Origin of the sequence: Aquipseudomonas alcaligenes, from assembly GCF_003205495.1 — a bacterium.
GTDB classification, from domain to species: Bacteria; Pseudomonadota; Gammaproteobacteria; order Pseudomonadales; family Pseudomonadaceae; genus Aquipseudomonas; species Aquipseudomonas alcaligenes_B.
The window spans coordinates 353843-408574 of sequence record NZ_QJRX01000004.1 but is presented as its reverse complement, the minus strand read 5'-3'; the positions used below and the strand labels follow the sequence as shown (position 1 = coordinate 408574).

59 protein-coding genes (1 of these 59 running past the window's edge) are annotated in these 54732 nt (G+C 66.1%); 39 read left to right on the top strand and 20 right to left on the bottom strand.

Translation table 11 applies throughout. The features are described from left to right. Positions 1-36 precede the first annotated feature (36 nt). From DMO17_RS09905 to minC, 4 genes are all read right to left on the bottom strand, one after another. Complete coding sequence (locus DMO17_RS09905) at positions 37-672, bottom strand: RluA family pseudouridine synthase (RefSeq protein WP_110682318.1); 636 nt, start codon at positions 670-672, stop codon at positions 37-39. 56 nt (positions 673-728) lie between these two features. Continuing rightward, the gene (minE, locus tag DMO17_RS09900; RefSeq protein WP_110682317.1) at positions 729-983 is read right to left on the bottom strand and encodes a cell division topological specificity factor MinE; all 255 of its coding nucleotides are present in this window, start codon (positions 981-983) and stop codon (positions 729-731) included. Next, positions 983-1795 (bottom strand): septum site-determining protein MinD, encoded by an 813-nt coding sequence (gene minD, locus DMO17_RS09895; protein ID WP_110682316.1) that lies wholly within the window; start codon positions 1793-1795, stop codon positions 983-985. The genes minE and minD overlap by 1 nt, the downstream gene beginning before the upstream one ends. A gap of 100 nt (positions 1796-1895) precedes the next feature. Next, positions 1896-2627 (bottom strand): septum site-determining protein MinC, encoded by a 732-nt coding sequence (minC, locus tag DMO17_RS09890; RefSeq protein ID WP_110682315.1) that lies wholly within the window; start codon positions 2625-2627, stop codon positions 1896-1898. Between the two features lie 111 nt (positions 2628-2738). On the opposite strand from minC, the gene DMO17_RS09885 reads away from it, so the two are divergent. Both DMO17_RS09885 and DMO17_RS09880 read left to right on the top strand, forming a co-directional pair. Next, positions 2739-3665: a lipid A biosynthesis lauroyl acyltransferase gene (locus DMO17_RS09885; RefSeq protein WP_110682314.1), complete on the top strand. Its 927-nt coding sequence runs from the start codon at positions 2739-2741 to the stop codon at positions 3663-3665. Between the two features lie 39 nt (positions 3666-3704). Beyond that, positions 3705-4910 (top strand): patatin-like phospholipase family protein, encoded by a 1206-nt coding sequence (locus DMO17_RS09880; RefSeq protein ID WP_110682313.1) that lies wholly within the window; start codon positions 3705-3707, stop codon positions 4908-4910. Between the two features lie 3 nt (positions 4911-4913). Here DMO17_RS09880 and DMO17_RS09875 read toward each other — a convergent pair whose 3' ends face one another. The 3 genes from DMO17_RS09875 to DMO17_RS09865 all read right to left on the bottom strand — a co-directional run bounded on the left by DMO17_RS09875 (position 4914) and on the right by DMO17_RS09865 (position 7910). Next, positions 4914-5762, bottom strand: coding sequence for a pirin family protein (locus DMO17_RS09875; RefSeq protein ID WP_110682312.1), 849 nt, complete (start codon positions 5760-5762; stop codon positions 4914-4916). A gap of 92 nt (positions 5763-5854) precedes the next feature. After that, the gene (locus tag DMO17_RS09870; RefSeq protein WP_110682311.1) at positions 5855-6622 is read right to left on the bottom strand and encodes an MlaA family lipoprotein; all 768 of its coding nucleotides are present in this window, start codon (positions 6620-6622) and stop codon (positions 5855-5857) included. Beyond that, on the bottom strand, positions 6615-7910 hold the full coding sequence (locus tag DMO17_RS09865; RefSeq protein ID WP_110682310.1) for an alpha/beta fold hydrolase: 1296 nt from the start codon (positions 7908-7910) through the stop codon (positions 6615-6617). The genes DMO17_RS09870 and DMO17_RS09865 overlap by 8 nt, the downstream gene beginning before the upstream one ends. Before the next feature lie 236 nt (positions 7911-8146). Here DMO17_RS09865 and DMO17_RS09860 point away from each other — a divergent pair, with 236 nt between their 5' ends. Further along, entirely contained in the window at positions 8147-8515 is a 369-nt protein-coding gene (locus tag DMO17_RS09860) for a hypothetical protein (RefSeq protein ID WP_110682309.1), read from the top strand. Here DMO17_RS09860 and DMO17_RS09855 read toward each other — a convergent pair. Both DMO17_RS09855 and DMO17_RS09850 read right to left on the bottom strand, forming a co-directional pair. Beyond that, on the bottom strand, positions 8506-10065 hold the full coding sequence (locus DMO17_RS09855) for a glycoside hydrolase family 17 protein (protein ID WP_110682308.1): 1560 nt from the start codon (positions 10063-10065) through the stop codon (positions 8506-8508). The genes DMO17_RS09860 and DMO17_RS09855 overlap by 10 nt on opposite strands. A gap of 68 nt (positions 10066-10133) precedes the next feature. Then, the gene (locus DMO17_RS09850) at positions 10134-10355 is read right to left on the bottom strand and encodes a DUF2061 domain-containing protein (RefSeq protein WP_110682307.1); all 222 of its coding nucleotides are present in this window, start codon (positions 10353-10355) and stop codon (positions 10134-10136) included. A gap of 233 nt (positions 10356-10588) precedes the next feature. Here DMO17_RS09850 and DMO17_RS09845 point away from each other — a divergent pair, with 233 nt between their 5' ends. The 17 genes from DMO17_RS09845 (at position 10589) to DMO17_RS09765 (ending at position 27510) form a co-directional block, all read left to right on the top strand. Beyond that, positions 10589-10900, top strand: coding sequence for a DUF485 domain-containing protein (locus DMO17_RS09845; RefSeq protein WP_110682306.1), 312 nt, complete (start codon positions 10589-10591; stop codon positions 10898-10900). Beyond that, positions 10897-12555: a cation acetate symporter gene (locus tag DMO17_RS09840; protein ID WP_110682305.1), complete on the top strand. Its 1659-nt coding sequence runs from the start codon at positions 10897-10899 to the stop codon at positions 12553-12555. The genes DMO17_RS09845 and DMO17_RS09840 overlap by 4 nt, the downstream gene beginning before the upstream one ends. A gap of 97 nt (positions 12556-12652) precedes the next feature. Next, on the top strand, positions 12653-13255 hold the full coding sequence (locus tag DMO17_RS09835; RefSeq protein WP_375538014.1) for an RBBP9/YdeN family alpha/beta hydrolase: 603 nt from the start codon (positions 12653-12655) through the stop codon (positions 13253-13255). Positions 13256-13374: 119 nt separating this feature from the next. Next, a complete protein-coding gene (locus DMO17_RS09830; protein WP_220034072.1) occupies positions 13375-13638 on the top strand; it encodes a hypothetical protein in 264 nt (87 codons plus the stop codon). Positions 13639-13662: 24 nt separating this feature from the next. After that, entirely contained in the window at positions 13663-15753 is a 2091-nt protein-coding gene (locus DMO17_RS09825) for a Tad domain-containing protein (RefSeq protein ID WP_110682303.1), read from the top strand. 22 nt (positions 15754-15775) lie between these two features. Next, a complete protein-coding gene (locus tag DMO17_RS09820) occupies positions 15776-16627 on the top strand; it encodes a hypothetical protein (RefSeq protein WP_110682302.1) in 852 nt (283 codons plus the stop codon). Then, the gene (locus DMO17_RS09815) at positions 16611-17285 is read left to right on the top strand and encodes a hypothetical protein (protein ID WP_146224908.1); all 675 of its coding nucleotides are present in this window, start codon (positions 16611-16613) and stop codon (positions 17283-17285) included. Before DMO17_RS09820 ends, DMO17_RS09815 begins: the two co-directional genes overlap by 17 nt. Next, positions 17285-18358, top strand: a complete 1074-nt coding sequence (locus DMO17_RS09810) for a hypothetical protein (protein ID WP_110682300.1) — start codon at positions 17285-17287, stop codon at positions 18356-18358. The genes DMO17_RS09815 and DMO17_RS09810 overlap by 1 nt, the downstream gene beginning before the upstream one ends. Positions 18359-18462: 104 nt before the next feature. After that, positions 18463-20496, top strand: coding sequence for a Flp pilus assembly protein CpaB (gene cpaB / locus DMO17_RS09805; RefSeq protein WP_181418763.1), 2034 nt, complete (start codon positions 18463-18465; stop codon positions 20494-20496). 73 nt (positions 20497-20569) lie between these two features. Further along, positions 20570-22057 (top strand): type II and III secretion system protein family protein, encoded by a 1488-nt coding sequence (locus DMO17_RS09800; RefSeq protein WP_110682298.1) that lies wholly within the window; start codon positions 20570-20572, stop codon positions 22055-22057. A gap of 10 nt (positions 22058-22067) precedes the next feature. Continuing rightward, the gene (locus DMO17_RS09795) at positions 22068-23723 is read left to right on the top strand and encodes an ATPase, T2SS/T4P/T4SS family (RefSeq protein WP_110682297.1); all 1656 of its coding nucleotides are present in this window, start codon (positions 22068-22070) and stop codon (positions 23721-23723) included. A gap of 1 nt (position 23724) precedes the next feature. Further along, positions 23725-24582 (top strand): type II secretion system F family protein, encoded by an 858-nt coding sequence (locus tag DMO17_RS09790; protein WP_181418762.1) that lies wholly within the window; start codon positions 23725-23727, stop codon positions 24580-24582. Next, the gene (locus tag DMO17_RS09785) at positions 24582-25460 is read left to right on the top strand and encodes a type II secretion system F family protein (RefSeq protein ID WP_110682295.1); all 879 of its coding nucleotides are present in this window, start codon (positions 24582-24584) and stop codon (positions 25458-25460) included. Before DMO17_RS09790 ends, DMO17_RS09785 begins: the two co-directional genes overlap by 1 nt. Then, positions 25460-25816 (top strand): DUF192 domain-containing protein, encoded by a 357-nt coding sequence (locus DMO17_RS09780; RefSeq protein ID WP_110682294.1) that lies wholly within the window; start codon positions 25460-25462, stop codon positions 25814-25816. Before DMO17_RS09785 ends, DMO17_RS09780 begins: the two co-directional genes overlap by 1 nt. Next, on the top strand, positions 25804-26247 hold the full coding sequence (locus DMO17_RS09775) for a tetratricopeptide repeat protein (protein WP_110682293.1): 444 nt from the start codon (positions 25804-25806) through the stop codon (positions 26245-26247). Before DMO17_RS09780 ends, DMO17_RS09775 begins: the two co-directional genes overlap by 13 nt. 1 nt (position 26248) lies before the next feature. Next, positions 26249-26932 carry a TadE family protein gene (locus DMO17_RS09770; protein WP_181418761.1) on the top strand — a complete coding sequence of 228 codons (684 nt, stop codon included), beginning with the start codon at positions 26249-26251 and terminating at the stop codon, positions 26930-26932. A gap of 26 nt (positions 26933-26958) precedes the next feature. Next, the gene (locus DMO17_RS09765) at positions 26959-27510 is read left to right on the top strand and encodes a hypothetical protein (protein WP_110682291.1); all 552 of its coding nucleotides are present in this window, start codon (positions 26959-26961) and stop codon (positions 27508-27510) included. Between the two features lie 45 nt (positions 27511-27555). On the opposite strand, the gene bfr is transcribed toward DMO17_RS09765, so the two are convergent. Then, entirely contained in the window at positions 27556-28026 is a 471-nt protein-coding gene (gene bfr / locus DMO17_RS09760; RefSeq protein ID WP_110682290.1) for a bacterioferritin, read from the bottom strand. Between the two features lie 282 nt (positions 28027-28308). On the opposite strand from bfr, the gene DMO17_RS09755 reads away from it, so the two are divergent. Next, positions 28309-28671 carry a DUF2784 domain-containing protein gene (locus DMO17_RS09755; protein WP_110682289.1) on the top strand — a complete coding sequence of 121 codons (363 nt, stop codon included), beginning with the start codon at positions 28309-28311 and terminating at the stop codon, positions 28669-28671. Positions 28672-28773: 102 nt separating this feature from the next. Continuing rightward, entirely contained in the window at positions 28774-29583 is an 810-nt protein-coding gene (locus DMO17_RS09750) for an SDR family oxidoreductase (RefSeq protein ID WP_110682288.1), read from the top strand. Between the two features lie 61 nt (positions 29584-29644). Here DMO17_RS09750 and rapA read toward each other — a convergent pair whose 3' ends face one another. After that, on the bottom strand, positions 29645-32494 hold the full coding sequence (gene rapA / locus DMO17_RS09745) for an RNA polymerase-associated protein RapA (protein WP_110682287.1): 2850 nt from the start codon (positions 32492-32494) through the stop codon (positions 29645-29647). A 164-nt stretch (positions 32495-32658) separates the two neighbouring features. Between rapA and DMO17_RS09740 the strand changes: the two genes are divergently transcribed. The 4 genes from DMO17_RS09740 to ccoM all read left to right on the top strand — a co-directional run bounded on the left by DMO17_RS09740 (position 32659) and on the right by ccoM (position 34024). Next, complete coding sequence (locus tag DMO17_RS09740) at positions 32659-32958, top strand: aspartate-semialdehyde dehydrogenase (protein WP_110682286.1); 300 nt, start codon at positions 32659-32661, stop codon at positions 32956-32958. A gap of 40 nt (positions 32959-32998) precedes the next feature. Further along, positions 32999-33601, top strand: a complete 603-nt coding sequence (locus tag DMO17_RS09735; protein WP_110682285.1) for an alpha-ketoglutarate-dependent dioxygenase AlkB family protein — start codon at positions 32999-33001, stop codon at positions 33599-33601. Further along, a complete protein-coding gene (locus DMO17_RS19715; RefSeq protein ID WP_181418760.1) occupies positions 33598-33756 on the top strand; it encodes a hypothetical protein in 159 nt (52 codons plus the stop codon). The genes DMO17_RS09735 and DMO17_RS19715 overlap by 4 nt, the downstream gene beginning before the upstream one ends. A gap of 142 nt (positions 33757-33898) precedes the next feature. After that, a complete protein-coding gene (gene ccoM / locus DMO17_RS19845; protein WP_258371511.1) occupies positions 33899-34024 on the top strand; it encodes a cytochrome c oxidase subunit CcoM in 126 nt (41 codons plus the stop codon). A 102-nt stretch (positions 34025-34126) separates the two neighbouring features. Here the strand turns inward: ccoM and DMO17_RS09730 are convergent, their stop codons facing one another. From DMO17_RS09730 to DMO17_RS09710, 5 genes are all read right to left on the bottom strand, one after another. Next, a complete protein-coding gene (locus tag DMO17_RS09730; protein WP_375538013.1) occupies positions 34127-35152 on the bottom strand; it encodes an AbrB family transcriptional regulator in 1026 nt (341 codons plus the stop codon). Further along, complete coding sequence (locus DMO17_RS09725; RefSeq protein ID WP_110682284.1) at positions 35136-36644, bottom strand: tripartite tricarboxylate transporter permease; 1509 nt, start codon at positions 36642-36644, stop codon at positions 35136-35138. Before DMO17_RS09725 ends, DMO17_RS09730 begins: the two co-directional genes overlap by 17 nt. A gap of 1 nt (position 36645) precedes the next feature. Further along, a complete protein-coding gene (locus DMO17_RS09720; protein ID WP_110682283.1) occupies positions 36646-37092 on the bottom strand; it encodes a tripartite tricarboxylate transporter TctB family protein in 447 nt (148 codons plus the stop codon). A 147-nt stretch (positions 37093-37239) separates the two neighbouring features. Then, positions 37240-38214, bottom strand: coding sequence for a Bug family tripartite tricarboxylate transporter substrate binding protein (locus DMO17_RS09715; RefSeq protein ID WP_110682282.1), 975 nt, complete (start codon positions 38212-38214; stop codon positions 37240-37242). Between the two features lie 30 nt (positions 38215-38244). Continuing rightward, positions 38245-39495: an OprD family porin gene (locus DMO17_RS09710; RefSeq protein ID WP_110682281.1), complete on the bottom strand. Its 1251-nt coding sequence runs from the start codon at positions 39493-39495 to the stop codon at positions 38245-38247. Between the two features lie 209 nt (positions 39496-39704). Between DMO17_RS09710 and DMO17_RS09705 the strand changes: the two genes are divergently transcribed. Both DMO17_RS09705 and DMO17_RS09700 read left to right on the top strand, forming a co-directional pair. Continuing rightward, positions 39705-40376, top strand: coding sequence for a response regulator (locus DMO17_RS09705; protein ID WP_110682280.1), 672 nt, complete (start codon positions 39705-39707; stop codon positions 40374-40376). Between the two features lies 1 nt (position 40377). Then, complete coding sequence (locus DMO17_RS09700) at positions 40378-41760, top strand: sensor histidine kinase (RefSeq protein WP_110682367.1); 1383 nt, start codon at positions 40378-40380, stop codon at positions 41758-41760. Between the two features lie 23 nt (positions 41761-41783). Here DMO17_RS09700 and DMO17_RS09695 read toward each other — a convergent pair whose 3' ends face one another. From DMO17_RS09695 to ygfZ, 3 genes are all read right to left on the bottom strand, one after another. Continuing rightward, entirely contained in the window at positions 41784-42539 is a 756-nt protein-coding gene (locus DMO17_RS09695) for a substrate-binding periplasmic protein (RefSeq protein WP_110682279.1), read from the bottom strand. 122 nt (positions 42540-42661) lie between these two features. Next, the gene (locus DMO17_RS09690) at positions 42662-43498 is read right to left on the bottom strand and encodes an HDOD domain-containing protein (protein WP_110682278.1); all 837 of its coding nucleotides are present in this window, start codon (positions 43496-43498) and stop codon (positions 42662-42664) included. Between the two features lie 110 nt (positions 43499-43608). Beyond that, positions 43609-44550: a CAF17-like 4Fe-4S cluster assembly/insertion protein YgfZ gene (gene ygfZ, locus DMO17_RS09685; protein ID WP_110682277.1), complete on the bottom strand. Its 942-nt coding sequence runs from the start codon at positions 44548-44550 to the stop codon at positions 43609-43611. Positions 44551-44669: 119 nt separating this feature from the next. Between ygfZ and DMO17_RS09680 the strand changes: the two genes are divergently transcribed. Continuing rightward, a complete protein-coding gene (locus DMO17_RS09680) occupies positions 44670-44924 on the top strand; it encodes an FAD assembly factor SdhE (protein WP_110682276.1) in 255 nt (84 codons plus the stop codon). Beyond that, positions 44908-45360, top strand: coding sequence for a protein YgfX (locus DMO17_RS09675; protein ID WP_110682275.1), 453 nt, complete (start codon positions 44908-44910; stop codon positions 45358-45360). Before DMO17_RS09680 ends, DMO17_RS09675 begins: the two co-directional genes overlap by 17 nt. Here DMO17_RS09675 and nadB read toward each other — a convergent pair. Then, positions 45329-46945, bottom strand: a complete 1617-nt coding sequence (gene nadB, locus DMO17_RS09670) for an L-aspartate oxidase (RefSeq protein ID WP_110682274.1) — start codon at positions 46943-46945, stop codon at positions 45329-45331. The genes DMO17_RS09675 and nadB overlap by 32 nt on opposite strands. A 355-nt stretch (positions 46946-47300) precedes the next feature. Between nadB and rpoE the strand changes: the two genes are divergently transcribed. From rpoE to rnc, 9 genes are all read left to right on the top strand, one after another. Next, positions 47301-47882, top strand: coding sequence for an RNA polymerase sigma factor RpoE (rpoE, locus tag DMO17_RS09665; protein WP_110682273.1), 582 nt, complete (start codon positions 47301-47303; stop codon positions 47880-47882). A gap of 31 nt (positions 47883-47913) precedes the next feature. Continuing rightward, entirely contained in the window at positions 47914-48489 is a 576-nt protein-coding gene (locus tag DMO17_RS09660) for a sigma-E factor negative regulatory protein (protein WP_110682272.1), read from the top strand. Positions 48490-48497: 8 nt separating this feature from the next. Further along, positions 48498-49442, top strand: coding sequence for a MucB/RseB C-terminal domain-containing protein (locus tag DMO17_RS09655; RefSeq protein WP_110682271.1), 945 nt, complete (start codon positions 48498-48500; stop codon positions 49440-49442). After that, complete coding sequence (locus DMO17_RS09650; RefSeq protein WP_110682270.1) at positions 49439-49882, top strand: SoxR reducing system RseC family protein; 444 nt, start codon at positions 49439-49441, stop codon at positions 49880-49882. The genes DMO17_RS09655 and DMO17_RS09650 overlap by 4 nt, the downstream gene beginning before the upstream one ends. Positions 49883-49920: 38 nt before the next feature. After that, a complete protein-coding gene (locus DMO17_RS09645; RefSeq protein ID WP_110682269.1) occupies positions 49921-51342 on the top strand; it encodes a DegQ family serine endoprotease in 1422 nt (473 codons plus the stop codon). Between the two features lie 150 nt (positions 51343-51492). Beyond that, a complete protein-coding gene (gene lepA, locus DMO17_RS09640; protein WP_110682268.1) occupies positions 51493-53292 on the top strand; it encodes a translation elongation factor 4 in 1800 nt (599 codons plus the stop codon). A gap of 5 nt (positions 53293-53297) precedes the next feature. Then, complete coding sequence (gene lepB / locus DMO17_RS09635) at positions 53298-54149, top strand: signal peptidase I (RefSeq protein ID WP_110682267.1); 852 nt, start codon at positions 53298-53300, stop codon at positions 54147-54149. An 89-nt stretch (positions 54150-54238) separates the two neighbouring features. Beyond that, entirely contained in the window at positions 54239-54616 is a 378-nt protein-coding gene (locus tag DMO17_RS09630; RefSeq protein ID WP_110682266.1) for a DUF4845 domain-containing protein, read from the top strand. Next, positions 54613-54732 carry the 5' portion of a ribonuclease III gene (gene rnc, locus DMO17_RS09625; RefSeq protein ID WP_110682265.1) on the top strand. Its footprint extends 570 nt past the window's final position, so the window shows 120 of its 690 coding nt (coding positions 1-120); it begins with the start codon at positions 54613-54615; the stop codon falls past the right edge of the window. The genes DMO17_RS09630 and rnc overlap by 4 nt, the downstream gene beginning before the upstream one ends.

Sequence of the window (54732 nt, the reverse complement as noted above, 5' to 3'; positions counted from 1 at the left end):
CTGTTTCCCGGATTGCATCCGGGCTACGGAAAAGGCTCAGAACGGCGCCGGGCACTCGAAGCGCAGGCGCTGGCCGGTGGTCGGGTGGGTCAGGCTGAGCATGCTGGCGTGCAGGCACAGGCGCTCATGGGCGGCCAGGGCCTCGGCGTGGGCGTAGAGGCGGTCGCCGAGCAGCGGGTGGCCGATGGACAGCATGTGCACGCGCAGTTGGTGCGAGCGTCCGGTGATGGGGGTCAGCTCGACCCGGCAGTAGTCGCCGCAGCGCTCGACCACGCGCCAGAAGGTCAGGGCGTGCTTGCCCAGCTCATGGTCGACCACGTGGCGCGGCTTGGTCGGCGGATCGTAGCGCAGCGGCAGGTCGATGCTGCCGCTGTCCAGCTCGGGCTGGCCCCAGCACAGGGCGGTGTAGGCCTTCTCGGTCTCGCGGTCGTGGAACTGGCGGGACAGCTCGCGGTGGCTGTCGGCGTCGCGGGCCAGGACGATGATGCCGGAGGTTTCCCAGTCCAGGCGGTGGACGATGCGCGCTTCCGGGTAGCCGTTGTCCTGCAGGCGGGTCACCAGGCAGTCGCGGTTGTCCTCGGCGCGGCCGGGTACCGAGAGCAGCAGGGTGGGCTTGTTGATCACCAGCAGGGCGTCATCCTGGTGGAGTATCTCGATGTTCGACAGCGGCATGGGCTTTCCACAAATGACGACGGCGGCCGTGGCCGCCGTCGCTTACCCCGGTTGGATCAACGATCCGGCAGGGTGATGTTGAGTTCCAGGATGGAGCAGCTGCCCTGGTTTTCCAGTGCCACGTGCACCTGGTCCTGGTCGATCTTGACGTACTTGCGGATCACCTCGACCAGCTCCTTCTGCAGCGCCGGCAGGTAGTCCGGCTGGCTGCGCTGGCCGCGCTCGTGGGCGACGATGATCGACAGACGCTCTTTCGCGATCGACGCAGGGGTTTCCTTCTTGCGTTCACGAAAGAAGTCGAAAATGTTCATTAGCGCGCTCCAAACAGGCGTTGCATGAGTCCTTTCTTCTGCACATCGAGGAAGCGATGGGGCACTTCCTTGCCCAGCAGACGGTCGACGGCATCGCTGTAGGCCTGGCCGGCGTCGCTCTGGTCATCGAGGATGACCGGTACGCCCTGGTTGGAGGCTTTCAGCACGGCCTGGGACTCGGGGATCACGCCCAGCAGGTTGATGGCGAGGATTTCCTCGACGTCTTCCACGCCGAGCATCTCGCCCTTGGTGACGCGCTCGGGGTTATAGCGGGTCAGCAGCAGGCGCTCCTTGATCGGCTCCAGGCCCTGTTCGGCGCGGCGCGACTTGCTGGCCAGCAGGCCGAGCATGCGGTCGGAGTCGCGTACCGAGGAGACTTCCGGGTTGGTCACCACGATGGCCTCGTCGGCGAAGTACATGGCCATGTGCGCGCCGGTCTCGATGCCGGCCGGCGAGTCGCAGATCACGAATTCGAAGTTCTGCGACAGCTCATCGATGACCTTGCCCACGCCTTCCTTGGTCAGCGCGTCCTTGTCGCGGGTCTGGCTGGCGGCCAGCACGTAGAGGTTTTCCAGGCGCTTGTCCTTGATCAGGGCCTGGGTCAGGCTGGCTTCGCCGTTGATCACGTTGACGAAGTCGTACACCACGCGGCGTTCGCAGCCCATGATCAGGTCGAGGTTACGCAGGCCCACGTCGAAGTCGACGATGACGGTCTTGTGGCCGCGCAGGGCGAGGCCGGTGCCGATGGCGGCGCTGGTGGTGGTTTTACCCACGCCGCCCTTGCCGGAAGTGACTACGAGGATCTTGGCCAAGGTGATTCACCCCAAATATATGAAAAATCGGGAAATCCGGCGCCGGTAAACTGGCTTCCGAATGCCCCTTTTGGTCCCTGAAATTGGGCCGCAGTATCCGTTAAAGGCGGGTGATGTTCAACACGTCACCCGACAGGCTGACTTGCACCGATTGGCCCCACAGGGGATCGCGGCGCAGCTCCTCGGCGGTCTTGTACTGGCCGGCCACCGAGAGCATCTCGGCGCCCATCTGCTGGCAGAAAATGCGCGCTCGGGAATCGCCCTTGACCCCGGCCAGGGCGCGGCCGCGCAGCGGGCCGTACACATGGATGTTGCCGTCGGCGAGAAGTTCCGCGCCGGCGCTGACCGGCGCCATCACCACCAGGTCGCCGCCCTGGGCGTAGATCTGCTGGCCGCCGCGCACCGGGCTGGTGATGATCTTGGTCGGCTTGTACTGGGGTTCGGCCGGCTTCTCTTCCTTTTTACGCGCTTCCACCGGCTCGACCAGCTTCTCGCGGGCGCCGGAGGGCGGCAGTACCGGGATGTCCAGGGCCTCGGCGGCGGCGATATCGTCCGCGCGGTTGGCGCGGATGGCCAGGGTACGCAGGCCGTGGCTGCGACAGACTTCCATCAGCCTGGCCAGGTCGAGCTCGCCTTCGCCTTCCGGCAGCTTGTCCAGGGCCAGCACCAGGGGGATGTTCTGGAAGAAGTTGGGGGCCTGGGCGACTTTGTCGGCCAGTTGCCGGTCCAGGCGCTCCAGGTCGTTGTGCGCCAACTCCAGCACGGTGATGGCGAGCATGCTGCCCTTGAGCTGGAACACGGGGTCTTGGTCGAGGAGATCGGCTTGGCTCATGGTCTGTTCATGCGGTTGGATGGCGAGGACTTATAACGAGAAGCCTGGTCGGCCGCAAGCCAAGGGGACTTCTGTAGAATGGCCGCCCCGAGTCTTTGTCCGGAATAATTCATGGATCGCCCGCAATTTCGAGCCAGCCTGCTGCATCCCCGTTTCTGGCTGCTATGGCTGGGGTTGGGCCTGCTCTGGCTGGTTTCGCAACTGCCGTACCGGCTGTTGATGGTGCTGGGGCGTGTGCTTGGCTGGCTGATGTACCACCTGGCCGGTTCGCGCCGGCGCATCGCCGCACGCAACCTCGAGCTGTGCTTCCCCGAACTGTCGGAGGCCGAGCGCCAGCGCATGCTGCGGGAGAACTTCGCCTCGATCGGCATGAGCTTCTTCGAGATCGCCATCAGCTGGTGGTGGCCGGTGGCACGTCTGCGCAGGCTGGGGCGGGTGGAGGGCCTCGAACACCTGCAGCAGGCCCAGGCCGATGGCCAGGGCGTGATCCTCATGGCGCTGCACTTCACCACCCTGGAACTGGGTGGCGCCCTGCTCGCCGTGCGCCATGAAATGTATGGCATGTACCGGGCGCACAAGAATCCGCTGTTCGACTTCATCCAGCGCGAGGGGCGGGAACATCGTCTGCTGGGCGCCATGGAGCGCGACGACGTGCGCGGCATGCTCAAGCAGCTGCGCGCCGGCGGTGTGGTCTGGTACGCCCCCGACCAGGACTATGGTGCGCAGCACAGCATCTTCGTGCCGCTGTTCGGCATTGCGGCGGCCACCGTCACCGCCACCAGCAAGTTTGCCCGCCTGGGCAAGGCGCGGGTCATCCCCTTTACCCAGGAGCGCCTGGCCGATGGCTCCGGCTACAGGGTGGTGGTGCACCCGCCCCTGGCCGATTTCCCCGGAGCAAGCGAGGAGGCGGACTGCCTGCGCCTGAACCAGTGGATCGAGGCGGCCATTCGCCGCCACCCGGAGCAGTACCTGTGGGCGCACCGGCGCTTCAAGACCCGTCCCGAGGGCGAGCCCAAGCTCTATAAGCGCGGCAAGTAGCCGGCCCCTATACTCGCTAGAAAAAGCGGAAAGCGCCCCATGAGTGAAGCAGTAGAAGCCAGCAGGCCCGTCACCGGGCTGATTCTCTCCGGCGGCGGCGCGCGGGCGGCCTACCAGGTGGGGGTGCTGGGGGCGATCGCCGACTTGCTCGGCGAATCCTGCCGTAACCCGTTTCCGGTCATAGTCGGCACCTCGGCCGGCGCCATCAACGCCGTCGGCCTGGCCTGCGGCGCCCTGCATTTCGCCAGCGCGGTGCGCCGCCTGACCGAGGTCTGGCAGGCCTTCCACTGCGGCGATGTGTATCGCAGCGACTGGCCCGGCGTGCTGCGCCAGGCCAGTCGCTTTCTCGGCCACAGCCTGCTGGGCATGGGCAAGGACCTGCCGGTGGCGCTGCTCGACAGCGCGCCGCTGGGCGACCTGCTGGCCCGCGAGCTGGATTTCTCCGGCATCGCCGCGGCGGTGCGCATGCGCCAGCTGCGTGCGGTGGCGGTGACCGCCTTCGGCTACGAGAGCGGCCAGGCGGTGACCTTCTACCAGGGTCGCGCGACCATCGACCCCTGGTTCCGCCATCGCCGCGTCGGCGTGCCGACCCGCCTGGGCCTGGAGCACCTGCTGGCCAGTGCGGCGATCCCGCTGATCTTTCCGCCGGTCAAGGTCAACCGCGAGTACTTCGGCGATGGTGCGGTGCGCCAGCAGGCGCCGATCAGCCCGGCGCTGCACCTGGGCGCCAGCCGCGTGCTGGTGGTGGGGGTGAGCGGCAATCCGCTGGGCAAGGCCGCCAACCAGCAGGTGGCACGTCCGCGCAGCGGCCTGCCACCGACCCTGGCACAGATCAGCGGGCATATGCTCAACAGCACCTTCATCGACAGCCTGGAGGGCGACATCGAGCTGCTCGAACGGCTCAACCACATGAGCCGTCTGGTGCCCTCGGGCCTGCATCCGCGCGGCCTGGGCCTGAAGCCGGTGGACGTGCTGGTGATCTCGCCGAGCCAGCCGCTGGACCAGATCGCCGCACGCCATCGCCACGAACTGCCCAAGTCCATGCGCTTCTTCCTGCGCGGGCCGGGCGCCACCCGCGCCAGCGGTGCCGGTGTGCTCAGCTACCTGCTGTTCGAGCCTGGCTACTGCAACGAGCTGATCGAGCTGGGCTACCAGGACGCCATGGCGCAGAAGGGCGCGCTGTGCCGCTTCCTCGGCCATGCCGAAGAGGCGAGCGAGGAGGCGCCGGTGCTCTCGGCGCGCTGAGCCTCAGGCGGTCAGGCGGTCGTCGCGAAAATCGCGCAGCGCCTGCTCGATCTCTTCCCGACTGTTCATCACGAAGGGGCCGTACTGCACGATCGGCTCGTTGAGCGGCGTGCCGGCGATCAGCAGCACCCGTGCACCGCTGCTGCTGTCCATCTCGATGGCGCCCGCCTCCGACAGCCGCGCCAGGCGGCCCTTGCCGATGCTGTGGCCATTGACCGCCAGCTCGCCCTCGTAGACGTAGAGCAGCACCCGCTGGCCATCGGCCAGGCGCGGCGCCAGGCGGCTGCCGGCCGGCAGGTGCAGGTCGAACAGCTGCGGCTCGGTGTGCGGGCGCTGCACGGCGCCATCCTGCTGCTGCTGGCCGTCGTCGAAGCGCCCGGCGATCACGCTGACGGCCACGCCATCGGCGGTGGTCAGGCGCGGGATCTCCTGCGGGGCATAGTCGCGGTAGCCGGCAGCGCCCAGCTTGTCCTTGGCCGGCAGGTTGAGCCACAGCTGGAAGCCACGCATCACGCCTTCCTGCTGCTCCGGCATCTCGCTGTGGATGATGCCGCGGGCGGCCGTCATCCACTGCACGCCGCCGCTTTCCAGCAGGCCGACGTTGCCCAGGTGGTCCTCGTGGCGCATGCGCCCCTCGAGCATGTAGGTGATGGTCTCGAAGCCGCGGTGCGGGTGCGGCGGGAAGCCGGCGATATAGTCGTCCGGGTTGTCCGAGCCGAATTCGTCGAGCATCAGGAAGGGATCGAAGCGTTCGATGCCGGCACCGCCGATCACGCGGGTCAGGCGCACGCCGGCGCCGTCCGAGGCGCTCTGGCCGATGTGCTGGGTGAGGACTTGGCGGAACTGGGTCATGGGGCACCTCCGTAGCGGGAATGTGCCCATGCTAGTCCAGTCGATTGGATCTATGGTTGCGAGTTTTGCGGCTTAACCATCGATATGCTCGATCATTCAGCGATCTGCAGCTTGCGCGCCTCGCGGTACACGTAGCGCAGCTTCTCGTACTCGAACGGGCTGTTCAGCTGGCCATAGCGGAAGCCGGTGGTGTGGCGCAGGTCCACCACGCGCAGGGCGGTGATTTCCGGGTGATCGCTGCTGACTTCGGCGACGTTGAGGTAGTTGATCTGGCTCTCCGCAGCGAAGTCGAACACCTTGCCGCCGGTGTCGCGCAGGTTGGACGGGCCGAGGATCGGCAGCACCAGGTAGGGGCCATCGGGGACGCCGTAGAAGCCCAGGGTCTGGCCGAAGTCCTCGCTCTGCTTGGGCAGGCCGATGCGCGTGGCCGGGTCCCACAGGCCGGCCACGCCGATGGTGGTGTTGAGCAGCAGGCGTCCAGTGGTCTGCAGCGAGCGCTTACCCTTGAGCTGCAGCAGGCTGTTGAGCAGGTTGGGCACGTCACCCAGGTTGGCGAAGAAGTTGCTCACCCCGCTGCGCACGAAGCCCGGGGTGACGTAGCGGTAGCCTTCGACCACCGGCAGGAACACCCACTCGTCGAAGCGGTAGTTGAAGTGGTAGACGCGGCGGTTCCACGACTCCCAGGGGTCGTAGACCTGCAGTGCGTTCAGGGTCGAACGCTCGAACTCGCGCTGGTCCAGATAGGGGTTGAACTGCAGGCGCTGCATGGGGTTGGTGAAGCCGTCCGGATCGGTGGCGGGTTCGCCGTGGGCCAGGCCGGCGGCGAGCAGCAGGGCGAGCGGGAACAGGTACTTAGCCACGGAAGAACTCCAGCATGGCGTCGCTGTTGACGCGGTAGTTGAGGTTGCCGCAGTGCCCGCCGCGCGGGTACAGGGTCAGGCGCTCGCCGAAGGTGCGGCGCAGGAAGCCGAGGTCGCCGGGGCCGAGGATCAGGTCGTCGGCGTTGTGCATCACGGCGACCTTGGTGCTGGCCCTGAGGTACTCCTGCAGGGCGTACAGGCTGATCTGGTCGTTCAGCTGCAACAGGCTGCCGCCGTCGTACCTGGCGCGCCAGTAGGGCAGCAGCTGCTCGACTATGTAGCAGTCGAAGTCGCACTGCAGGGCGCGCTTGAAGAAGGGTGTGAGGCTGGTGCCCTCGCGGATCGGGTAGTGCGGCGGGGTGATCAGGCCGCGACGGTTGATCAGGTCGGCGGTGAAGGCCATGTCGGAGACGGAAAAGCGGAACGAGCTGCCGATCAGCATGGCCAGTTGCTCGTTGCTGAGCTTCTGCCCGGACTGCTGGAAGTCGTAGAGCAGGGCCTCGTTCAGGTCGATATGGCCCTTCTCCTCGAAGTAGCGCGTGAGCTTGCCGAGGACCAGCTCGAAGTAGGTGGTCTGGTCGTCGACGCCCCTGACCCGGGTCTGCACCAGGCGATCCAGGTTGGTCACCGAGGTGTACAGGTTGACCGGCGGGTTGAGCAGCAGCACGCGCTTGAAGTTGAAGCTGCGCAGGCGCTCGTCCAGCGCGCTGACGAAGGCGGCGTTGAGTGCGCCGAGGCTGTAGCCGGTGAGGTGGTAGTCGCTCACCGCGAGCCTGGGATGCTGGGCGCGCACGGCCATCATCACCCGGTACAGGTCCTCGGCGTCGGCTTGCGAGATGCCGGGGGTGGCGCTGCGCGAGGCGGCGCTCATGAAGTCGTAGCTGGTCGGTGAGGACAGCTGCACCACGTGGTAGCCGGCGCCGTAGAACAGGCGCTTGAGCTCCTCGCTCTTGCCGCTGGCGTAGTGGGCGCCGGTGCCGGCGATGATGAAGATCAATGGCGCGCGGCCTTTCTGCTGGGCCAGGCGGTAGCGCAGCTGGGTCACCGGCCAGAAGTTTTCCGGCAGTTCGAACTCGCGCTCCGGGCGCAGCTTGAGGCTGTAGTCGGCCTGGTCGATGTCGTCATCGCCAGGCACCTGCGGGCGCAGTTCCGGCGGTGTGCCGGCGATGGTCGCCTCGAACGGGTTGGCCAGCGGGAAGCCGTAGCTGGCGACGTCGAGATCGGCGGCCGTGGCCGGTAGGGCCAGCAGCTGGCCGAGCAGGGCGACGCGGGTGAGGAGACGGAGCATGGTCGGATCCCTTTGACGGACTGCAGGGAGTGAATAACGGCGCTATGACAAGTGCAAGCGCCAAGAGTGCCGTGACGCGGCCGTAAGAGTCGCGCCATGCGCCCCGGGCAGGCCCGGCGCTGGCCTGGGCCGGCGGCAGATCACGGGTCTTCCGGATGGATTCTGGCGATCCGTCTTGCACTCGGGCGTGGGCGGATTAAGCTGGGCGCCTTTTTCGGACCATCGGAGTGCCCAGAATGTCCCGCCATCTTCCCTTCCTGCTGTTGCTGCTGGTGCTGCCCCTGTGGCTGGCGGCCAGCTATGGCGTGCGTTTCGCGCTGATGGAGGATGGGCAGTGGGTGAGCCTCTGCGTGGAGCAGGCGACGCGCTGGGAATGCCAGGCGCGTGCCGGCCTGGGCTACCTGATCCACTTCCGGGTGATCGCCTGGGGCGCGCTGGGCCTGGCGCTGCTGGCCTTCGTCGCGCCCGGCCGGATCGGCCGCCTGCTGGCCGGCCTGGCGCTGTTCGTGGGCATTCCGGCCCTGGTGCTGTACAGCGCCAGTCTGGCGGTGTTCGCCCTGGTGCTGGCCGGGCTGCGCCTGGTGCGGCGCGCGCCTCAGGCCTGACGGCGCGAGTGGCGCAGGCTGCGCCACAGGGCGGCGAGCAGCAGCGCGCTGGTCAGCGCCCAGCCGATGGCCTGCAGGTTGTGCGGGCCTTCCTGGTACAGCTGCGGGGCGATGCCGGCGCCGATGATGGCCGCCAGCAGGGCGATCTCGCGGCGCGGGCCCTGCACCGGGCGGCACAGGTAGACCAGCGCCGGCAGCAGCAGGGCGAGGCTGGGGAAGCTGCGATAGCGGGCGTCGAACACCAGGGCCAGCATCAGCACCGCGCCGGCGAAGCCGGCCGCCGCCAGCCACCAGCCGCCACGGGCTTCCAGCCAGGCGAAGGCGCGCTGGCGCCAGCCATCGCGGGCCGACAGGGCCAGCACGGCATGCGCCAGGACGATCAGGTTCAGCCCCAGCAGGGCGGCGGCCCACAGCCATTCACCCCAGTAGCGGCTGGTGACCAGCGCCAGCTCGGTCCAGCCGAGGCTGCAGGCGGCGCCGAGGGCGGCCGCGAATGGCAGCAGCAGGGCGGCGCAGGGGCTGGCCGGGCGCCCGGCCAGGCACAGCGCGGCGAGCAGCAGCAGGCCGCTGGCGCCCAGCCATAGCGGCCAGTGCGGCAGGTTGGACACCGGGCCGGCGAGGATGCCCTTGTCCTGCCGGTCGGCATCGTACAGGCCCCAGAAGCCGCCGACGGCACCCTCGCTGTCGCGCTTCCAGGGCTGGTCGAAGGCCTCGATCAGGTTGTAGCGCCAGCCGTTGTCCTCGGCCAGCTTGACGAAGCCGCGAATGAACAGCGCCTCGTTGACCCGGCTCGGCAGGGCGGTCTCGCGCTGGCGACCCTCGCTGGGCCAGCCGGTTTCACCGATCAGGATGTCCTTGGGGGCGTAGGCGCTGCCGAAGGCGCGGCGCACGTTGGCGACCTGGGCCAGGGCGGCGTCGATGCCGGTGGGTTCGTCTTCCCAGTAGGGCAGCAGGTGGATGGTGAGGAAGTCCACCGCCGGCGCCATCTGCGGGTGCTTGATCCAGAACTCCCAGACATCGGCGTAGGTCACCGGCTGCGCCACGGCGGCCCTGACCCGTTCGATCAGCGCCACCAGTTGCGCCTCGGTGGCCTCCTTGCGCAGCAGCACCTCGTTGCCGACGATGACCGCCTCGATCACGTCCGGGTAGGCGTTGGCGGCGCTGATCAGCGCGGCGACTTCCTTCTCGCTGTCCACCGGGTTGGCGCTGATCCAGGCCCCGGCCAGCATCTTCAGGCCGTGCTTGCGCGCGAGCTCCGGCAGCGCCTCCAGGCCGATCTGCGAGTAGGTGCGGATGCAGGTGAAGCGCTGGGCGAGCAGTGCCAGGTCGGTGTCGACCCGCTCGGGACGCAGCACGAAGGGTTGCTGGAAGGGCGACTGGTCCTTGGCGAACGGCGTGTAGGAGGCGCACTGCAGCTTGTGCGTGGGCGTCGCCGCGTCGGCCAGCGGCAGCGGCCGGCCGATCCAGTACCAGCCGGCGGCCAGGGCGCCGACGGCGAGGAGCAGGGCGATGAGGTAGGTAACGAGGAGCAGGCGCGAGTCGGACTTCATGTCGGCTGGGGATGCGTGGCGGCAAAGCCGCGCATCTTAGCGGAGCCGGCGGGCCGCGCACAGCCGCCTCAGACGTGGTGATGCAGCCAGGCGTGTCTGGGGATGGCGCTGCTCTGGCCCTTCTTCTCGAAGCGCCGCCAGATTTTCTCGTGGAAATAGAAGCCCACCGAGTTGCACAGCGGCTCCACCGCCGCCACCAGGCCACCCACGGCCACGCTGCCGGTCAGCGCATAGGCGACGGCGAAGGCGATGCAGAAGTGCATGAGGGTGAAGGTTACGGTCTTGAGCATGGCGCACCTCGCTGAACGAGAATTGTTCTTTCTTGCTGTGCAAGGTAGCCGCGCTGGTAGGAAGCGGGAAATCGCTCTTGTGCATGGTGCCGATAGCGGCGCTGTATGCCGCTGCCGGGCGCCTAAGACTTTGGTCGAGAGGCCCTGGTCGCTACGACTAAGGTCGTCTGTCTTGTGCGGGCCAGAGTTCTACAGTGACCTCACCAGCAACCCAGCTGTGGAGGACAAAAACAATGAACGACAGCGTCTACAAGCGGATCGAGCAGAATCCGCGCTTCCAGGAGCTGGTCGCCAAGCGCGACAAGTTCGCCTGGACCCTCTCTGCCATCATGCTCGGCCTCTACGTGGCCTTCATCCTGCTGATCGCCTTCGAGCCGCAGCTGCTCGGCACGCGCATCAGCCCGGAAGGCACCACGACCTGGGGTATCCCCCTGGGCATCGGCCTGATCCTGTCGGCCTTCGTGCTGACCGGCATCTACGTCAAGCGCGCCAACGGCGAGTTCGACCGCCTGAACCAGGAAATCCTCGACGAGGTGCAGAAATGATCGCTCGCATCCTAACCTCCCTGGGCCTGCTGTCCGCCTCGCCGGCCCTGTGGGCCGCCGGCGCGCTGGAAGGCGAAGTGCAGCGCCAGCCGCTGAACGTCTCGGCCATCGTGATGTTCGTCGCCTTCGTTGCCTTCACCATGTTCATCACCTACTGGGCCTCCAAGCGCAGCAAGTCGGCCTCCGACTTCTACACCGCCGGTGGCAGCATCACCGGCTTCCAGAACGGCCTGGCGATCGCCGGTGACTACATGTCGGCGGCCTCCTTCCTGGGTATCTCCGCCCTGGTGTTCGCTTCCGGCTACGACGGCCTGATCTATTCCATCGGCTTCCTGGTCGGCTGGCCGGTGATCCTGTTCCTGATCGCCGAACGCCTGCGCAACCTCGGCAAGTACACCTTCGCCGACGTGGCCTCCTACCGCCTCAAGCAGACGGAAATCCGCACCCTGTCGGCCAGCGGCTCGCTGGTGGTGGTGGCCTTCTACCTGATCGCGCAGATGGTCGGTGCCGGCAAGCTGATCGAGCTGCTGTTCGGCCTGGACTACCATGTCGCGGTGATCCTGGTCGGCATCCTGATGGTCTGCTACGTGCTGTTCGGCGGCATGCTGGCCACCACCTGGGTACAGATCATCAAGGCCGTGCTGCTGCTGTCCGGCGCCTCCTTCATGGCGCTGATGGTGATGAAGCACGTGGGCTTCGACTTCGGCACCCTGTTCAGCGAAGCGGTCAAGGCCCACCCGAAAGGCGAGGCGATCATGAGCCCCGGCGGCCTGGTCAAGGACCCGATTTCGGCCATCTCCCTGGGCCTGGCGCTGATGTTCGGCACCGCCGGCCTGCCGCACATCCTGATGCGCTTCTTCACCGTGTCCGATGCCAAGGAAGCCCGCAAGTCGGTGTTCTACGCCACCGGTTTCATCGGCTACTTCTACATCCTGACCTTCATCATCGGTTTCGGCGCCATCCTGCTGGTCGGCACCAATCCGCAGTTCAAGGACGCCACCGGCGCCCTGCTGGGCGGCAACAACATGGCTGCGGTGCACCTGGCCGATGCCGTCGGCGGCAGCCTGTTCCTCGGCTTCATCTCGGCCGTGGCCTTCGCCACCATCCTCGCGGTGGTCGCCGGCCTGACCCTGGCCGGTGCCTCGGCGGTGTCCCACGACCTGTACGCCAGCGTGATCAAGAAGGGCAAGGCCAACGAGAGGGATGAGCTGCGCGTGTCGAAGATCACCACCGTGGCCCTGGGTGTGCTGGCCATCGGCCTGGGCATTCTGTTCGAGAAGCAGAACATCGCCTTCATGGTCGGCCTGGCTTTCTCCATCGCCGCCAGCTGCAACTTCCCGGTACTGATCCTCTCCATGTACTGGAAGAAGCTGACCACCCGCGGCGCCATGATCGGCGGCTGGCTGGGCCTGGTGACCGCCGTCACCCTGACCGTGCTCGGCCCGACCGTGTGGGTGCAGATCCTCGGCAACGCCACCCCGGTCTACCCCTACGAGTACCCGGCGCTGTTCTCCATCCTGGTGGCCTTCATCGGTATCTGGTTCTTCTCGATCACCGACAAGTCCGCCGCGGCCGACGAGGAGCGTGCACGCTTCTACCCGCAGTTCGTCCGCTCGCAGACCGGCCTCGGCGCCAGTGGCGCGGTCGCCCACTGATCGCCAGACGCTCCGTGTGACTCGGGCAGCCCGCGGGCTGCCCTTTTTTATGGGCGCTTGAGCCGTCCGGCCGCTTGCGGCATGTTGGGGGCCGGTTATCGACGCGGCAGACAAGGCAATGGATACGACCTTTCTGATCATCCCCGGCTACGGCGACTCCGGGCCCGAGCACTGGCAGAGCCACTGGCAGCGGCAGGATCCGCGCTTTCGCCGGGTCGAGCAACGCGACTGGTGGAACCCATTGTGCGAGGACTGGGTGGCGACCCTGGAGGCGGCAGTGGCGGCCAGTGGGCCGAACACCGTGCTGGTCGCCCATAGCCTGGGCTGCGGGCTGGTGGCGCACTGGGCGGCGCAGACCCGCCAGCTCATCCGCGCCGCCATGCTGGTGGCCCCGCCCGATCCGGAAGGGCCGGCGGCCGAGCTGAATATCCGTGGCTTCGTGCCGGTGCCCGACCTGCCGCTGGCCTTCCCCAGCCTGGTGGTGGCCAGCAGCGACGATCCCTACGGCAGCCTGGAGCATGCCCATGGCGCTGCCCTGCGCTGGGGCAGTCGCTGGCACAACCTCGGCGCGTGCGGCCATATCAACGGCGACAGCGGCCTGGGCGACTGGCCCGAGGGCCGGGCGCTGCTGCGCTCTCTGCTGGAGGGAGTCGCCCCAGGGATGCATCGTACTAAGGGTTTTGTTCTAGATCCTGATTGATCGGTCAAAGTCAAGCGTTTTTCCGAACTTTTCGAGACGATTTCCTACACCTTTGGTAGTGTATTGGCTATCCGCCATGGATTTGCCATCACAACCAATAACAAGCAGGAGAGACTCTTATGAACATCAAGGCGCGTGCTCGTCAGCTGGGGCAGGGCATGACCGAGTACATCATCATCGTGGCGCTGATCGCCATCGCCGCCATCGTCGTCTACAACCTGTTCGGCGATACCGTGCGCGGTCAGGTCGGCGATATGGCCGCGGAGCTGGGCGGCGGTGCCGCCACGGGTGAAGGTGCGACCGCCGGTGGTGAGGCTGGTACCGAGGCAGGCCAGGATTACGACCTGGGCAACTTCAATCAGGAAGAGGGCGGCGGCAACTAATCCAGCACTGCTAACAGTGCTGTCGTGAAAACCTCCTCCCAGAGAGGGCAGGCCATCGTCTTTGGCCTGCTCTTCCTAGGCGTGGCCGTGGTGGCGATGCTGCTGGTGTACAACCACGGCATTCTCACCCGTGATCGCGTGCAGCTGGAAAATGCCGCCGACGCGGCGGTCTATACCCAGGCCAAGCTGTTCGCGCGCAACCAGAACTTCATCGCCTATACCAACCGCGCGATGATCGCCAACGAGCTGTCGATCGGCCAGATGGTGGCGATGCGCTCCTGGGCCAAGCGCTACAAGACCATTCCGAGCTGGGTCGATTCCTTCCCGGCCTACCAGATTCCCATCGTGCCGCCCGCACCCAGGCCAACCCTGGCCGATGCACTCAAGGCCGTCTACATCCCCTACATCGCCATCGGTTACGGCATCGACGCGGTGACCAACCCGATGATCGGCTTCTACCCGACCACCGTGTCCTACTTCAACATGGCGATGTCCATGTTCCAGAAGGCCTTTGCCATGGCCACGGTCGAGTCGCAGATCGAGGGCATGATCGATGTGGTGGAGGCGCACCAGAACCAGAGCGGCTCCGACCCCGAGGACGATCTCTATATTCCCCTGCTGGGTTACTACTTCCTGACTCAGAATGCCGCGCTGACCTACTTCGGCGACAGTTTCAGCTACGAGAACCTCTACAGTCAGGCCAGCAGCGCGATGAGCGGCGGCGGTGCCTCAGGCGGAGGGGCGGGTGGTGCCGGCGAGTCTCCGCCCTCGACGACCGACGAGGTGGTCGGCTCCTTTCTCGGAGGGCTCAACGGCCCCGAGACCATGCTGGTGGACACCAATCCGGAGCGCTACAAGAAGAAGGCCGGCTCCACCCAGGACCCGCCGGCCAATGACGATGCCAAGGAAGCCTATCGGCAGTTCGCCGCGATCATCAACGACAATCGCAACGACTGGCTGGATCAGCGCCACTTCAACCTGGGCCCCCCCGCCCTGGCCACGCCTGAGATCACCCTGCCGCTGGGGCCACTGCGTATCAGCTTCAGCCTGACCCTGGAGATGGGCTCCTTCAACGACGGTGGCACCGCCTATCGCTACAACCCTCTGCGTACCAGCTCTACCGGCGATGGCATCGAGCGTTACGGCTGGACTTCCATCGACTACACCTCGCTGGGCTTCAAGCTCGACGTGGATATCTTCATCGAGCTATGCCTGTGGTTCCCGGTGGTAGGTACCGAGTGCTTCACCATCATCGACGGCAATATCCCATTGGGTTTCGGCATGCCCATCAGCGGAGCCACCGAGCAGTTGGTGGCGGAGGATGCCGATGCGATGCGCTCGGCGCCGCAGTGGGGTTTTCCCGGCATGGACATGACGGGTATGGCGCCGGGTATGTACGCCGACACCTTCCATATGGTGCACGCGGTGACCTGGTTCTGGGGACAGGTGCGCAACATCTACGGCACCATCCCGGCGGACGTGAAGACCAACTACGCCGGCCCGCCGTCCTTCTTTGCCCTGAATGACTCCTTCGCCGAGTCCGGCACCAGCCACGAGTTCAGCATCGCGGTAGCCAAGAAGCTCAGCGACGTGCCCACCACCGACAGCCCGGACGGCCTCAACCTCAACGGTTCGTCCGGTAACCAGTTGTACCGCTTCCAGCTGGATACCCAGGGGCCGGTGGATGGCACCCTGAGCACCGCCTATGCCACGGCCCTATGGCATGAGCCCGATGCGTTGATGACGGTGTCCTCGGCAGAAACCTACTTCGCCAGCCCACGTGACGAAGACGAGGTGGCCAGCCAGTTCAGCCCCTTCTGGGATGCACGCCTGCGCGAGCCGAGCGCCATCACCATGATGATCGCCACCGGCGAGATTGACCCCTTCCAGTTGATGGAGGAGCTCAACCTCTCCGGCGGCATCATGGGTGTGGCCGAGTGGGTGATCGATACCGCCATCGAGAGCATTACCGATCCTGCCAAGGAGCAGTTGCTGAAGAACGTCCAGCCGCCGGTCAAGCAGTACGCCGAAGAGGTGGTGGACGAAGTGTTCGATCAGGTCACCGGCACCGCCAAGGATGCGCTGATGGGGGAACTGGAAAACTATGTGCCCTAGTCGCCGTTGTTCCGGCCAGGCCATGACCGAGTTCGTGGTCATGACCAGTGGCGTGCTGCTGATCCTGTTCCTGGTGGTGCCGACCCTGGCCAAGCTGCTCGACATGAGCTTCCAGACTCAGCAGATGGCGCGTTACGCCGCCTGGGAGCGCACTGTCTGGTATGACAATGGTGACCAGCCGGGTGAAACCACCGAGCCGGGCTACGATGTCGCGGTGCGCAGCGACGCGGCCATCGACGGCAGCGCGCAGCGGCGCCTGTTGAGCTTCTCTGCCAGTCCCGAGGAACTCGCTGCCAGTGATGTGAGCGGCCTGCCGGTCGGAACCCGGCATGCCCTGTGGCGCTGGAGCAATGGCGAGCAGATGCTGGGCGCAGGCGGGCTGGCGGGGGGCAGCCTGAACCCCGAGGAAACGCCTTCTTTCGCCTATGACGTGCTGGAGGTCTACAACGACGGCATGTCGCTGCTGATGACGCCTCTGACCATGCTGCGTATCCAGGACGATGCGGATTTCCTGCAGGTGGCGCATCCCCAGGACAACTATTTCACCCCTAGTGTCAGCACTCGCGTAGACCTCAGCAAGGTCGGCCTGGAGTCCAGCGCCTTGCCGGCCAACCTGACCATCACCGCCAACAGCGCCATTCTCGCCGATGGCTGGAATGCCCAGGGCGAGCATCATTTCCAGGAGCGGGTGGACGACTTCGCCATCGGCACCATGATGGACAACGCGGTGATCAATGCGGTGATCGACTTCATCGGCATCTTCGAGCCCAGCTTCGCCGATGTCGACTTCGGCTATGTCGGCACCGATCCCATCCCCGATGCCGAGACCAAGTGCGATTTCGGTTTCTGCTACTTCGATGAAGACGATGATTGAGCGCCTGCCCGCCATCCTGCTGCTCGCTTTACTGTCCCAGGTGGCGCAGGCCGACTGTGATTTCGACGATTTTCCGACCCAGGACGGCATGCAACTGGCCACGGTGGCAGAGGCCATGCAATGGAACAACCTGCCGATGAGCGTCAAGGGCTTCCGCACCGAGGCGCCCGTGGAAGTGCTGCGCGGCTTCTATGCCGAGCGCTGGGAGGGCGCGGTGGACTTCACCGAGTTCGGCGCCTGGCAGCAGATCCTGCACATCAATGACGACTGCATGATGATGGTTCAACTGCGCAGCGCCGAAGGGCAGACCCAGGGCCGCCTGATGCTGGTCAATCCGCCGGATGAGGAGGGCAGCTCACGCCCTCTGGGGGGAGGCGTGCCGATGCCCCCCGATGCGGTGGTGGTGACCGACATGCAGAACCAGGACAGCTACCGTGACGGCCAGCTGGTGATGCTGCTCTACCCGGATGTGCTCGATGCCGCCACCCGCTGGTACGAGACGGAGATGGTGCGCAGCGGCTGGCAACTCAACCGCCGTCAGTACAGCCAGAACAACGCCACGCTGATCTACGGCAAAGGTCGCGAGCAGCTGTCAGTGGTGTTCCTGCGCACCGCCGGCGAGCAGACGCAGATCCTGCTCAATCGGGTGGATCGCTGATGCGCGCGCAGGCTGGCCAGTCGATGGCCGAATACCTGGTGGCGCTGGGCATCGGCGGCAGCATCATCGCGGCCCTGACCCTGACACCCTGTACCGTGGCCGGCAGCGCCAAGGGCTGCGTACCGACCCTGATCGATGCTCTGCACAACAACTATGAGGGCTATTCGGCGGCCATCGGCGATGTGCAGGACTATGGCGAGGTGGACGTAGCCGCACCACCGGAAGATGAGGGCGAGGTCGAGGATGACGACAGCATTCCCGGTGACGGTGGCAACGATGATCCCACTGAGACGCCGGCCGAGTCGCTGAACAAGGTCAACTACGTCTACGACGACCAGGGCAACGTCATCGGCACCGTATCTGGCAGCACCATCTATGACCTCGATGGCAACGTGATCGGTGAGTACACCTACAACGAGGAAACCGGCGAGCAGGTGGCCGTAGTCGATGGCGAGGAGATCACTGGCGTCAGTGTCGGCAGCATCTTCGTCGACGAGGATGGCAACGAGGTACCGCTGGTGGCCATCGTGGTCAACAACCAGGTGGTCGGCTTCGCCTACGAGAACGATGGCAAGTATTTCGACCCGCTCAAGGGTGAGCTGACCGATGACGTGCCGGATGGCGCGCAGGCGGCGACGACTCGCCCGGTGATGGTGCGCGACGGCAGCGGCCAGGCCAGCCTGTTCGGCTACGAAGTCGATGGCTACATCTACTCGCTGAGCAAGGTGCAGGTCTCCGGCGAGACCTATGCCGCGGCCAAGGTTCCGGATGGCGAGCTGGTGCAGATGGTGCTGACCCAGGCGAGTACGCTGATCAGCTGGAGCGGCTACTCGCGTTGCATCGTGCGTGCCGTGAACTGGGTCGACAACGAACTCAACGGCGCATACAGCTTCGACAAGACCGAGGACGACGGCTCCGGCAACCAGGTGACCACCACGCAGAACGCCGTGGTCGAGTCGCCCACCAACAACCTTGGCTATATCGACAATGCGGACCAGGGCAGTGGCGGCTGCCAGGGGCGCTGGGTGCTGACCGAGGGTGCGACGAGCTGGAGCCTGAGTGGCCCGTTCTAAGGGTGCGTGACGAGAACAATAGCGCTGCCGCACTGCGCGAGCCGCGTAGAACAAGTATTCGATTCACTGGGGGAGAGGGCATGCAGCCTGTTTCGGGGAGCAAGTTGTTGATTATTGCGGTGGTCTGCGGGGTGCTCGCAGGTGGCGCGGCCTGGCTCTATCTGAAGAGCAAGGAAGCGCAGTACCGCGAGGCCTACAAGCCGCCGGTCGAGCGCAAGGTGGCGCTGGTGGTGCCGCGTCGGGACATCGGCAAGGCCGAGGTGGTCAACAAGGAAAAGGTCGCGGTGCTGGAAGTGCCGGCGCAGTTCGTCCCATCCGGGGCTGTCCTCGCGCAGGACTGGAAGAAGCTCGACGGCCGCATGGTCGAGATGCCCCTGCAGAAGGGCAAGCCGATCACCTGGAGCGCCGTCGAGGGCAGCTCGGTCAGTCGCTTCTCCGAGAACGTCGAGCTGGGCAAGCGGGCCAAGACGGTGAAGATCAGCAAGATCAATTCCTTCGACGGCCTGCTGCGCCCCGGTGACCATATCGACCTGCTCGGCAGTTTCGCCGCCAGCGATATCGGCCTGCAGGAGCAGCCCAACATGGCCGATGCCGTGGTCATGACCATCCTCGAGGACCTGGTGGTGGTCGCCGCCGGCCGTGAGGATGCCAGCGGGCGCAAGTACGAAACCTTCTACGACCAGAACTCGGCCGACGGTTTCAACATGAACTTCTCCACCATCAGCCTGATGCTGACCCCGCAGCAGGTGGCGCGGGTGGAGCTGGCCGAGCGCAGTGGCGACCTGGTCGCAGTGCTGCGCCATCCCAAGGACACCAGCTTCGCCCGGCTGGGGCAGATCACCGTGGCCAACCTGCTGGAGCCACCACCTGCCGAGAAGGCCGATGTGGTGCTGGATGCCGATGGCAAGCTGGTCGGACGCATCGTGGGCGACAACGTGGTGGATGCCCAGGGCCGCATCGTCGGCAAGATGGTCGATGGCAAGGCGGTGAGTTTCGATGGCAAGGCGCTGGGGCGGGTGGTCAAGGATGTGGCGGCCAATGACCCGCTGCTGCGCATGCGCGAGCGCGCCGACGTGGTGCGTGGCGCCGACGGCAAGGTGATCGGTCGCATCGTCGACGGCAAGGTCGTGGACGCCGATGGCAAGGTCATCGGCGTGGTCAAGAACGGCCAGGCGGTCGGCCTCAAGGGCGAGAGCCTGGGCAGCGTCGAGCGCAACGCGGCATTGGATGCCCAGGGGCGGGTGATCGACATGGGCAAATCCGTCGCCCAGGCCGCGCCGCAGAAGCAGGGTAGCGAACAGCAGGTGGTGCGCGACGCCAGCGGCAAGGTGATAGGTCGGGTGGTTGGCAGCCAGGTGGTGGATACCGATGGCAAGGTCATCGGCCAGTACCGCGATGGCAAGGCGGTCGGCCTGGACGGCAAGGCGCTGGGCAAGGTGGAGACGGCCCTGGTCGATGGCAATGGCAAGGTGGTCGGGCGCATGGGTGAGGTGGTGCGCGATGCCAACGGCAAGATCATCGGCCGGGTGGTCGACGGTCAGGTGGTGGATGCCAATGGCAAGGTGCTCGGTGTGGTACGCGATGGCAAGGCCGTGGGTGTGGATGGCAAGAGCATCGGCCAGCTGGACAAGGTGCAGCTCGATGAACAGGGCAAGCCCAAGGACGATGGTGTGCGGGTGGTGCGCGATGCCAGCGGCAACGTGATCGGCACCGTGGTCGGTGACCGTGTGCTGGATGCCCAGGGGCGCGAAGTCGGCAAGGTGGTGGATGGCCAGGTGGTCGACAAGAGCGGCCGCGCCCTGGCCGGTGCCCAGGTCGAGGTGCAGCAGGATGCGGTGCGCGTGGCCCGTGATGCTTCCGGCAAAGCCATCGGCACGGTCAAGGGCGACACCGTTTACGACGCCGAGGGCAAGGTGGTCGGCAAGCTGGTGGACGGCAAGGTGGTGGATGGCAACGGCAATGTCGTGGCCTCCGGCATCAGCGCCGAGGTCGAGGGGCAGGCGCAGGCCGATACCGCGCTGGCACTGGCGGGTGAGGAAGAGGGCGGCGCGCCGCAGACCAGCCGCATGGTGCAGTTCATTCCCGGCGGCACCGGCAAGAACGGGGTGATCCCGGTGCAGAGCCTGCGCCTGGAATAGATCGCAAGGCCGTAGCGGCGCCTCGCAGTGCCGCACGGGATAAGAAGGACGCTAGGGCTTCGAGACCATAAAGATGAAAGTACGATTTCTTTTGCTTTGCGTGGGGATGCTGGCGGCGCCGCTGGCCATGGCCGAGAGCCTGCCGGCGCAGCTGACGCTGTACAAGGGTGATGTGCGGGTGATCGAGGCGCCGGGGATCGAGCGTCTGGCGGTGGGCAACGTGGAATTGCTCGGCGCCACTCTGCTGAAGAACCAGGAGATGGTACTGACCGCCGAGGCCGAAGGCGAAACCACGGTGCAGGCCTGGTTCGCCGATGGCTCGCGGGAGCAGATGGGGGTGGTGGTGGTCAAGGCCAACGGCTATCGGCAGATCGGCGAGTTGCGCGCGCTGCTCGGCGATATCCCCGGGCTGAAGATCCGTACGGTCGGCCGCCAGGTGGTGATGGAGGGGCGTCTGCACAGCCAGGATCTGCAGCGGGTCAAGGATGCGGTGAAGTTCTACGACAACGTGCTGGTGCTGGCCGAGGAGCAGAACGGTGCGGCGACCAAGTCCGACTCCGGGCTGATGCTGGAGGAAGTGCGGGCCATGCTCGGGCAGATTCCGGGCATCTCGATCAAGACCGTGGGGCGGCAGATCGTGGTCGATGGCGACCTCAACGAGATCGACATGGAACGCATCAAGCTGCTGCAGGAGCGCTATCCGGACATGCTGGTACTGGCTCAGCCGATGTCGCAGTTCGTCGCACCGATGATCTATTTCGATGTGCGCATCACCGAATTCGCCAAGGACGACGTAGAGGAGCTGGGCATCAACTGGAGCACCAGCATCAACGGGCCGAGCTTCGTGTTTTCCTCGGACCAGCGTACCAACCCCTATTTCCGCGGCCAGTTCCCCAGCGACAGCGGTACTTTCGACGACCTCAACGAGGCAGTCGGCAATACCGGCACCAATGGCTACTGGGGTATCGCCACCGAGATCACTTCGCGCATCAACATGCTGGAGAAGAACGGCTCGGCCCTGACCCTGGCCTCGCCACGGCTGTCCGCACGCAGTGGCGGCCAGGCTGAGCTGACGGTCGGCGGCGAGGTGCCGGTGGTGACCAGCAGCATCAACGGCCCCTCGGTGGAGTACAAGGAGTTCGGCATCATCCTCAACATCGCGCCGCAGATCTACGGCAACGACCGCGTCGCGGCCAAGGTGATGGCCGAGATCAGCCAGCTGGACAAGGCCAACCAGGTGGGCGACTACCCGGCGTTCAAGACGCGCCGCACCGACAACGAGGTGCAGCTGCGAGTCGGCGAGACCCTGGTGCTGTCCGGCCTGGTCAACAAGGACAGCCAGCAGACCTATGAGGGTATCAAGTGGCTGCAGGACATCCCGGTGCTGGGCCCGTTCTTCCGTAACAAGAGCTTCAAGGGTACCCAGACCGAGCTGGTGATCTTCATCACGCCCGAGCTGATGACCGGCCCGACGGCCACCGTCAACCAGCGTGAGCTGGATCGTGCCGAGCGCATGCTCGGCGACTTCGAGAAGTCGGTGAAGAAAGGTCTGCTCGACTGAGGATGCGCTGATGTTCGAGTTAGAAGTCACTTACCGCAACGGTCAGCCCGTCGACAAGCTCACCTGCACTGCCGCCCAGTGCGAGCTGGGTAAGGCGCGCACCTGCATCTTGCGTCTGCGAGGCTGGCGCGTGGCGCCGGTGCATGCCCGCATCGAGCGCTCGCTGGCCGGGCTGTTCGTCGAGGACCTCAGCCGTGGCTACGAGCTGGAGGTCAACGGCAAGCTGGTGGGGCGCTATGGCCCGCTGAGCGAAAGCGATGTGATCGGCATCGGCGGCTACCTGGTGCGGGTTCGCCCGCTGGTGGTCGAGACCGAGGACATGCCGCCCACCGACAGCGACCTGCCGTTCAACGAGGAAGAGGCTGCCGGTGTGGTCACCCACGACCAGGCCGCCTACATGGAGTGGTCCAAGTACATCCATGGCGAGCTGTTCCGCGCCATGGACCTGCGCCGCATGGATCTGGAAACCATGGCCGCCGACGAGGTGCGTGCGCGCCTGTCCGAGCTGGTCGACGAGATCATGGAGCAGATTCGCGGGCGCCTGCCCAAGTGCATCGATTGCGATGTGCTGCGCAAGATCGTGCTGGACGAGGCGGTCGGGCTGGGGCCGTTGGAGGACCTGCTGGCCGATGAGAGCGTCACCGAGATCATGGTCAACCGCCACGACGACATCTACGTCGAGCGCTCCGGCCGCCTGGAGCGGACGACGATCAACTTCAGCTCCGATGCCACGGTGATGGCCACCATCGAGCGGATCATCTCGCCGCTCGGCCGGCGCATCGACGAGAGTTCGCCGATGGTCGATGCGCGCCTCAAGGACGGTTCGCGGGTCAACGCCATCATCCCGCCGCTGGCGCTCAAGGGCCCATGCCTGACCATCCGCAAGTTCTCCCAGCACAAGCTGACCACCGATGACCTGATCCGCTACGGCTCGATCAACGAGCCCATGGTGACCTTTCTGCGCACGGCGGTGGAGCAGCGTCTCAACATAGTGGTGTCGGGAGGCACGGGTTCGGGCAAGACCACCCTGCTGAACATCCTGTCCAACTTCATTCCGGTGGAGGAGCGGGTGGTGACCGTGGAGGACGCCGCCGAACTGAAGCTGGTACAGCCACATGTGGTGTCCCTGGAGGCGCGCCCGGCCAACATGGAGGGCAAGGGCCAGGTGACCATCCGCGATCTGGTGCGCAACTGCCTGCGCATGCGCCCCGACCGCATCGTGGTCGGCGAGTGTCGCGGCGGCGAGGCGCTGGACATGCTGCAGGCGATGAATACCGGTCACGATGGTTCGCTGACCACCGGCCACGCCAACTCACCGCGCGACATGCTGCGCCGTCTGGAGGTGATGGTGCTGATGGCCGGCATGGACCTGCCGGTGCAGGCCATCCGCGAGCAGATCGCCTCGGCGGTCAACATCATCGTGCAGCAGACCCGCTTCGGCGACGGCTCGCGGCGCATCACCAGCATCACCGAGGTCACCGGCATGGAGCAGGGCACCATACTGCTCAACGAGATCTTCTGCTTCCGCCAGCAGGGCTTCGACCAGAATGGCCGGGTCAGGGGGCGCTACCTGGCGACAGGCCAGGTGCCGGAGTTCTACGAGGAGCTGCGTAGTCGGGGTATTCCGGTGGATATGGGCATCTTCAAGACCAGCCAGGAGGTCTGACATGAGCGGATTGATGCTGATCCTCTGCGTGGCCGCCGTGGCCCTGTGCGCCTTCTGCCTGGCGCTGATCTTCGGCCGGGTGATCCTGGCCAACCTGAGCTTCTACCGGCGCCAGTTCAGTGCCAGCGCCGAAGTGGAACTGGCCGACATGTTCATCTTCGCCAGCGGCCAGCAGCTGTTCGTGTTCAACCTGATGCTGCTGGTGTTCGTGCCGCTGTTCCTGCATGTGCTGTTCGACATCCTGGTGATCACCGCCACCGGCGCGCTACTGGCCCTGTTCGTGCCGCGCGTCGTGTTCAAGACGCTCAAGCGCAAGCGCCTGATGAAGTTCGAGGAGCAGCTGCCGGATGCCTTCATGCTGCTGTCCAGCAGCCTGCAGTCCGGCGCCAGTCTGAACATGGCGCTGGAGAACGTGGTGCAGCAATCACCGGCACCCCTGAGCCAGGAATTCGGCCTGCTGGTGAAGAAACTGCGCCTGGGCGTGACCCTGGAGGACGCCCTGGTGAAGATGGAGGAGCGCATTCCGCTGCCCAGCTTCATCATGGCCAGCTCGGCGGTGCGTATCAGTCGCGAGGTGGGTGGCAACCTGGTCGAGACCATCAACGGCATGGCCACCACCCTGCGGCGCAAGAAGGTGATGGAAGGCAAGATCGATAGCCTCACATCCCAGGGCCGCGCCCAGGGCATCTTCATGGCCATGCTGCCGATCTTTCTCGCCGGCATCCTCAGCGCCATCGAACCCGAGGCCATGAGCCAGCTGTACACCACCCGCATGGGCTTGGCCGTGCTGGCGGTGATGGTGGTGATGGAGATCCTCGGCTTCACCTTCATCAAGAAAATCACCCGGATCGACGCCTGATGAGTGAATTGCTTGCCCTGCTCAGCGGCGCCGGCACCGGCGTCGCGGTGACCTGCTTCATCCTGGTGTTCATGGCGCTGTTCCGCTTTCTGCCGGAAGAGAACCGCGCCTACATGGACCCGGTGCCACCGCTGATGAAGCCGGTATGGCCGCTGGTGCGACTGGTTTCCTACTTTGTCGGCTCGATGCTGCCACCCAAGTTCCTCGACTGGCTGGACAAACGCCTGCAGCGCACGGGGGCGCTCTATGTGTTGACCCCGGAGGACTACTTCGGCCTGAGCCTGAGTCTGGCCATCCTTCTGCCGGTGATCGCCCTGCTGCCCATGGTCAGCGGCAAGAGCGGCATCATGTGGCCGGTCCTGCTGCTGATGATGGTGCTCGGTGCGGTGCTGCCGGAGCTGTGGATCAACGACACGCGCAATCGTCGTGACCGCGACATCGTGCGCAACCTGCCGGTATTCCTCGAATACCTGACCATGTGCGTGGACGCCGGTCTGAATTTTCTCGGTGCCCTGCAGCAGGCGGTGGAGAAGGGGCCCAACGGCGCGATGAAGAACGAGTTCCGCATCGTCCTGCGCGATATCCGTTCCGGCCTGCCGCGTGCCGAGGCGCTGACCCGGATGGAGCAGCGGGTCAACCTGAAGGACATCAGCACCTTCGTGCGTGCGGTGATCCAGGCCGAGAAGATGGGGTCGAGTCTCAAGACGACGTTGCAGATCCAGGCCCAACAGCGTCTGGAGGAGCGCTTCCAGCGTGCCGAGAAAACCGCCATGCAGGCCCCCGTGAAGCTGATCATCCCGCTGATCCTGTTCATCTTCCCGCTGACTTTCGTGATCCTGCTGTTCCCCATCGTGGTGAAGTTCATGGGGCAGGGCTGATGGCGCGTCACCTGCAAGTGCGCGTGTTGCGTGCTGGCGAGCCGCTGACGGAGTTGCGCCTGCTGGCAGCCTTCGATCTGTTGCGGCGTGCCCGTGGCCTGCTCGGCCGGGCCCAGCCACTGCCCGGGCATGGCCTCTGGCTCAAGCCCTGCAGCGCCGTACACTGCTGGTTCATGCGTTACCGCATCGATGTGCTGTTTCTCGATGGCGATGGGCGGGTACTCAAGTCTGTGGCGAGCCTGCGACCCTGGCGCATGGCGGCTTGTCGGGGCGCGCGCAGCGTGGTCGAGATGGCCAGCGGTGAGGTGCAAAGATTGAACATACGTGAAGGGGATGTGATCTCATGCGTGGCCTGATTTTCTGTGGCCTGGTGCTGGCCCTGTGCGGTTGTGCCGGCCTGCCGAGTGGCGATTTGCTGCAGGTGCAACGGGAGGCCGCCGAAGCCTATAACCGTGGCGATTTCGCTCGCTCAACCCGTGGCTACCGGGCCCTGGCCGAGGAACTGCCGCAGGATGCCGAGATGCGCTATCGCCTGGGCAACAGCCTGGCCAAGCAGGGCGATGTCGAGGGTGCCATCCAGGCCTATCGCGAGGCCGTGGTACGTGACTCCAAGCACGCCAAGGCCTGGCACAACCTGGTCTATCTGCAGCTGCAGGGCGTTGGCCACACGGTGGCGGAAATGTACCTGCACATCAGTCGAGACGATCCGCGTGTCGCTCCCGTGGCGCAGAAGGCCGAGGCGGTGCTGCAGGCGTTCGATGTGCCGCTGGATCGCCAGGAGCCCTGAGATGCGCGGGCGCAGCGAGCACGGCCAGGCTCTGGTGGAATACGTGATCATTCTGCCGGTGCTGGTCATGCTGATCTTCGGCACTATCCAGGCCGCGTTCATCTATTCGGCCAAGAGCAGCCTGAATTACGCCACCTTCCAGGCTGCGCGTTTGGGCGCGGTCAACAACGCCAGCTACGACGGCCTGCGACGCGGGCTGATCCGTGGCCTGACTCCGATGTTCGTGCATCGCAATACCGATGCGGACAAGGAGCGTGCCTTCGAGGAAGCGGGGGCGGAAGTGGACAACTTTGCGCTGATCACCCTGATCAGCCCCACGCAGAACAATTTCGATGCCTATGGCGAGTGGGATGGCGAAGCCAACGCCGATGCCATTCCCAACGACAACCTGATGTATCGCCCGGGCACCGGCATCCAGGATGCCAACCTGCTGAAGATTCGCGTGCAGTACTGCCTGAAGCTGGTCGTGCCGATAGTCGATCGCCTGCTCAGCGCGGCCTCGAGCTTCAACAGCGCAGGCGTGGAGGGCAGCTTCAGCCGCGCTTCCGCCGATGCGGTGGATAACTACGACGACATCTGCCAGGCCGGCCGGCGCGGCATCGTCATCACTTCCGAGGCCGTGGTGCGGATGCAGTCACCCGCTCTGCGCGATGCGGCCTGTGGTTCGGACATGCAATGCCTGTGAAGGCGATCATCTAAAGGGGAGTCCTTATGCGCACCTTGATCATGCTGCTTGCTGCCACCCTGCTCACGGGCTGTGCGGCGCAGGTGGATACCCTGTCCAGTTCGGGGGAGCTGGAGGTCGGCAAGCTGGAGCGGCGCAATATAGTGCTCAACCTGAGCGGCAGTACACCCGCCGAGAGCGAGCCGCGCTGGCAGGACCTGCGGCAGAGCCTGCAGGCCCAGCTCGATCACAAGAGCTTCGATGCCCTGTACCGCATGACACCGGTCTCGGGACGGCCGACCCTGACACTGCCTGGCGTTCTGGTGACTGCCGAGGTCACCAGCTTCCGTTACCTGAGCCAGATGAGCCGACGCTTCCTGGGGCCGACCACCGGCGATGCCTGGGTCGACCTGCGGGTGGCCTACTACGATCTGCAGTCGGGACGCCAGCTGGGGGCACGCAGTTACAGGACGGGCTCCTCCGGCTGGGGAACCTTCTTCTCGAACATGACCGAGCGGCAGGTCGAGGCACTGGCTACGCGCATCATCGATGATCTGCGCCTGGCCAAGGCGCCACCCCTGGCGACTGCTGCGCGCTGAAAATACAAAAGCCCCGCAGTGCGGGGCTTTTTGTTGGGTGCTGGCTTATTCGTCCATCTGCGACTGCAGGTAGTTCTCCAGGCCGACCTTCTCGATCAGGCCGAGCTGGGTTTCCAGCCAGTCGATGTGCTCTTCCTCGGATTCGAGGATGTCCTCCAGCAGTTCGCGGCTGCCGTAGTCGCCGACGGTCTCGCAGTAGGCGATGGCGGCCTTGAGGTCGGGGAGGGCAGCCTGCTCCAGCTTGAGGTCGCAGGTCAGCATTTCCTTGGTGTTCTCGCCGATGTGCAGCTTGCCCAGGTCCTGCAGGTTGGGCAGGCCCTCGAGGAACAGGATGCGCTTGATCAGCTTGTCGGCATGCTTCATCTCGTCGATGGACTCATGGTACTCATGCTCGCCGAGCTTCTTCAGGCCCCAGTCCTCGTACATGCGGGCGTGCAGGAAGTACTGGTTGATCGCCACCAGCTCGTTGCCGAGGATCTTGTTCAGGTGCTGGATGACTTTCTTGTCGCCTTTCATGATGCGCCTCGAATAGGGGTGGTCGTTAAACCCGAAGTCTGCGCCAGGCATTGGTTTGCGTCAAATGTAAGTAATTGAATTGTATATGAAATTAAATATAAATAAGAACGTTTAACTTCTGCATCGAGTGTCTAAGCTATTGAATGTTCGGAATAAATTCCGGGGCCTGGGAGATATTTCCCAGATATTTCCGCTGCATGGCGCTAGGGATGGAAGTTCCAAAATGGAATTGTTTGAGAATGCACCGCAACTGTCTGGAATATATATCGGAGTAACGCGGCAATGATTCTGCGGCTGGCGGCCGATGCCGTGGTGTTATTGCATCTGGCCTTCATTCTCTTCGTGCTGTTCGGAGCCCTGGCGGTGCTGCGCTGGCCGCGCCTGGCACTGCTGCACGTGCCGGCGGCGGCCTGGGGGGCGGCAGTGGAACTGTTGCACCTGTATTGCCCGCTGACGCCGCTGGAGAACGATCTGCGTCGCGCCGCCGGCGAGGCCGGCTACGCCGGCGGTTTCGTCGAGCACTACCTGATTCCGCTGATCTACCCCGCCGGGCTGACGCCGCAGATCCAGCTATGGCTGGGCGCCCTGGTGCTGCTGATCAATCTGCCGGCCTATGCCTGGCTGCTCTGGCGCCTGCGGCGCTAGGGTGCTTGTGGGTCGTCATTCAGCGTCCTGATGCTGGAGGGCGTCCGGGATGGCCTTGGCTACACTCGCCCCAACCTCACCACAGAACAAGGCAATACGAGTATGCAGAATCGCATGATGATCACTGGCGCCGGCTCGGGTCTCGGTCGCGAGATCGCCCTGCGCTGGGCCCGCGAGGGCTGGCGCCTGGCGCTGTGCGACGTCAACGAGCAGGGCCTGGCGGAGACCCTGAAGCTGGTCCGCGAGGCCGGCGGAGACGGCTTCACCCTGCGCTGCGACGTGCGCGACTACAGCCAGCTGACCGCCGTGGCGCAGGCCTGCGAGGAGCGCTTCGGCGGCCTCGACGTGCTGGTCAACAACGCCGGGGTGGCCGCCGGGGGCATGTTCGCCGACCTCAGCCTGGAGGACTGGGACTGGCAGCTGTCGATCAACCTGATGGGCGTGATCAAGGGCTGCAAGGCCTTCCTGCCGCTGCTGCGTGCCAGCAAGGGCAAGATCATCAACATCGCCTCCATGGCGGCGCTGATGCAGGGCCCGGCGATGAGCAACTACAACGTGGCCAAGGCCGGCGTGGTGGCACTCTCCGAGAGCCTGCTGGTGGAGCTCAAGCCTGAGGGCCTGGGCGTGCACGTGGTCTGTCCGTCGTTCTTCCAGACCAACCTGCTGGACTCCTTCCGCGGGCCGACCCCGGAGATGAAGCAGCAGGTCGGCAAGCTGCTCGAAGGCAGCCCGATCAGCGCCACCGACATCGCCCACTACATCTACGACGAGGTGGCCAAGGGCGAGTTCATGATCCTGCCCCACGAGCAGGGCCGCATGGCCTGGGCCATCAAGCGGCAGAACCCGCAGCTGATCTACGACGAGATGACTAAGATGTGCGAGAAGATGCGCGCCAAGATGGGCGCCGCCTGACTCGTGCGGGCATGAAAAAGGGGCAGCCGAGGCTGCCCCTTTTTCGTTTTGGGCGCGGGCGTCAGCCGGCCACCAGCACGCGGATTGCCTCCAGGCGCAGCGCCGCCTTGTCGAGGAAGGCCAGGCCGCTCTCGCGCTGCTTGCGCAGGGCTTCGATCTCGGCCGGGCGCACCGTCGGGTTGACCGCCTGCAGCGCGGTCATGCGCGCGATTTCCTCGTCCAGGGTGGCGGTGAAGCGCTGGCGCGCCTCGTTGACCCGCTCGTTGTGGCGCGGCGCGATCTTCGCCTCGGCGGCGTTGATCTGCCTGGCCAGCACGTCGCGCTGGGCCTGCACGAACTTGTTGGCGCTGGCCCGCGGCACCGCTTCCAGCTGGTCATTGAGGGTATCGAAGGCGACCTTCGATGCCAGGTCGTTGCCGTTGGGGTCGAGCAGGCTGCGCAGCGCCACCGGCGGCAGGAATCGGCCAAGCTGCAGCGCCTTGGGCGCCACCACTTCGCTGACATACAGCAGTTCGAGCAGCACGGTGCCGGGCTTGAGCGCCTTGTTCTTGATCAGCGCCACCGCGGTGTTGCCCATCGAGCCGGACAGCACCAGGTCCATGCCGCCCTGCACCATGGGGTGTTCCCAGGTGAGGAACTGCATGTCCTCGCGGGCCAGTGCCTGGTTGCGGTCGTAGGTGACGGTGACCGCCTCGTCGTCGCCGAGCGGGAAGCTGGCGTCCAGCATCTTCTCGCTGGGACGCAGCACCAGGGCGTTCTCGGAGTGGTCCTCGCTGTCGATGCCGAATGCGTCGAACAGTTCTTCCATGTAGATCGGCAGGGCGAACTGGTCGTCCTGTTCGAGGATTTCCTCGACCAGCCGCTCGCCCTCGCCGGCGCCGCCGGAGTTGAGCTCCAGCAGGCGGTCGCGGCCGCTGTGCAGCTCGCCTTCGAGGCGTTCGCGTTCGGCGGTGGCCTCGCTCAGCAGGGCGTTCCAGGCGCCCTCGGCGTGGTCTTCCAGCAGCGGCAGCAGGCGCGGGCCGAACTGGTGCTGCAGGGCGTTGCCGGTCGGGCAGGTGTTGAGGAAGGCGTTCAGCGCCTGGTGGTACCACTGGAACAGGCGTTCCTGCGGGCTGTCCTCGAGGTAGGGCACGTGCAGCTGGATGGTGTGCTTCTGGCCGATGCGGTCGAGACGGCCGATGCGCTGCTCCAGCAGGTCCGGGTGGGCCGGCAGGTCGAACAGCACCAGGTGGTGGCTGAACTGGAAGTTGCGGCCTTCGGAGCCGATCTCGGAGCAGATCAGCACCTGGGCGCCGAACTCCTCGTCGGCGAAGTAGGCGGCGGCGCGGTCGCGCTCGAGGATGCTCATGCCCTCGTGGAACACCGTGGCCGGGATGCCGGAGCGCACGCGCAGGGCGTCTTCCAGGTCCAGCGCGGTCTCGGCGTGGGCGCAGATCACCAGCACCTTGAACTTCTTGAGCATCTTCAGGGTGTCGATCAGCCAGTCGACGCGCGGGTCGAAGCGCCACCAGGCTTCGTCATCACCCTGCGCCTGGTAGCTGACTTCCGGGTACAGCTCGGCGTGCTCGCCCGGCTGCAGGTTGGCGTACTGCTCGGGGTTGGGCAGCGGGTAGGGGTGCAGCTGGCGCTCGGGGAAGCCCTGCACGGCGGCGCGGGTGTTGCGCAGCAGCACGCGGCCGGTGCCGTGGCGATCCAGCAGCTCGCGGATCAGCCGCGCGGCGGCCTCGCTGTCGCCATCGGTGACGGCGGCCAGCAGGGCCTCGCCCTCGGCGCCGAGGAAGCGGCCGATGGTGGCGTGGGCCTGTGCGGACAGGCGGCCCTCGTCGAGCAGTTCCTGCACCGCCTCGGCCACCGGGCGGTAGTTGGCACTCTCGGCGCGGAAGGCGTCGAGGTCGTGGAAACGGTCCGGGTCGAGCAGGCGCAGGCGCGCGAAGTGGCTTTCCAGGCCCAGCTGTTCCGGGGTGGCGGTGAGCAGCAGCACGCCGGGGATGGTCGCGGCCAGCTGCTCGACCAGGCGGTATTCGTCGCTGGCCTTCTCCGGGTGCCAGACCAGGTGGTGCGCCTCGTCGACCACCAGCAGGTCCCAGCCGGCGGCGAACGCGGCGTCCTGGGCCTTGTCGCTGTCCTTCAGCCATTCCAGGGCGACCAGCGCCAGCTGGGTGTCCTCGAAGGGGTTGCTGGCATCGCTCTCGGCGAAGCGCTCGGCGTCGTACAGGGCGACCTGCAGGTTGAAGCGCCGGCGCATCTCCACCAGCCACTGGTGCTGCAGGTTCTCCGGAACCAGGATCAGCACGCGGCTGGCACGGCCGGAGAGCAGCTGGCGGTGGATCACCAGGCCTGCCTCGATGGTCTTGCCCAGGCCCACCTCGTCGGCCAGCAGCACGCGCGGGGCGATGCGGTCGGCTACTTCGCGGGCGATGTGCAGCTGGTGGGCGATCGGCTGGGCGCGGGCGCCGCCCAGGCCCCACAGGCTGGACTGCAGCAGGCGGCTCTGGTGCTCCAGGGTGTGGTAGCGCAGGGCGAACCAGTTCAGCGGGTCGATCTGCCCGGCGAACAGGCGGTCGCTGGCCAGGCGGAACTGGATGAAGTTGGACAGCTGGGTTTCCGGCAGGCTGATCGCTTCGTGCTGGGCATTGAAGCCGTGGTAGACCAGCAGGCCGTCGATGTCCTCGACTTCCTGCACGGTCAGCTTCCAGCCCTCGAAGTGGGTGATCTCGTCGCCCGGGGCGAAGCGCACGCGGGTCAGCGGGGCGTTGCGCAGGGAATACTGGCGGGTCTCGCCGGTGGCCGGGTAGAGCACGGTGAGCAGGCGGCCGTCGGAAGTGAGGATGGTGCCGAGCCCGAGTTCCGCCTCGCTGTCGCTGATCCAGCGTTGCCCCGGTTGATACTGCACGATGCCACTACTTGCCATGAAAAGCCCCAGCTGCGAAAAAAGCCGCGTATGTTAGCGGAACGCCGCGTCGAGGGCGACGTCCGTACTGAATCAATGCGTGCGTCCCGAGTCGAAAGTGTAGCGAGCGGGCGTTCAAGTTGGAGACCGTCCGGCCGACAGCAGGGTTAACCAGGGAGACCCCGATGCTACCGCCCATTCCGCACAGTCTGCTCCCCGTCACCGCCCAGCAGGACGTGGTCAAGCCGCGCCCGGACATCCCGCCGGTGACCCCGGCCAACGAAAGCTCCAACGAGAGCCAGGTGGAGCTGGACAAGCGCCACCCGCAGGAGGCCGAGGAACTGCTGCGCGAGGAGCAACGGCGGCGCCAGCGCCGTGGCTACACCCCGGAGGAACTGGCCGAACTGGATGCCGCCAGCCCCGAGCAGGAGAAGCTGCTGGAAGAGCTGCCGCGCCAGGGTCTGTGGGTGGATGTGGAAGTCTGATCGGCAGACAATGCAAGCCCACTCTCCTATTGCGACCGCCTTGGACCTGTTCTCCGATCCCCTCATCGAGCTGCCCGGTGCCGAGCTGGACTTGCGGCCACACTGGCTCGACAGCGCCACGGCCACCGCCTGGTTCCGCCAGCTGGCTACGGAAACCCCCTGGGAGCAGCCGCAGCTGTTCATCCACGGGCGACCTGTCGCCGTGCCGCGCCTGGTCGCCTGGTACGGCGATGCCGAGGCCAGCTACCGCTATTCCGGCCTGGAACATCGACCGCTGCCCTGGACGCCGCTGCTGGCCGAGATCCGCGCGCGGGTGCAGGAGGCGGCCGGCCAGCCGCTCAACGGCGTGCTGCTCAACTATTACCGCGACGGCAACGATTCCATGGGCTGGCACAGCGACGACGAGCCCGAATTGGGCCGCGACCCGCTGATCGCCTCGCTCAACCTCGGCGGTACCCGCCGTTTCGACCTGCGGCGCAAGGGCGCCAGCCGCATCGAGCACTCCCTGGAACTGGCCGACGGTTCGCTGCTGGTCATGCGCGGCGCGACGCAGCATCATTGGCAGCATCAGGTGGCCAAGACCCGCAAGCCGGTGGCGCCACGCATCAACCTGACCTTTCGCCTGATCCGGGGCCGAGCATGAGCGACGACAAGCTGATCGACTTCTCCGCCGAGCGCGGCAAGCGCATCCATGACCTGCACGACAAGAAGCTGGACGAGATGCGTCAGGCCTTCGAACAGGCCCTGCCGCTGGCCAAGGCCAAGAAGAAGTCCAAGGGCAAACCGAAGAAGCGCTGAGCCCCCTGCGCGCCGGTTCCTGCCGACCTGCGGCGCCCTGTCGCGGCGCCCATCCTCCGGGTTATTGACCCGGATCAATTCCCGCCCGCCAGCCTCCTCTACTCTGAAGCCATGCAAGACAAGGCTCAGACAGGAGGCCGCCATGTTCCTCGATACAGTGGTTCTCGCCGGGATCGGCACAGTTGCCCTGATGGTCGCCTTCTTCGGCGGCGTCGGTTACTTCATCTGGAAGGATGCTCACAGGAAGGCCAAAGCCAAGGCCGAGTGATCCTTCTGAAATAGTGCACGCAAGGCATTTGGGGCGACTTCGGTCGCCCATTTTTTTGCCCGCAGAAAAAGAGGCCCGCGCGCGGCGGGCCTAAACGTGGGTTCAGGGGTGGCGTTGCCAGAGGCGGAACGCCGGTTCGGCGAGGAACAGCACGCACATCAGGCGCAGCACCTGCAGCCCGGTGATCAGCGGCACCGACAGGGCCAGGGCCTCGGCGGTCAGGCTCAGCTCGGCGATGCCGCCGGGCATCATGCCCAGCATCAGCGAGCGCTGATCCAGCGCGCCCAGCCAGCCGAGGGCCTCGGCGGCCAGGGCGGCGGCGCACATGGCCAGCAGCGTGGCGCCCAGCACCAGGGCGAGGAAGCGCGGCGCACGGCGGAAGAACTCGCGGCTGAAGTGACAGCCCAGAGCGCTGCCGATCAGCCACTGGCCCAGTTCGCTGGTGCCGGACGGCAGGCTCAGCGGCTGGTCCAGCCAGATCGCGCCGGCGGCGGCGAACAGGATCGGCCCGAGCAGCCAGGGGTTGGGCTGGCGCAAACGCTGGCCAAGCAGGGCCAGCAGCGCGCCGCCGGCCAGCAGCGCAGCCAGCGCCAGGGGCTGGCTGTGGCTGTGCGTGTGCGCCAGGGCCGGCGCGGCGCCCAGCCACCACTGGAACAGTGCCGGCACCAGCAGCACCACCAGCAGCAGGCGCAGGCTCTGCCCGGCCGCCACCTCGCCGGCCTGGGCACCGTTGCGCTGGCCGAGGTTGACCATCTCGCTGGCGCCGCCGGGCATGCTGGCGAAGAAGGCGGTGGCGCGGTCGTGGCCGGCGGCGCGTAGCAGGGCGATGCCGATCAGGCTGGTGAGGCTGGTGAGCAGGGCGCCGGCCAGCAGCAGGCCGCCGTGGGCCAGCACCTGCTCCAGCACCGCCGGGTTGAAGTGCAGGCCGATGCCGGTGCCGACCAGCCACTGCCCGGCCTTGCGCGCGCCGGGCACTTCGCGCAGGTCCAGGCCGCCCAGGCAGCGCAGCAGGATCACCGCGAGCAGGGAACCGACCATCCACGGCAAAGGCCAGCCGATCAGGCTGGCCAGGGCGCCGCCGGCCGCACCGGCCAGCGGCGTGAGCCACCACTTAGGCATGCGCGGCACGCAGCGCGCGGCGCTTGCGCAGCCAGCGCAGGCCGGGCAGGGCCAGCATCAGCAGGGCCAGGCCCCAGAGCGCCACTGTGATCGGGCTGGACCAGAGGATCGCCAGGTCGCCGTTGCTGATCGACAGGGCGCGGCGCAGGTTGGACTCCATCAGCTCGCCGAGGACGAAGCCGAGGATCAGCGCCGACAGCGGGAAGTCCATCTTGCGCAGCAGGTAGCCGAACACGCCGAGGCCGATCATCAACACCAGGTCGAAGGTGGTGCTGTGCACCGCGTACACGCCGACCAGGCTGACGATGGTGATGGCCGGCACCAGGATCCAGCTCGGCACGCTGAGCATGCGGGCGAACAGGCCGACCAGCGGGATGTTCATCGCCAGCAGGATGACGTTGCCGATGAACAGCGAGGCGATCAGACCCCAGACCACGTCCGGCTGCTGCTCGAACAGCAGCGGGCCGGGGGTGATGTTGTAAAGGGTCAGGGCGCCGATCATCACCGCTGTGGTGCCCGAGCCCGGTACGCCGAGGGTCAGCATGGGAATCAGCGAGCCGCAGGCCGAGGCGTTGTTGGCCGCCTCCGGTGCCGCCACGCCGCGCAGGTCGCCGTCGCCGAAGCGGCCGTTGGCGCCGGCCATGCGCTTCTCGCTCATGTAGGTGATGGCGCTGGCGATGGTCGCGCCGGCGCCCGGCAGCACACCGATGACGAAGCCGGCCAGCGAGCTGCGCAGGGTAGTCCACCAGACCGAGGCGAACTCCCTGAAGTTGAACAGCATGCGCCCGCTGGCTTTGACCGCCTTCTGCCCGCTGGTGGTGTGTTCGAGCATCAGCAGCACTTCGCTGACGCTGAACAGGCCGATCACCACGATGACGAACTGGATGCCGTCGGACAGGCCGATGCTGTCGAAGGTGAAGCGGTACACCCCGGTGGTGGCGTCCACCCCGACCGTGGCCAGGCCCAGGCCGATCAGCGCGGCGAGCAGGGTCTTGACCGGCTTGTCGCCGACCATGCCGCCCAGGCAGGCGATGGCGAACACCATCAGCACGAAGTACTCGGCCGGGCCGAAGGCCACCGCCCAGTTGGCCAGGATCGGCGCGAACAGGACCACGCCTATGGTGGCGATGGTGCTGCCGATGAACGAACTCATGGCCGACAGCGACAGGGCGATGCCGCCCTTGCCCTGGCGCGCCAGCGGGTAGCCGTCGAGGGTGGTCATGATGGCCGCGGCGTCGCCCGGCACATTGAGCAGGATGGCCGAGATGCGCCCGCCGTACTCGCAGCCCAGGTACACGGCAGCCAGCAGGATCAGCGCGGTTTCCGGCGGCAGGCCGAGGGCGAAGGCCAGCGGCAGCAGGATGGCCACGCCGTTGATCGGGCCCAGGCCCGGCAGCAGGCCGACCACGGTGCCGACGAAGGCGCCGAACAGCGCCACCAGCAGGTTGACCGGGCGGGTGGCCACGTCGAAGCCCTGCATCAAGAAATTCAGCGTTTCCATTTCAGCTCTCCACGAAAGCGGCGAACAGGCCGAGCGGCAGCGGCACGTCCAGCAGGTAGTCGAACAGGCCAAACAGCAGGGTGCCCATCAGCAGGCCGCTGAGGGCGCTGGGCAGCAGGCGGCCGCCGAACAGCAGGCCGAGGCCGAAGCCGGCCAGGGCGGTACTGAGCACGAAGCCCAGCGGCTCGAACAGCAGGGCGTAGGCCAGCAGGGCGCCGACGCACAGGCCGACCTTGCGCGCCAGCGCCCAGGAGATCGGCGGGGTCGGCTCGCCGCTCGGCTTGCACAGCAGCCACAGGGCGGCGACGGCCATCAGGCTCAGCAGCAGCAGGGGGTAGGCGCGCGGGCCGACCGGGTCGTAGGAAAAGGGCGCCTGGAAGCCCCAGGCGACCACGGCGAGAAAGGCGCAGACGAGCAGCCACACCGCGGCGAACAGGCGGACGTACATGAGGAGTTCCTCGTGATAGGGGGAGGCGGGAAGCGTCGCGAGCGACGGAAAGGCAAGGCGGAAGGCGGCGAGGGGAGGGAGTTGGGTCAACCCAATGACCGAGCCGAGCCGCCTTCCAACACAGCCTTTCCTAGCGCAGCAGCTTCCCTACTGGACCAGGCCGAACTCGCCGGCCAGGGCCTTGTAGTCCTGCACCTGCTTGAACACGTAGGCCTTCAGCTCGTCGCCGGTCATGCTCAGGGGGAACAGGTCGCGCTGTTCGCGCAGCTTGGCGAACTCGGGGCTGGCCAGCAGGGTGTCGAACTGGCCTTTCCACCAGGCGTAGTCGGCATCGCTGACCTCCGGCCCCATGTAGAAGCCACGGATCACCGGCCAGGTGATGTCGTAGCCCTGCTCCTTGGCGGTCGGCAGGTTGGCCAGCTTGCCCGGCAGGCGCTGGTCGGACAGCACGGCGATGACGCGGATCTTGTTCGCCGCCAGTTGCGGGGTGACTTCGCCGAGGCCGCTGGAGGTGACCTGCACATGGCCGCCGAGCATGGCGGTGAGGGTTTCGCCACCGCCCTCGAAGGCCACGTAGCGCAGCTTCTGCGGGTCGATGCCGGCGGCGCGGGCGATCAGTGCGGTCTGCATCCAGTCCTGGCCGCCGATGGTGGCGCCGGCACCGAAGACGATGCTGCTCGGGTCCTTCTTCAGCGCCTGCACCAGGTCGTCGAGGGTCTGGTAGGGCGAGTCGGCGCGCACGCTGATGGCGCCGTAGTCGGTGCCGATGCCGGCCAGCCAGCGCACGGCGTTCTCGTCGTAGCGGCCGAACTTGCCCTGGGCCAGGTTGAGCAGGGAGCCGGAGGAGAACGCGGTGATGGTCCCGGCGTCCTTCGGCCGCTGGGCGACCACGGCGTTGTAGGCCACCGCACCGACACCGCCGGGCATGTAGGTGACGCGCATCGGCGCCTTCAGCAGGCCGTTGTCCTTCAGGCCGCTCTGGGCCAGCTTGCAGGTCAGATCGAAACCGCCGCCGGGCTTGGCCGGGGCGATGCACTCGGGGCGCTTGGGCTCGGCCAGCAGCTGGCTGCTCAGGGCGAGGGTGCCGAAGGCGAGGGCGATGCGGGACAGGGCAGTTTTCATCAGCATTCTCCTGTGGAGTTTTATTGTGGCTTACCAGATCGGCAGGCTGTAGCCGACGATCAGGCGGTTCTCGTCCGCATCGCGGGCGAAACTGGAACGGAAGCTGGCGTTGCGCAGGCGCACGTAGAGGTCCTTGAGCGGGCCGCTCTGCACCACGTACTTGAACTCGATGTCGCGTTCCCACTCGCGGCCTTCTTCATCGCTGCCGCTGACCTGGGCGTTGTCGCCGTGGATGTAGCGGGTCATGAAGCTCAGGCCGGGGATGCCGAGGCCGGCGAAGTCGAAGTCGTAGCGGGCCTGCCAGGAACGCTCGTCGGCGTTGGCGAAGTCGTTGATCTGCACGAAGTTGACCAGGAAGGGGTCGCTGCCATCGAGGTAGGCGAAGCCGGTGTCGCCGCTCATGTGCTGGTAGCCGAGGCCGACCTTGTGCCCGCTGTGGGCATAGGAGACCAGGCCGTTCCAGGCGTTGTTATCGATCTCACCGGCCTGGGCGGAGCCGCTGTCGTCGCTGATCGAGACGCGCAGGTCGGCGCTCAGGGTCCCGCCGCCCAGGGGCTGGCTGGCCAGCAGGCCGAGGAAGTGCTGGCGGTAGATGTCCTCGACATCGGCGTAGTAGTAGCGCCCGGTCAGGCCCTTGGCGAAGCTGTAATCGAAGCCGGCCAGGTCCATGTGCTCGGCCGTCACGCCACCGGCGAAGCGCTTGTTCTTGCTGTTGAGGATGAGGTCCTCGGAGTTGGTCGAGGCGCGGTCGATCACCTTGTCCAGGCGCCCGCCGGTGAAGCTCAGGTTGTCGATGTCGCTGGAGGTCAGCAGGCCGCCCTCGAACACCTGCGGCAGCAGGCGGCTGTCGCTGGCCTTGACCACCGGCAGCTCGGGGATGTGCGAGCCGTAGCGGAACTCCGTCTCGGAGACCTTGACCTTGGCGGTCAGGCCGAGGCGACCGAACTGGTCCGGGGTGCCGCCGTCGTCCTGCACCGGCAGCAGGTCGGTGCCGCTGCGGCCCTTGCCGGAGTCGAGCTTGATACCGAGCATGCCGAGGGCGTCGAGGCCGAAGCCGACGCTGCCTTCGGTGTAGCCGGAGCGGACGTCGAGCAGGAAGCCCTGGCCCCATTCCTCGCGCTTGTTCTGGCCATCGCCTTCACGGAAGTCGCGGTTGAGGTAGATGTTGGTGGTGGTCAGGCTGGCGCTGCTGTCTTCGATGAAGGCGGCATGGGCGCCGGAGGCGCAGGTGGCGGCGAGAATCGCCAGGGCGAGGCGGTTTGCGGGCAGTGCAATAGGCATTGCAGGTGGTCTCCGATTGTTGTTCTTGTCACGCCGGGGCAACCACGCGGCCGGCGTTTTCGCGGGTGGTTCTTGCCACCCTGGTCGCGATCCTAGGGGGCGAAACTTTCGCCAGCCTTTCAGCGTGAAAGAAACCTGCGGCGCCCTTCACAGGCCGCCCGCGCTGGTTAAACTCGGCGCATAACGACAAGACTTCGGAGTGTGCTGCCGTGCGAATCCTGCTGGTCGAGGACCATCTGCCCCTGGCCGAGAGCGTGGCCCAGGCCCTGCGTGGCGCCGGGCTGACCGTCGATGTGCTGCACGACGGGGTGGCCGCCGAGCACGCCCTGGCCAGCGAGGACTACGCCCTGGCGGTGCTCGACGTGGGCCTGCCGCGGCTCGACGGTTTCGCGGTGCTGGCCCGCGTGCGCGGGCGCGGCAAGACCCTGCCGGTGCTGATGCTGACCGCCCGTGGCGAGGTCAAGGACCGGGTGCACGGCCTCAACCTGGGCGCCGACGACTACCTGGCCAAGCCCTTCGAACTGAGCGAACTGGAGGCGCGGGTCAAGGCCCTGCTGCGCCGCAGCGTGCTGGGCGGCGAGCAGCAGCAGCGCTGCGGCGAACTGGTCTACGACCTCGGCACCCGGCGCTTCAGCCTGCGCGAGCAGCCGCTCAACCTGACCTCGCGCGAGCAGGCCGTGCTGGAAGCGCTGATTGCCCGGCCGGGGCGGGTGATGAGCAAGGAGCAGCTGGCCGACCAGGTGTTCGGCCTGGACGAGGAGGCCAGCGCCGACGCCATCGAGATCTACGTGCACCGGCTGCGCAAGAAGCTGGAGGACGACAGCGTGCGCATCGTCACCTTCCGCGGCCTGGGTTACCTGCTGGAGGCCGTGGGTGAGTGAGCTGGCCGCCGGCAGCCTGCGTGGCCGGCTGCTGCGCCGCCTGGCCATCCTGCTGGCCATCCCGCTGCTGATCGGCAGCCTGAGCGCCTACTGGAACGGCCGTGCGGCGGCCGACGACGCCTACGACCGCACCCTGCTGGCCTCGGCGCGGGCCATCGCCGACGGCCTGTATACCGAGGACGGCCTGCTGCGGGCCGACGTGCCCTATGTGGCGCTGGACCCCTTCGCCTACGACCTGGAGGGGCGCATCTTCTACCAGGTCAGCGACCTCGAGGGGCGCCTGGTGTCCGGCTACGACGGCCTGCCGGCGCCACCGCCTGGCACCCCCCGCACCGACGACTACCCGGCGCTGGCGCGTTTCTACGACGGCGAGTTCGACGGCGTCGGCGTGCGCCTGGTCAGCCTGCTGCAGCCGGTCAGCGAACCGGGGATGAACGGCATGGCGGAGATCCGCGTGGCCGAGACCGACGTGGCCCGCGAGCGCATGGCGCGCGGTCTGCTGCTCGATACCCTGTGGCGCATGGGCCTGCTGGCGCTGATCACCCTGGCCCTGGTGTGGCTGGCAGTGAGTGCTGCGCTGCGTCCGCTGGAGCGCCTGCGCGCGGCGGTGGAGGAGCGCCAGCCGGACGACCTGCGGCCGCTGCCGCTGGTCGAGGCGCAGGACGAGCTGCGCCCGCTGGTGGTCTCGCTCAACCATTTCACCGAGCGCCTGCGCCAGCAGTTCGAACGCCAGGCGCAGTTCATCGCCGACGCCTCCCACGAGCTGCGCACGCCGCTGGCGGCGCTCAAGGCGCGCATCGAACTGGGCCTGCGCGAGCACGAGCCGCAGCAGTGGTACGGCACCCTGGAGAAGGCGGCGCAGAGCACCGACCGCCTCACCCATCTGGCCAACCAGCTGCTGTCGCTGGCGCGTATCGAGCGCGCGGCGCGTGCGGTGAGCGAGGGCGGCGCCGAGCGGGTCGAGCTGGCCCAGCTGGTGCGCGAGCTGGGCCTGGCTCTGGCGCCCCTGGCGCACCAGCGCGGCATCGCCCTGGCCCTGGAGGCCGAGGAGGGCGTGGTTGTCCAGGGCGAGCCGACCCTGCTCAACGAGCTGGTCTACAACCTGGTGGACAATGCCCTGGCGCATACCCCGGCAGGTGGCAACCTGGTGCTGCGGGTATGCCGGCCGGCCGTGCTGGAGGTGGAGGACGACGGCCCGGGGATTCCCGCCGAGGAGCGCGAGCGGGTATTCGAGCGCTTCTACCGGCGCAACCCGCAGGGCAGCGGCGCCGGCCTGGGCTTGGCCATCGTCGGCGAGATCTGTCGCGCCCATCTGGCGCGGGTCGAGCTGGAACGGGGCGCCGGCGGTGGGCTGCTGGTGCGGGTGAGCTTTCCGCCGGCCTAGGGCCCTTGTCGTCGCAGCGGCCCCTAGCGCGCCAGGCTCAGCGGCTGCTGGATTTCCAGCAGGTACTGGCTGACCTTGCCGCTGTCCTGCAGGGCCTTGAGGCCGCGGTTGAAGCGCGCCATGCGCTCGGCATTTCCGGGTACCCGCTTCGACAGCAGCAGGTGCAGGCTGTCGCTGCGCAGCGGCTGCGGGTGGAAGCTCAGTTGGCTGCGCTGCTCGCGGCTGAAGCGGCTGTGCAGCAGGTCGAAGGCCACCACCTTGTCCATCGGGAAGGCATCCAGACGACCGGCCAGCAGCATGCGCAGGCCCTGCTCTTCGCTGCTTAGGCGCTTGACCCTGAGCAGGCCGTCGCGCTCGGCCTGCTGGAAGGCCTGGCCGTAGTCATAGTCGATGGCGCCGCCGAGGCGCAGCGGTGCGAGGTCGGCGACCTGCTGCCAGTCGAAGGGGCGGTCCTTGCGGTGGAACAGGTAGTAGCCGCTCTCCACCACGGGGTCACTGATGTAGAAGGTCTGCTCGCGTTCGGGGCTGCGCAGCCACACGGCGCTGCCATCACTCTTGCCGCGCTCGGCACTGCGCAGGGCGCGAGCCCAGGGGTAGAACTCCCACCTGACCCGGATGCCTTCTAGGGCAAAGGCTTCTTCGACGATGCGCGAGGCAACGCCGTGGTGGGGCAGATTCTGGCCGAGGTAGGGGCTCCACTCGCCGTTGGTCAGGCGCACCTCATCGGCGCGCGCGGTGCAGCAGAGCAGCAGGGTGAATAGCACGGACAGCAGACGCATGGCACGCTTCCTTACCCGGAACTGAGCGGGGCAGGGCGGAGTCCTCCCGCCCTGCGGCGTACGGCTTGGATCGCCGCCCGGCCAAGTGCCGGGCATGCCAGCAGTCTAGTCGGGGTGCCGGGTTACTGCAGCATGCTGGTGGCCGCTTCCATGGCGGCGGAGAGATCCTCGTCGGCCTGCATGTCGACGTTGGGGTCGAGGCCGAGCTTGGCGAAGGCCGGGATCTTGCTCCAGTCCAGCTGGGTGTAGGGGTGCTCGCTGCCCAGATAGCTCTGCAGGGTGGCGACCTGGACGATGTCGACGTAGTCGGCTTTCGGCGAGTTACGGGTGAAGTCCAGGTGCTGGCTGGGCACTATGGCGATCGGCTCGGGGAACTCCCAGGCTCGCAGGATCTTGTCGCCGATGATCGGGTGGATCTTCTCGATCACGTGGTTGAGGCTGATCGAGTCGGCCAGCAGGGCGTTGTTCTCTTCGGCGTAGGTGAGGATCGGCAGCACGCCGATCTGGTGCACCAGGCCAGCCAGGGTGGCCTGGTCGGGCATCAGGCGGGTGTAGTGGCGGCACAGCACATGGCAGATGCCGGCGATTTCGGTGCTCTTGTTCCACACCTCGCGCATCTTGCGGTCGACCACGTCGCTGGTGGCCTGGAACATCTGCTCCATGGCCAGGCCGGTGGCCAGGTTGCAGGTGTAGTTGATGCCGAGGCGGCTGACGGCCATCTGGATGTCGGTGATTTCCTTGCTGGTGCGCAGCAGCGGGCTGTTCACCACCTTGATGATGCGCGCGGTGAGCGCCGCGTCGTTGCCGATCACCTTGCTCAGGGCCGGGATGCTGACGTTCGGGTCTTCCGCCGCTTCGCGCACCTTGAGTGCCACTTCCGGCAGGGTCGGCAGCACCAGTTCATCGTTGTCGATGGCCTGGATCAGTTCCTCTTGGACTTTCTCGGCAAGCTTGCTCATCTCGGCTCTCGGATCATGCGTCCGCATCAGTCTAGGCGCTGGGGCGAACTTGGTTCAGGTATGCCCGGGTTGTACCGCGTTTGCCTGGGCTCTTGCATCAGCTTTTTCGTCTAGCGCTGGATTTCGCGGTCGGCGTCCAGCTGGTAGGGCAGGTCGAGCAGTTCCAGGCTTGGGCCCTGCGGGCTGCCCAGGTGGATGCGGCCATCGTCCTTGGCATCCTCCTGCAGCACGGCCAGCAGCTCCACGCCCTCGGGCGCGCGGGCAGCCAGCACCACTTCGCCGACGCTGGAGCCGTGCACCGGCGAGAATAGCTCGCTACCCGGCTGCGGCACCTCGCCGGCAGCCAGGCGCAGGTGTTGCAGGCGGCGCTTGAGCTTGCCCAGGTACTGCATGCGCGCGACGATTTCCTGGCCGGTGTAGCAACCCTTCTTGAAGCTGACGCCGCCGACCGCCTGCAGGTTGATCATCTGCGGGATGAATAGCTCGCGGGTGGCGCCGAACACCTGGCCGATGCCGGCGCGCACCTGGCCGAGCAGCCAGTCGTTGAGCGGCGCTTCGTGCAGCTGCGCGGCCAGGCGGCCCTGCAAGGTCTCGGCCTGGGCGGTCGGTGCCCACAGCTCGGCGCGCCCGCCGGGCAGCCGTATGGCCAGCAGGTCACCTGCGCGGGCCACGCTGTCGACCTGCTGCGGCAAGTCCAGGCCGAGGGCGAGCAGGGCGCCGTCGCCGCCGGACAGGCCGAAGCGCACCCAGGTGGCGGATTCGTCGGCCAGGGTCGACTTGGAGAACACCGCGTACTTCTTCAGGTCCGCCAGCTGTTCCTCCAGCAGCTCGCCGGCCAGGGCCAGCAGGTAGCCATCGCCGTGCCGGACGATGCGGAAACTGGAGATCATGCGGCCCTTGGGCGTGCAGCGGGCGCCCAGGCTGCAGGTCCGTTCGTCGAGATAGTGGAGGTTGCAGGTGAGCTGGCCCTGAAGGAACTTGGTGGCGTCAGGGCCGCGCACGGCGAGCAGGGCTTCGTGATTGAGCGGGGTGAAAAAGGCGGAGTCGGCCATGGGCGATCGCTGGTCAATAAGTCAGGCCGTCATCATAGAGGCCGTCCGGCACCTTGTCAGCGGGTGCCGAGCGCGCCGTGCGCCGTTATACTGCGCTCCTTTGCACAGGAGCCTGCCGCATGGCCGACGCGACCGAACTGAACCGACTCTTCTGGCACAGCCGCCGCGGCATGCTGGAGCTGGATGTGTTGCTGGTGCCCTTCGTCAAGGAGGTCTACCCCAGCCTGGACGCCGAGGACCAGGCGCGTTACCGCAAGCTGCTGGAGTGCGAGGACCAGGACATGTTCGGCTGGTTCATGCAGCGCGACGAGCCGCAGGATCCCGATCTGCTGCGCATGGTTCGCATGATCCTGGATCGTGTCCAGCCGAAGTGAACACTTCGAATGCCACTGGCAGGCCTCGCGCCTGCTGCTGGCGCTCTATCTGACGGCGCTGGCCCTGGCGCTGCTCACCCTGTTTCTCATCGATCTGCCGCTCTGGGCCGCCCTGCTCGGCGCTGCCCTGTGCCTGGCGCAGGCGGCCTGGACGCTGCCGCACCAGGTGCTGCTCAGGCATCCGGCCGCCTTCACCGGCCTGCGGCGCAACGAGGCGGGCTGGCAGCTGTTCAATGTGCGCGATGGCTGGCAGGCGGTGCAGCTGCGCCCGGACAGCCTGGCCCTGCCGCTGGGGGTGATCCTGCGTTTTCGTCTGGAGGGTGAGCGGCGTACGCGTGCGCTGTGTATCCCGCGCGACGCTCTGCCGCGCGATGTGCACCGGCGCCTGCGCGTGCGTCTGAAGTTCAGCCGGCGTAGGTGGGAGGCGCCAGGATAGTGTCGCGGGCCTCGGGCAGCAGGCCCGGGTAGTCCAGGGTGTAGTGCAGGCCGCGGCTCTCGTGGCGGCGCATGGCCGACTCGATCATCAGCTCGGCGACCTGGGCCAGGTTGCGCAGCTCGATCAGGTCGCGACTGACCTTGTAGTTGCTGTAGAACTCGTCGATCTCGTCGAGCAGCAGGCGCACGCGGTGCTGGGCGCGCTGCAGGCGCTTGTTGGTGCGCACGATGCCGACGTAGTCCCACATGAAGCGCCGCAGCTCGTCCCAGTTGTGCGCGATGATCACGTCCTCGTCGGAGTCGGTCACCTGGCTGGCGTCCCAGGTCGGCAGCGTCTGCGGCATGTCGATCTGGTCGAGCTGGGCGACTATGTCCTGGGCCGCCGAACGGGCGTAGACGAAGCACTCCAGCAACGAGTTGCTGGCCATGCGGTTGGCGCCGTGCAGGCCGGTGAAGCTGGTTTCGCCGATGGCGTAGAGGCCGGGTACATCGCTGCGGCCATGCTGGTCGACGACCACGCCGCCGCAGGTGTAGTGCGCCGCCGGCACCACCGGGATCGGCTGGCGGGTGATGTCGATGCCGAAACCCAGGCAGCGCTCGTAGACGGTGGGGAAGTGCGACTTCACGAACTCGGCCGGCTTGTGGCTGATGTCCAGGTAGACGCAGTCGATACCCAGGCGCTTCATTTCATGGTCGATGGCGCGGGCGACTATGTCGCGCGGGGCCAGTTCTTCGCGCGCATCGAAGCGCGGCATGAAGCGCTCGCCGTTGGGCAGGCGCAGCAGGGCGCCCTCGCCGCGCAGGGCCTCGGTGATCAGGAAGCTCTTGGCCTGCGGGTGGTACAGGCAGGTCGGGTGGAACTGGTTGAATTCCAGGTTGCCGACCCGGCAGCCGGCGCGCCAGGCCATGGCGATGCCGTCGCCGCTGGCACCGTCCGGGTTGCTGGTGTAGAGGTAGACCTTGGCCGCGCCGCCGGTGGCGAGGATTACGAAGCGCGCGTGGTAGGTGTCCACTTCGCCGCTGGTGCGGTTCAGGACATAGGCGCCCAGGCAGCGCTGGCCGGGCAGGCCGAGCTTGCGCTCGGTGATCAGGTCGACCGCCACCCGCTGTTCCTGCAGCTCGATGTTGCTGCGCTGGCGGGTCTGCTGCAGCAGAGTGTTGAAGATCGCCGCGCCGGTGGCATCGGCGGCATGGATGATGCGCCGGTGGCTATGGCCACCCTCGCGGGTCAGGTGGAACTCGAAGCCGCCGTCCTCGCGCTCCTGCTCGTCGTCGCGGGTGAAGGGCACGCCCTGTTCGATCAACCACTGGATGGCTTCGCGACTGTGCTCGACGGTGAAGCGCACGGCGTCCTCGCGGCACAGGCCGCCGCCGGCATTGAGGGTGTCGGCGACATGGGATTCGACGGTGTCGGCATCGTCCAGCACGGCGGCGACCCCGCCCTGGGCCCAGAAAGTGGAGCCGTTGGCCAGGTCGCCCTTGCTCAGCACGGCGATGCGCAGGTGCCCGGGCAGGGTCAGGGCCAGGGTCAGGCCGGCAGCACCGCTGCCGATGACCAGAACGTCGTGCTGATAATGTTGGCTCATCTACTGCTGATTCCGCGAAAAGGACTGCCGAGGGTGACAACGGCTACGCCTAGTATATAGAGGGGGTGGGCGGCACAATAGCTGGCTTATGACCCAGTAAAATGTTCGGGAACTTTCTTAGTCGTTCGGGTTTCATAAGCAGTCACCGAGGGCGAGCGGCGCTTCAGCGCGGCCGCGATATCGGTCAACAGATCATCAGGTGCCAGGGCAAATCCCTGGAGCCATGCCCCGGGTGGCCGCAGTGGCCCGCGAGGCTTGTTCGGAGGGGAGAACTTTTGCGCAGCGTCCGAGTCTATCTTGGCAGACCGACAGAATGGCCGACGCAGAGCTCCTCCGATATGCACGAGGAGTATTCATGCTAGCCCAGGAAGACGATCAGCAGCTGGTCCTACGGGTGCAGCGCGGTGACAAGCGGGCCTTCGATCTGCTGGTGCTCAAGTATCAGCACAAGATTCTCGGCCTGGTGGTGCGCTTCGTTCACGACAGCCACGAGGCCCAGGATGTGGCGCAGGAGGCCTTCATCAAGGCCTATCGTGCCTTGGGCAACTTCCGCGGTGACAGTGCGTTCTACACCTGGCTGTACCGCATCGCCATCAACACGGCGAAGAACTATCTGGTCTCGCGCGGCCGTCGGCCGCCGGACAGTGATGTAAGTGCCGAGGATGCCGAGTTCTACGAGGGTGACCACGCCCTGAAGGACATCGAGTCACCGGAGCGTGCCATGTTGCGGGATGAGATCGAGGCCACCGTGCACCGAACCATCCAGCAACTGCCGGAGGATCTGCGCACGGCCCTGACCCTGCGCGAGTTCGACGGCCTGAGTTACGAGGACATTGCCAATGTGATGCAGTGTCCGGTCGGCACCGTGCGTTCGCGGATCTTCCGGGCGCGCGAGGCCATCGATAAAGCCCTGCAACCTCTGTTGCAGGAAGCCTGAGACAGCGGCGACAGCCAAGAGAGGAACCACCATGAGTCGTGAAGCCCTGCAGGAATCGCTGTCCGCGGTGATGGATAACGAAGCGGACGAACTGGAGCTGCGTCGGGTGCTGGCCGCCAGCGACGATGCCGAGTTGCGCGGCACCTGGTCGCGTTACCAGCTCGCCCGTGCGGTGATGCACAAGGAGCTGCTGGAGCCGCGCCTGGATATTGCCGCCGCGGTATCGGCCGCCCTGGCCGACGAGGCGCTGCCGGCCAAGGCCGTGCGTGGTCCCTGGCGTACGCTGGGGCGTGTCGCTGTAGCGGCTTCGGTAACCCTGGCTGTGCTGGTCGGCGTGCGTTTCTACAACCAGGACGAACTGGCCGGGGCCCAGCTGGCCCAGCAGGGCAACCAGCCCAGCCTGGTGCTGCCGCAGGTCCAGGGTCCGGCCGTGCTGGCCGGCTACAGCGAGGGCGCCGCTGCGCAGCAGAGCCCCGTACAGTCGGGCTCCTCCTGGCATGAGCAGCGACTGCCTACGTATCTCCGTCAGCACGCCCAGCAGGCCGCCGCCAGTGGTGCGGACTCCGCCTTGCCCTATGCGCGTGCCGCCAGTCTGGAAAATCGCTGAGAGGGTGCATGCGCATACTCCCGCTAATCGCCCTGCTCGGCGGCGGCCTGGCAGCTCAGGTTCAGGCCGCTGAAGCGCAGGATTGGCTGCAGCGTCTGGCCCGGGCCGAGCATCAGAGCTTTCAGGGCACATTCGTCTATGAGCGCAACGGCAGCTTCTCCACGCATGGCATCTGGCATCGCGGTGGCGAGACGGGCATCACCGAGCGTCTGCTACAGCTCGATGGTTCGCCGCAGGAAGTGCTGAGGGTCGATGGTCGTCCGCAGTGTGTCAGCGGCGGACTTGCCGACCAGATGGCTGACGTGCAGTGGCCGGCGCGCCATCTCGATGCAGTGCAGCTGGAGAAACTCTACGAGTTGCGCGTGCTGGGGCGCTCGCGCGTCGCCGGCCGGCCCGCCTCGGTATTGGCCCTGGTTCCGCGTGACAGGCATCGCTATGCCTTCGAACTGCATCTGGACGAAGAGAGTGCCTTGCCGCTCAAGTCCCTGCTGATCAACGAAAAGGGCCGGCTGCTGGAGCGCTTCCAGTTTGTCAGCCTGCAACTGGCCGACCGGCTGGCGGAGGATGCCCTGCAACCCGGCAGTGCCTGCAAGGCCGTGAGCCTGGATAAGGTCAGTGAGCTGCCGCCTTCCTGGAAGGCCGGCTGGGTGCCGCCGGGCTTCGAGCTGAACCAGGCCCTGCAGCGCACCAGTCCGGCATCCTCCGAGCCGGTGGCGAGCCTCCTGTATGGCGATGGTCTGGCACGTTTCACCGTTTTTCTCGAGCCGCTGCGCGGCGTCGGTGCCGAGGATGCGCGTAGCCAGCTGGGTCCGACCGCCGTGGTGTCGCGGCGCATGAGCACGGCCGATGGCGACGTGATGGTCACTGTGGTGGGCGAGATTCCCCTGGGTACGGCCGAGCGGGTGGCGCTATCGATGCAGCCCGCTGGCGCCGTCGAGGCGTCGGCGCCGTGATCGAGGAGCAGGGGCGAGTCGTGGCTGTCGAGGCGGGCGCCGTCTGGGTGGAAACGCTGCGCCGGAGCACCTGCTCCAGCTGCTCGGCCAATGCGGGGTGTGGCCAGGGCTTGATGGAAAAGCTCGGCGTCGGGCGCCAGCGCGGGCTGGTGCGGGCGCTCTGTGATCTGCAGTTGCAGGTTGGCGATGCGGTGGTGATAGGGGTGCGCGAGGAGCTGCTGGTGCGTGGTTCCCTGCTGGTCTACCTGTTGCCGCTGTTGTGCCTGTTTGCCGCTGCCGTGCTGGCCCAACAGTGGGGGCTGGCCGAGCCGCTGGTGATACTCGCCGGTTTTGCCGGGCTGGCCATGGGCTGGCTGCTGGTGCGCTGGCGCAGCCGCCGTACCGCACATGAGCCGGCGCTGCAGCCCGTGGTGGTGCGCGTGCTGCTGGCCGGTTGCTGAGATTATCTTGCCGTTTTCTGTGGATGGAGCTGAAGTCGATGCCTAGCCTGAGATCCTCGTTGTCCGGTCTGTGTGCCCTGCTGCTGTTGGGGCAGGTGTCCCTGGCGCGCGCCGAGTTGCCGGAGTTCACCGAGCTGGTGGAGGAGGCTTCGCCGGCGGTGGTGAACATCAGTACCCGGCAGAACCTGCCGCAGCGCGAAGTCGCCATGCAGGGGCAGATTCCCGATCTGGAAGGGCTGCCGCCGATGTTCCGCGAGTTCTTCGAGCGCAGCATCCCGCAGATGCCGCGCGCTCCGGGTGGGCGCCAGCGCGAGGCGCAGTCGCTGGGGTCGGGCTTTATCATTTCCGTCGATGGCTATGTGCTGACCAACAACCATGTGGTGGCCGACGCCGACGAGATCATTGTGCGCCTGTCCGATCGCAGCGAGCTCGAGGCCAAGCTGATCGGTGCCGATCCGCGTACCGACGTGGCTCTGCTCAAGGTCGAGGGCAAGGGGTTGCCGACGGTCAAGCTGGGCAAGTCCGACGAGCTGAAGGTCGGCAGCTGGGTGCTGGCCATCGGCTCGCCCTTCGGTTTCGATCATTCGGTGACTGCCGGTATCGTGTCGGCCAAGGGTCGCAGCCTGCCGAACGAGAACTATGTGCCCTTCATCCAGACCGACGTGGCGATCAACCCGGGCAACTCCGGCGGTCCGCTGTTCAATCTGGATGGCGAGGTGGTCGGCATCAACTCGCAGATATTCACTCGCTCCGGCGGCTTCATGGGGCTGTCGTTCGCCATTCCGATCGACGTGGCCATGGATGTGGCCAACCAGCTCAAGGCCGAGGGCAAGGTCAGTCGCGGCTGGCTTGGCGTGGTGATTCAGGAAGTGAACAAGGACCTGGCCGAATCCTTCGGTCTGGACAAGCCGGCCGGGGCCCTGGTGGCACAGGTTCTGGAGGATGGGCCGGCGGCCAAGGGTGGCTTGCAGGTGGGTGACGTGATCCTCAGCCTCAATGGCCAGCCCATCGTGATGTCAGCCGATCTGCCGCATCTGGTCGGGGCTCTCAAGCCTGGCGCCAAGGCCGAACTGGAGGTGGTGCGCGAAGGCGAGCGCCAGCGTATCGAGCTGGCCGTCGGGTCGTTGCCGGAAGAAGGGGAGGGCGTGGCAGTCGGCGAGGTCGAAGGTGTCGAGCGCAACAGCAATCGCCTGGGTGTAGCGGTGGCCGAGCTGACCGCCGAGCAGAAGAAGGCCCTCGATCTGCGTGGCGGCGTGGTCATCAAGGAAGTACAGAATGGCCCAGCGGCCCTGATCGGCCTGCGCCCCGGTGATGTGATCACCCACTTGAACAACCAGGCCATCGTCTCGGCCAAGCAGTTCACCGACGTGGCCAAGTCCCTGCCGGTCAACCGTTCGGTGTCCATGCGCGTGCTGCGCCAGGGGCGGGCGAGTTTCATCACCTTCAAGCTGGCCGAGTAGCTTCGCACCAGAGGTGACAAGGGCGGCCGTGGCCGCCCTTTTTGCGCCCGCCGCCGGCGGCGTCACGTGACGCCAGGCTCGCCAATCGGGTAGAATTCCCGGCTATTTTTCGGCGGGCAGCCTGCCCGCGGCCTTTTCGAGTGTTGATCCGTGAGTGACCTGAGTCATATCCGCAATTTCTCCATCATCGCCCACATCGATCATGGCAAGTCGACCCTGGCCGACCGCTTCATCCAGATCTGTGGCGGTCTCTCCGACCGCGAGATGGAAGCCCAGGTCCTCGACTCCATGGACCTGGAGCGCGAGCGCGGCATCACTATCAAGGCGCACAGCGTGACCCTGCATTATCCGGCGCAGGATGGCAGGACCTACCAGCTGAACTTCATCGATACCCCCGGCCACGTCGACTTCACCTACGAGGTGAGCCGTTCCCTGGCCGCCTGCGAGGGCGCGATCCTGGTGGTGGACGCCGGCCAGGGCGTCGAGGCGCAGTCCGTGGCCAACTGCTACACCGCCATCGAGCAGGGCCTGGAGGTCATGCCGGTGCTGAACAAGATGGACCTGCCCCAGGCCGAGCCGGAGCGGGTCAAGGACGAGATCGAGCACATCATCGGCATCGACGCCACCGACGCCGTGCCCTGCAGCGCCAAGAGTGGCATGGGTGTGATCGACGTGCTGGAGCACCTGGTCAAGGTGATCCCGCCGCCGGAGGGCGATATCGAGGCGCCGCTGCAGGCGCTGATCATCGACTCCTGGTTCGACAACTACCTGGGGGTCGTCTCCCTGGTGCGGGTCAAGCACGGCCGGGTGAAGAAGGGTGACAAGATCCTGGTCAAGTCGACCGGCAAGATGCACCAGGTCGACAGCGTCGGCGTATTCACGCCGAAACACACTGAGACCGCCGATCTCAAGGCTGGCGAGGTGGGTTTCATCATCGCCGGTATCAAGGACATTCACGGCGCGCCGGTGGGTGATACCCTGACCCTGTCCACCACCCCGGACGTCGATGTGCTGCCGGGCTTCAAGCGGGTCAAGCCGCAGGTCTACGCCGGCCTGTTCCCGGTCAGCTCCGACGACTTCGAGGACTTCCGCGAGGCGCTGCAGAAGCTGACCCTGAACGACGCCGCCCTGCAGTACGAGCCGGAAAGCTCCGATGCCCTGGGTTTCGGCTTCCGCATCGGCTTCCTCGGCATGCTGCACATGGAGATCATCCAGGAGCGCCTGGAGCGCGAATATGACCTGGACCTGATCACCACCGCGCCGACCGTGATCTTCGAAGTGGAGATGAAGAACGGCGAGACGATCTACGTCGACAACCCGTCCAAGCTGCCCGACCCGGCCGGTATCCTCGACATGCGCGAGCCGATCGTGCGCGCCAATATCCTGGTACCGCAGGAGCACCTGGGCAACGTCATCACCCTGTGCATCGAGAAACGTGGCGTGCAGCGCGACCTGCAGTTCCTCAGCAGTCAGGTGCAGGTGTCCTACGACCTGCCGATGAACGAGGTAGTACTGGACTTCTTCGATCGCCTGAAGTCGGTGAGCCGCGGCTATGCCTCGCTGGACTACAGCTTCGATCGCTTCCAGTCGGCCAACCTGGTGCGCCTGGACGTGATGATCAACGGCGAGAAGGTCGACGCCCTGGCGCTGATCGTGCATCGTGACCGTGCCCATCAGAAGGGCCGGGTGCTGACCGAGAAGATGAAGGAGCTGATCCCGCGGCAGATGTTCGACGTGGCGATCCAGGCGGCCATCGGCGGCCAGATCATCGCCCGCACCACGGTCAAGGCGCTGCGCAAGAACGTATTGGCCAAGTGCTACGGCGGCGACGTCAGCCGTAAGAAAAAGCTGTTGGAGAAGCAGAAGGCCGGTAAGAAAAGGATGAAGCAGGTCGGCAGCGTGGAAATCCCGCAGGAAGCCTTCCTGGCCGTACTCAAGGTGGATAGCTAATCCCTATGTCGTTCAACTTCCCGCTGATTCTGGTCATCGCCGTTGCGGTTTGCGGTGCGTTAGCCCTGCTCGATCTGCTGTTGCTGGCGCCGCGGCGACGGGCCGCCATCGCCACCTACGAAGGCCAGGTCGGTGAGCCGGACGAGCAGGTTCTGCAACGCCTGAACAAGGAGCCCTTGCTGGTCGAGTACGGCAAGTCCTTCTTCCCGGTGCTGGCCATCGTCCTGGTGCTGCGCTCCTTCCTGCTTGAGCCGTTCCAGATTCCCTCGGGCTCGATGAAGCCGACCCTGGAGGTGGGCGACTTCATCCTGGTCAACAAGTTCGCCTATGGCATCCGTCTGCCTGTGGTGGATACCAAGATCGTCGAGGTCGGCGATCCGCAGCGTGGCGACGTGATGGTGTTCCGCTACCCGAGCAATCCGAGCATCAACTACATCAAGCGCGTGGTGGGCCTGCCGGGCGACCGTATCAGCTACACCCAGGGCAAGCGCTTGCTGGTCAACGGCACTCCGGTGGCGGAAAGCCTGATCGGCGAAGAACCGGGCTCCCTGGGGCGGGCGCTGCTGTTCAGGGAGAAGCTGGGCGAGGTGGAGCACATGATTCGCAAACAGCTGCACCGCAATATCCAGCCCGGCGACGAGTGGGTGGTGCCCCAGGGGCACTACTTCATGATGGGCGACAACCGCGACGACTCCAACGACAGCCGCTACTGGAACGATGCTCATATCCCGAAGGAGGAGTGGGGCATGGTTCCGGACCGCAACATCGTCGGCAAGGCCTTTGCCGTGTGGATGAGCTGGCCCGATCCCAAGCTGCGCAGCCTGCCGCACTTTTCCCGGGTCGGCCTGATCCGCTGACGAGTCGAATCTGTGCGGCGCTGTTCAATCGAGCGGCGCCTGCCTATATATAGTCACGACAGCACAATAACTCTGAAAATTGGGGTCGCATGATGGTTACGCATTCGCAGAAAGGTATGTCTCTGCTCGGCTGGCTCATGGTGCTGGCGCTGGTAGCATTCTTTGCCAGTACGGCATTCAAGATGCTTCCGCACTACATGGACTATATGGCCATGGAGAAGATGATTACCGAGGTGGAGAAAGATCCCTCGCTGGAGATATCCACCGTCAATGCCTTCTATGAACATATGCAGAAAGGCATGCAGGTTAACAACATCCGAGATATCAACTTGAAAGAAGCAGTGACGATCAAGCTGGAAGACAGGGACTTTCAGGTTCATCTCAGTTATGAGAAGCGCGAACCGCTGATCCAGAATCTCGACCTGGTAGCCAGGTTCGATAAAGAATTTCGTGTCCGCGCCCAGTGAGCCAGTCCCTCTCCCGCCTCGAGCGCCAGCTCGGCCATAGTTTCCAGAACCAGGAGCTGATGCTCCTGGCCCTGACCCATCGCAGCTTTGCCGGGCGCAACAACGAGCGCCTGGAG

Coding starts and splice junctions, on each gene's coding strand:
- DMO17_RS09905 (WP_110682318.1), bottom strand. CDS start 672: ATGCCGCTGTCGAACATCGAGATACTCCACCAGGATGACGCCCTGCTG.
- minE (WP_110682317.1), bottom strand. CDS start 983: ATGAACATTTTCGACTTCTTTCGTGAACGCAAGAAGGAAACCCCTGCG.
- minC (WP_110682315.1), bottom strand. CDS start 2,627: ATGAGCCAAGCCGATCTCCTCGACCAAGACCCCGTGTTCCAGCTCAAG.
- DMO17_RS09885 (WP_110682314.1), top strand. CDS start 2,739: ATGGATCGCCCGCAATTTCGAGCCAGCCTGCTGCATCCCCGTTTCTGG.
- DMO17_RS09880 (WP_110682313.1), top strand. CDS start 3,705: ATGAGTGAAGCAGTAGAAGCCAGCAGGCCCGTCACCGGGCTGATTCTC.
- DMO17_RS09875 (WP_110682312.1), bottom strand. CDS start 5,762: ATGACCCAGTTCCGCCAAGTCCTCACCCAGCACATCGGCCAGAGCGCC.
- DMO17_RS09865 (WP_110682310.1), bottom strand. CDS start 7,910: ATGCTCCGTCTCCTCACCCGCGTCGCCCTGCTCGGCCAGCTGCTGGCC.
- DMO17_RS09860 (WP_110682309.1), top strand. CDS start 8,147: ATGTCCCGCCATCTTCCCTTCCTGCTGTTGCTGCTGGTGCTGCCCCTG.
- DMO17_RS09855 (WP_110682308.1), bottom strand. CDS start 10,065: ATGAAGTCCGACTCGCGCCTGCTCCTCGTTACCTACCTCATCGCCCTG.
- DMO17_RS09850 (WP_110682307.1), bottom strand. CDS start 10,355: ATGCTCAAGACCGTAACCTTCACCCTCATGCACTTCTGCATCGCCTTC.
- DMO17_RS09845 (WP_110682306.1), top strand. CDS start 10,589: ATGAACGACAGCGTCTACAAGCGGATCGAGCAGAATCCGCGCTTCCAG.
- DMO17_RS09840 (WP_110682305.1), top strand. CDS start 10,897: ATGATCGCTCGCATCCTAACCTCCCTGGGCCTGCTGTCCGCCTCGCCG.
- DMO17_RS09830 (WP_220034072.1), top strand. CDS start 13,375: ATGAACATCAAGGCGCGTGCTCGTCAGCTGGGGCAGGGCATGACCGAG.
- DMO17_RS09820 (WP_110682302.1), top strand. CDS start 15,776: ATGACCGAGTTCGTGGTCATGACCAGTGGCGTGCTGCTGATCCTGTTC.
- DMO17_RS09815 (WP_146224908.1), top strand. CDS start 16,611: ATGAAGACGATGATTGAGCGCCTGCCCGCCATCCTGCTGCTCGCTTTA.
- DMO17_RS09810 (WP_110682300.1), top strand. CDS start 17,285: ATGCGCGCGCAGGCTGGCCAGTCGATGGCCGAATACCTGGTGGCGCTG.
- DMO17_RS09800 (WP_110682298.1), top strand. CDS start 20,570: ATGAAAGTACGATTTCTTTTGCTTTGCGTGGGGATGCTGGCGGCGCCG.
- DMO17_RS09795 (WP_110682297.1), top strand. CDS start 22,068: ATGTTCGAGTTAGAAGTCACTTACCGCAACGGTCAGCCCGTCGACAAG.
- DMO17_RS09790 (WP_181418762.1), top strand. CDS start 23,725: ATGAGCGGATTGATGCTGATCCTCTGCGTGGCCGCCGTGGCCCTGTGC.
- DMO17_RS09785 (WP_110682295.1), top strand. CDS start 24,582: ATGAGTGAATTGCTTGCCCTGCTCAGCGGCGCCGGCACCGGCGTCGCG.
- DMO17_RS09780 (WP_110682294.1), top strand. CDS start 25,460: ATGGCGCGTCACCTGCAAGTGCGCGTGTTGCGTGCTGGCGAGCCGCTG.
- DMO17_RS09775 (WP_110682293.1), top strand. CDS start 25,804: ATGCGTGGCCTGATTTTCTGTGGCCTGGTGCTGGCCCTGTGCGGTTGT.
- DMO17_RS09770 (WP_181418761.1), top strand. CDS start 26,249: ATGCGCGGGCGCAGCGAGCACGGCCAGGCTCTGGTGGAATACGTGATC.
- DMO17_RS09765 (WP_110682291.1), top strand. CDS start 26,959: ATGCGCACCTTGATCATGCTGCTTGCTGCCACCCTGCTCACGGGCTGT.
- bfr (WP_110682290.1), bottom strand. CDS start 28,026: ATGAAAGGCGACAAGAAAGTCATCCAGCACCTGAACAAGATCCTCGGC.
- DMO17_RS09755 (WP_110682289.1), top strand. CDS start 28,309: ATGATTCTGCGGCTGGCGGCCGATGCCGTGGTGTTATTGCATCTGGCC.
- DMO17_RS09750 (WP_110682288.1), top strand. CDS start 28,774: ATGCAGAATCGCATGATGATCACTGGCGCCGGCTCGGGTCTCGGTCGC.
- rapA (WP_110682287.1), bottom strand. CDS start 32,494: ATGGCAAGTAGTGGCATCGTGCAGTATCAACCGGGGCAACGCTGGATC.
- DMO17_RS09740 (WP_110682286.1), top strand. CDS start 32,659: ATGCTACCGCCCATTCCGCACAGTCTGCTCCCCGTCACCGCCCAGCAG.
- DMO17_RS19715 (WP_181418760.1), top strand. CDS start 33,598: ATGAGCGACGACAAGCTGATCGACTTCTCCGCCGAGCGCGGCAAGCGC.
- ccoM (WP_258371511.1), top strand. CDS start 33,899: ATGTTCCTCGATACAGTGGTTCTCGCCGGGATCGGCACAGTTGCCCTG.
- DMO17_RS09725 (WP_110682284.1), bottom strand. CDS start 36,644: ATGGAAACGCTGAATTTCTTGATGCAGGGCTTCGACGTGGCCACCCGC.
- DMO17_RS09720 (WP_110682283.1), bottom strand. CDS start 37,092: ATGTACGTCCGCCTGTTCGCCGCGGTGTGGCTGCTCGTCTGCGCCTTT.
- DMO17_RS09715 (WP_110682282.1), bottom strand. CDS start 38,214: ATGAAAACTGCCCTGTCCCGCATCGCCCTCGCCTTCGGCACCCTCGCC.
- DMO17_RS09710 (WP_110682281.1), bottom strand. CDS start 39,495: ATGCCTATTGCACTGCCCGCAAACCGCCTCGCCCTGGCGATTCTCGCC.
- DMO17_RS09695 (WP_110682279.1), bottom strand. CDS start 42,539: ATGCGTCTGCTGTCCGTGCTATTCACCCTGCTGCTCTGCTGCACCGCG.
- DMO17_RS09690 (WP_110682278.1), bottom strand. CDS start 43,498: ATGAGCAAGCTTGCCGAGAAAGTCCAAGAGGAACTGATCCAGGCCATC.
- ygfZ (WP_110682277.1), bottom strand. CDS start 44,550: ATGGCCGACTCCGCCTTTTTCACCCCGCTCAATCACGAAGCCCTGCTC.
- DMO17_RS09680 (WP_110682276.1), top strand. CDS start 44,670: ATGGCCGACGCGACCGAACTGAACCGACTCTTCTGGCACAGCCGCCGC.
- nadB (WP_110682274.1), bottom strand. CDS start 46,945: ATGAGCCAACATTATCAGCACGACGTTCTGGTCATCGGCAGCGGTGCT.
- rpoE (WP_110682273.1), top strand. CDS start 47,301: ATGCTAGCCCAGGAAGACGATCAGCAGCTGGTCCTACGGGTGCAGCGC.
- DMO17_RS09660 (WP_110682272.1), top strand. CDS start 47,914: ATGAGTCGTGAAGCCCTGCAGGAATCGCTGTCCGCGGTGATGGATAAC.
- DMO17_RS09655 (WP_110682271.1), top strand. CDS start 48,498: ATGCGCATACTCCCGCTAATCGCCCTGCTCGGCGGCGGCCTGGCAGCT.
- DMO17_RS09645 (WP_110682269.1), top strand. CDS start 49,921: ATGCCTAGCCTGAGATCCTCGTTGTCCGGTCTGTGTGCCCTGCTGCTG.
- lepB (WP_110682267.1), top strand. CDS start 53,298: ATGTCGTTCAACTTCCCGCTGATTCTGGTCATCGCCGTTGCGGTTTGC.
- DMO17_RS09630 (WP_110682266.1), top strand. CDS start 54,239: ATGATGGTTACGCATTCGCAGAAAGGTATGTCTCTGCTCGGCTGGCTC.